The organism is Ideonella livida (genome assembly GCF_010499455.1).
GTDB classification, from domain to species: domain Bacteria; phylum Pseudomonadota; class Gammaproteobacteria; order Burkholderiales; family Burkholderiaceae_C; genus Ideonella; species Ideonella livida.
The window spans coordinates 113,148-156,749 of the sequence record NZ_JAAGOH010000009.1 but is presented as its reverse complement, the minus strand read 5'-3'; the positions used below and the strand labels follow the sequence as shown (position 1 = coordinate 156,749).

Annotated in this window: 38 protein-coding genes and 1 tRNA gene (1 of these 39 cut by a window edge); 13 read left to right on the top strand and 26 right to left on the bottom strand. The window is 72.9% G+C overall.

The genetic code is table 11. The features are described from left to right. Both G3A44_RS09875 and recC read right to left on the bottom strand, forming a co-directional pair. Nucleotides 1–2,898, bottom strand: a 2,898-nt coding sequence (locus G3A44_RS09875; protein WP_163457343.1) for a UvrD-helicase domain-containing protein, incomplete at its 3' end; no start/stop codon positions are given. 35 nt (nt 2,899–2,933) lie between these two features. Continuing rightward, complete coding sequence (recC, locus tag G3A44_RS09870; protein WP_163457342.1) at nt 2,934–6,812, bottom strand: exodeoxyribonuclease V subunit gamma; 3,879 nt, start codon at nt 6,810–6,812, stop codon at nt 2,934–2,936. A 160-nt stretch (nt 6,813–6,972) separates the two neighbouring features. On the opposite strand from recC, the gene G3A44_RS09865 reads away from it, so the two are divergent. The 7 genes from G3A44_RS09865 (at nt 6,973) to G3A44_RS09835 (ending at nt 14,315) form a co-directional block, all read left to right on the top strand. Further along, nucleotides 6,973–7,956 (top strand): Bug family tripartite tricarboxylate transporter substrate binding protein, encoded by a 984-nt coding sequence (locus tag G3A44_RS09865; protein WP_163457341.1) that lies wholly within the window; start codon nt 6,973–6,975, stop codon nt 7,954–7,956. A 432-nt stretch (nt 7,957–8,388) separates the two neighbouring features. Then, nucleotides 8,389–8,721: a chaperone NapD gene (locus G3A44_RS09860; protein ID WP_163457340.1), complete on the top strand. Its 333-nt coding sequence runs from the start codon at nt 8,389–8,391 to the stop codon at nt 8,719–8,721. A 162-nt stretch (nt 8,722–8,883) separates the two neighbouring features. Then, a complete protein-coding gene (napA, locus tag G3A44_RS09855; RefSeq protein ID WP_163457339.1) occupies nt 8,884–11,433 on the top strand; it encodes a nitrate reductase catalytic subunit NapA in 2,550 nt (849 codons plus the stop codon). A gap of 48 nt (nt 11,434–11,481) precedes the next feature. Next, a complete protein-coding gene (gene napG / locus G3A44_RS09850; protein WP_163457338.1) occupies nt 11,482–12,288 on the top strand; it encodes a ferredoxin-type protein NapG in 807 nt (268 codons plus the stop codon). Beyond that, nucleotides 12,285–13,160, top strand: a complete 876-nt coding sequence (gene napH / locus G3A44_RS09845) for a quinol dehydrogenase ferredoxin subunit NapH (RefSeq protein WP_163457337.1) — start codon at nt 12,285–12,287, stop codon at nt 13,158–13,160. Before napG ends, napH begins: the two co-directional genes overlap by 4 nt. Continuing rightward, entirely contained in the window at nt 13,160–13,630 is a 471-nt protein-coding gene (locus G3A44_RS09840) for a nitrate reductase cytochrome c-type subunit (RefSeq protein WP_203561356.1), read from the top strand. Before napH ends, G3A44_RS09840 begins: the two co-directional genes overlap by 1 nt. 16 nt (nt 13,631–13,646) lie before the next feature. Then, nucleotides 13,647–14,315 carry a NapC/NirT family cytochrome c gene (locus tag G3A44_RS09835; protein WP_375138643.1) on the top strand — a complete coding sequence of 223 codons (669 nt, stop codon included), beginning with the start codon at nt 13,647–13,649 and terminating at the stop codon, nt 14,313–14,315. Nucleotides 14,316–14,351: 36 nt separating this feature from the next. On the opposite strand, the gene G3A44_RS09830 is transcribed toward G3A44_RS09835, so the two are convergent. The 18 genes from G3A44_RS09830 to G3A44_RS09745 form a co-directional block, all read right to left on the bottom strand. Next, nucleotides 14,352–14,918 carry a lipocalin family protein gene (locus G3A44_RS09830; RefSeq protein WP_163457336.1) on the bottom strand — a complete coding sequence of 189 codons (567 nt, stop codon included), beginning with the start codon at nt 14,916–14,918 and terminating at the stop codon, nt 14,352–14,354. 53 nt (nt 14,919–14,971) lie between these two features. After that, nucleotides 14,972–15,577 (bottom strand): nitroreductase family protein, encoded by a 606-nt coding sequence (locus G3A44_RS09825; RefSeq protein ID WP_163457335.1) that lies wholly within the window; start codon nt 15,575–15,577, stop codon nt 14,972–14,974. Between the two features lie 121 nt (nt 15,578–15,698). Next, the gene (locus G3A44_RS09820; RefSeq protein ID WP_163457334.1) at nt 15,699–16,295 is read right to left on the bottom strand and encodes a 4Fe-4S dicluster domain-containing protein; all 597 of its coding nucleotides are present in this window, start codon (nt 16,293–16,295) and stop codon (nt 15,699–15,701) included. A 3-nt stretch (nt 16,296–16,298) separates the two neighbouring features. After that, nucleotides 16,299–17,048, bottom strand: coding sequence for a tetratricopeptide repeat protein (locus G3A44_RS09815; protein ID WP_163457333.1), 750 nt, complete (start codon nt 17,046–17,048; stop codon nt 16,299–16,301). An 89-nt stretch (nt 17,049–17,137) separates the two neighbouring features. Then, the gene (locus G3A44_RS09810) at nt 17,138–17,599 is read right to left on the bottom strand and encodes a cytochrome c-type biogenesis protein (protein ID WP_163457332.1); all 462 of its coding nucleotides are present in this window, start codon (nt 17,597–17,599) and stop codon (nt 17,138–17,140) included. Beyond that, nucleotides 17,596–18,198 carry a DsbE family thiol:disulfide interchange protein gene (locus G3A44_RS09805; RefSeq protein ID WP_163457331.1) on the bottom strand — a complete coding sequence of 201 codons (603 nt, stop codon included), beginning with the start codon at nt 18,196–18,198 and terminating at the stop codon, nt 17,596–17,598. The genes G3A44_RS09810 and G3A44_RS09805 overlap by 4 nt, the downstream gene beginning before the upstream one ends. 9 nt (nt 18,199–18,207) lie before the next feature. Further along, nucleotides 18,208–20,265: a heme lyase CcmF/NrfE family subunit gene (locus G3A44_RS09800; RefSeq protein ID WP_163457330.1), complete on the bottom strand. Its 2,058-nt coding sequence runs from the start codon at nt 20,263–20,265 to the stop codon at nt 18,208–18,210. Further along, on the bottom strand, nt 20,262–20,771 hold the full coding sequence (ccmE, locus tag G3A44_RS09795) for a cytochrome c maturation protein CcmE (RefSeq protein WP_163457329.1): 510 nt from the start codon (nt 20,769–20,771) through the stop codon (nt 20,262–20,264). Before ccmE ends, G3A44_RS09800 begins: the two co-directional genes overlap by 4 nt. After that, a complete protein-coding gene (ccmD, locus tag G3A44_RS09790) occupies nt 20,768–20,926 on the bottom strand; it encodes a heme exporter protein CcmD (RefSeq protein ID WP_163457328.1) in 159 nt (52 codons plus the stop codon). Before ccmD ends, ccmE begins: the two co-directional genes overlap by 4 nt. Beyond that, nucleotides 20,919–21,758 (bottom strand): heme ABC transporter permease CcmC, encoded by an 840-nt coding sequence (gene ccmC, locus G3A44_RS09785; protein ID WP_163457327.1) that lies wholly within the window; start codon nt 21,756–21,758, stop codon nt 20,919–20,921. Before ccmC ends, ccmD begins: the two co-directional genes overlap by 8 nt. A gap of 20 nt (nt 21,759–21,778) precedes the next feature. Next, complete coding sequence (locus tag G3A44_RS09780) at nt 21,779–22,558, bottom strand: heme exporter protein CcmB (RefSeq protein ID WP_163457326.1); 780 nt, start codon at nt 22,556–22,558, stop codon at nt 21,779–21,781. Between the two features lies 1 nt (nt 22,559). Beyond that, nucleotides 22,560–23,228, bottom strand: coding sequence for a heme ABC exporter ATP-binding protein CcmA (gene ccmA, locus G3A44_RS09775; RefSeq protein ID WP_163457325.1), 669 nt, complete (start codon nt 23,226–23,228; stop codon nt 22,560–22,562). Nucleotides 23,229–23,253: 25 nt separating this feature from the next. Then, the gene (locus G3A44_RS09770) at nt 23,254–24,012 is read right to left on the bottom strand and encodes a Crp/Fnr family transcriptional regulator (protein WP_163457324.1); all 759 of its coding nucleotides are present in this window, start codon (nt 24,010–24,012) and stop codon (nt 23,254–23,256) included. Between the two features lie 143 nt (nt 24,013–24,155). Further along, nucleotides 24,156–26,123, bottom strand: a complete 1,968-nt coding sequence (locus G3A44_RS09765) for a VWA domain-containing protein (RefSeq protein ID WP_163457323.1) — start codon at nt 26,121–26,123, stop codon at nt 24,156–24,158. After that, nucleotides 26,123–27,124, bottom strand: coding sequence for a 4Fe-4S binding protein (locus G3A44_RS09760; RefSeq protein ID WP_310734351.1), 1,002 nt, complete (start codon nt 27,122–27,124; stop codon nt 26,123–26,125). The genes G3A44_RS09765 and G3A44_RS09760 overlap by 1 nt, the downstream gene beginning before the upstream one ends. A 43-nt stretch (nt 27,125–27,167) precedes the next feature. Then, entirely contained in the window at nt 27,168–27,995 is an 828-nt protein-coding gene (locus G3A44_RS09755) for a CbbQ/NirQ/NorQ/GpvN family protein (protein ID WP_239061783.1), read from the bottom strand. 23 nt (nt 27,996–28,018) lie between these two features. After that, nucleotides 28,019–29,470: a cbb3-type cytochrome c oxidase subunit I gene (locus G3A44_RS09750; RefSeq protein ID WP_163457321.1), complete on the bottom strand. Its 1,452-nt coding sequence runs from the start codon at nt 29,468–29,470 to the stop codon at nt 28,019–28,021. 14 nt (nt 29,471–29,484) lie between these two features. After that, complete coding sequence (locus G3A44_RS09745) at nt 29,485–29,919, bottom strand: c-type cytochrome (protein ID WP_163457320.1); 435 nt, start codon at nt 29,917–29,919, stop codon at nt 29,485–29,487. 214 nt (nt 29,920–30,133) lie between these two features. Between G3A44_RS09745 and ccoG the strand changes: the two genes are divergently transcribed. From ccoG to G3A44_RS09730, 3 genes are read left to right on the top strand one after another with little or no spacing between them, the layout of a single operon-like run. Then, a complete protein-coding gene (ccoG, locus tag G3A44_RS09740; protein WP_163457319.1) occupies nt 30,134–31,561 on the top strand; it encodes a cytochrome c oxidase accessory protein CcoG in 1,428 nt (475 codons plus the stop codon). 29 nt (nt 31,562–31,590) lie between these two features. Beyond that, on the top strand, nt 31,591–32,019 hold the full coding sequence (locus tag G3A44_RS09735; RefSeq protein WP_163457318.1) for a metal-sulfur cluster assembly factor: 429 nt from the start codon (nt 31,591–31,593) through the stop codon (nt 32,017–32,019). After that, on the top strand, nt 32,016–33,164 hold the full coding sequence (locus G3A44_RS09730; protein WP_203561355.1) for a DUF8744 domain-containing protein: 1,149 nt from the start codon (nt 32,016–32,018) through the stop codon (nt 33,162–33,164). Before G3A44_RS09735 ends, G3A44_RS09730 begins: the two co-directional genes overlap by 4 nt. Before the next feature lie 52 nt (nt 33,165–33,216). Here G3A44_RS09730 and G3A44_RS09725 read toward each other — a convergent pair. From G3A44_RS09725 to ypfH, 3 genes are all read right to left on the bottom strand, one after another. Further along, nucleotides 33,217–33,293: transfer RNA gene (locus tag G3A44_RS09725), tRNA-Val, on the bottom strand. Nucleotides 33,294–33,409: 116 nt separating this feature from the next. Continuing rightward, nucleotides 33,410–34,189, bottom strand: a complete 780-nt coding sequence (gene yaaA / locus G3A44_RS09720) for a peroxide stress protein YaaA (RefSeq protein WP_163457317.1) — start codon at nt 34,187–34,189, stop codon at nt 33,410–33,412. A 165-nt stretch (nt 34,190–34,354) separates the two neighbouring features. After that, nucleotides 34,355–35,083 carry an esterase gene (gene ypfH, locus G3A44_RS09715; protein WP_163457316.1) on the bottom strand — a complete coding sequence of 243 codons (729 nt, stop codon included), beginning with the start codon at nt 35,081–35,083 and terminating at the stop codon, nt 34,355–34,357. 210 nt (nt 35,084–35,293) lie between these two features. Between ypfH and G3A44_RS09710 the strand changes: the two genes are divergently transcribed. Beyond that, on the top strand, nt 35,294–35,860 hold the full coding sequence (locus G3A44_RS09710) for a hypothetical protein (RefSeq protein ID WP_163457315.1): 567 nt from the start codon (nt 35,294–35,296) through the stop codon (nt 35,858–35,860). A gap of 73 nt (nt 35,861–35,933) precedes the next feature. Then, nucleotides 35,934–37,619 (top strand): hypothetical protein, encoded by a 1,686-nt coding sequence (locus tag G3A44_RS09705; protein WP_163457314.1) that lies wholly within the window; start codon nt 35,934–35,936, stop codon nt 37,617–37,619. Nucleotides 37,620–37,647: 28 nt separating this feature from the next. Here G3A44_RS09705 and G3A44_RS09700 read toward each other — a convergent pair whose 3' ends face one another. The 3 genes from G3A44_RS09700 to G3A44_RS24070 all read right to left on the bottom strand — a co-directional run bounded on the left by G3A44_RS09700 (nt 37,648) and on the right by G3A44_RS24070 (nt 43,014). Then, nucleotides 37,648–38,106 carry a GNAT family N-acetyltransferase gene (locus tag G3A44_RS09700; protein ID WP_163457313.1) on the bottom strand — a complete coding sequence of 153 codons (459 nt, stop codon included), beginning with the start codon at nt 38,104–38,106 and terminating at the stop codon, nt 37,648–37,650. A gap of 359 nt (nt 38,107–38,465) precedes the next feature. Continuing rightward, nucleotides 38,466–40,895: a methyl-accepting chemotaxis protein gene (locus tag G3A44_RS23260; RefSeq protein ID WP_203561354.1), complete on the bottom strand. Its 2,430-nt coding sequence runs from the start codon at nt 40,893–40,895 to the stop codon at nt 38,466–38,468. 28 nt (nt 40,896–40,923) lie between these two features. Continuing rightward, the gene (locus G3A44_RS24070) at nt 40,924–43,014 is read right to left on the bottom strand and encodes a methyl-accepting chemotaxis protein (RefSeq protein WP_163457312.1); all 2,091 of its coding nucleotides are present in this window, start codon (nt 43,012–43,014) and stop codon (nt 40,924–40,926) included. Between the two features lie 284 nt (nt 43,015–43,298). Here G3A44_RS24070 and G3A44_RS09685 point away from each other — a divergent pair, with 284 nt between their 5' ends. Then, nucleotides 43,299–43,602, top strand: partial view of a methyl-accepting chemotaxis protein gene (locus G3A44_RS09685; protein WP_163457311.1) — the start only. It continues 872 nt past the right edge of the window; 304 of the gene's 1,176 nt are visible here — the first part of the coding sequence; the start codon lies at nt 43,299–43,301; its stop codon lies off the right edge, out of view.

Genomic DNA, 43,602 nt, shown 5'->3' with positions numbered 1-43,602 from the left:
CGCCTCCGGCGCGGCAGCCGGCTGCAGCACCACCTGCGGGCAGGCCGCGGCCCAGTCGGCCAGGGCCTGGCCCAGCCCGGCGCCATCCACGGGCTGGCCCCCGGTCAGCAGGTGGCCCAGCGCGCTGCGGTGCACCCGCACCTCGCCGGCCTGCCCCTGCTGCACGGCCGCCACCCCCAGCCACAGGGCATGGGAAGCGCGGGTCAGGGCCACGTAGCACAGGCGCAGGTCCTCGCGCAGGCGCTCCCGGTCGGCAGCGGCCAGGTCGTCGACATCGGGATCGAGCACCAGCTCGGGCCGGCCGTCGGCACCGGCGCGCAGCAGGTGGCGGGTGCCGCGGGCCTCCACCGGGCGGAACAAGGTGGCAAAGGGCAGCATGACCACCGGGTACTCCAGGCCCTTGCTCTTGTGGATGGTGACGACCTTGACCAGGTCGGCATCGCTCTCCAGCCGCACCAGGGCGTCGTCACCCCCCGGGGTCTGGCCCTGTGCCAGGGCCTCGCGCTGCAGGGCCAGCCAGCGGATGAGGGCCTGCTCGCCCTCCACCGTGCGGCTGGCCGATTGCAACAGCTCGGCCAAGTGCAGCAGATTGGTCAGCGGGCGCTCCCCGCCCGGCTGGGCCAACCAGCGGGCCGGCAGGTCCAGGCGGTGCAGGGTCTGGCGCAGCATGGGCAGCACCCCCTGGGTGCGCCAGACCTGGTGCAGGGCACGCAGCAATTCGGCGCGCTGGTCGAACAGGTCGTCATCCTCGGCCAGCCGCACCAGCTCGGCCAGCTCCAGGCCGGCCAGACGGGTGGCCAGCGCGGTGCGTACCCGCCGCACATCCTGCGGCTCGGCCACGGCCTGCAGCCACAGCAGCAGGTCGGCCGCCTCCGGACTGGCCAGCACCGAGTCGCGGTCCGAAAGGAACACCGAGGCCACCTGCCGCGCGGCCAGGGCCCGGCGCACGGCGGCGGCCTCGGTACCGGTGCGGACCAAGATGGCGATGTCGGCCGGACGCAGGCGCTGCCAGGCGGGGACACCGGCGGGCAGCGGCCCGGGCCCGCCAGCCGCCGGCCGGAAGCCCAGGTCCGGCGCATTGAGCCAGGCCACCACCTGGGCCGCGCAGCGCTCGGCATAGGCCCGGCGCAGGGGCTCGCCCCGGGCGGGCGCCAGGGTGTGCACCACGGTCAGGGCCGGCAGCGGGGCGTGGGCATGGCCCAGCACCTCCGCGCGCCCCCGGGCCCGCACCGGCTGGAAGGGCAGCGGGTCGTCGCCGCCCCCTGGCGGCCGGTAGTCGAAGGCACCCGCGGGGCAGACGGCCTGGCCCCGCCCAAAGAGGCTGTTGACGGCTTCCACCACCGCCGTGGTGGAGCGGTGGTTGGTGTCCAGCCGGTGGTGGTGGCCGGCCGTGGCGGCGCGGGTGCGCAGGTAGCTGTCGATGTCGGCCCCGCGGAAGCGGTAAATGGACTGCTTGGGGTCGCCGATGAGCAGCAGCGCGGTGGCGGGCGCCGCCGGCTCCTGGCCGGCGCCCACCGCCTCGCGGGTCACCCCGTAGAGCGCGTCAAACAGGCCGAACTGCAGGGCCGAGGTGTCCTGGAACTCGTCGATCAGGGCCACCGGCGTCTGGGTGACGATGCGATGGCGCAGCCGCGCGCCGGCGGGGCCGGCCAACGCGGCCGCCAAGCGCTGCTGCAGGTCGGCAAAGCCGAACTGCCCGCGCTGGCGCTTGAAGTCGGCCAGCCGGCGGGCCATGGCGCGGGCGGCCGCCTGGCGCAGGCCGACGGCCAGGGGCGGCAGGCCGTCGTAGGTGTCCAGCACCTGCTGCCACCAGTCCAGGCAGGGCGGCGTGGCGCCCAGCGGGCCGGCCTTGGCGTTGCGCACCGCCTGCAGGCCCGTCACGGTGAACCAGTGGGTGCGCGGGCCGCGGTCCTTGCCGGAGCCCAGGTCGGGCAGGTGCAGGGGCACGCCATCGGGGCTGTCCTCGGCCCGGGCCCAGGCCTGAAGGCGCTCCAGCCAGTCGCGCACCTGGGCGGGCTTGAAACTGCGGCCGTCCCAATCGCGCGGACGGGTCTCCATCTCGGCCAGCAGCCACTGCGCCAGGGTGTCCAGCTGCGCACCGGCCTGCTGCATCAGGGGCCGCAGGGCCTGGGCGCGCTCGGTCAGCAGCCCGCGCAGAGCAGGCACCGGGCGGTCGTCGGGGTCCAGCACCTCCGGCGGCAGGGCCAAGAGCTGGCGGGCGTCCTCCAGCAGCGCGGGGACGCCAGACCAGACCTTCAGCACTTCGCCCAGGGCCGCGTCGTCCAGCGGATAGACCTGCTGGCGCCAGTAGTCGCGGGCGGCCTGGGCCAGCAGTTCGGCCTCGTCGGGCACCAGCTCCTCGTCAAACAGGCTGCCGCTGTCAAAGGCATGTTCGCGCAGCATGCGCTGGCACCAGGCGTCGATGGTGTGGATGGCGGACTCGTCCATGGCTTCAGCGGCCTGGGCCAGCCGCCAGGCGGCACGGATGCGTGCCGCCGGCTCGGGATAGGCCTGCAGCAGACCGGCCAGCAGGGGGTCGGCCGGCGCCGGAGCGCCCTCCTCGTCCGCGGCGCGGAAGGCGCGGGCAGCCTCCAGCAGCCGTGCGCGGATGCGGTCGGAAAGCTCTCGGGTGGCCGCCCGGGTGAAGGTCATCACCAGGATCTGGCCGGGCAGGAGCGGGCCCCCGGGGTAGGCGGTGGCGGTCTGCGGGTCGGAGCCGGCCAGGCCGTGGCCCAGCACCAGCCGCAGGTAGAGGGCGGCAATGGTCCAGGTCTTGCCAGTGCCGGCGCTGGCCTCGATGAGCTGGGCGCCGTGCAGCGGAAAGTCCAGGGGGCGCAGCGGGCGGGCGCCGTCCGCGGCCGGCGCGGCGCTGTCCGGCAGGCGGGGGGCACGGGTCATGACAGGGCTCTCCGGAGGGGGAAGGGGGCGGGCGCTCATGCAGACTCCCCGGCCGCGCCCTCGTCCGCGGCCCCAGGGTGGACGATGACCTGCACCGCCTCCAGCGCCCAGCAGCGCCAGACGCCGTACAGATGTGGCGCCCAGTGGGCGAAGGCGCCGTCTTCGGCCTCCAGCAGGTCCTGGGCCTGGGGCCACAGGCGCTGCAGGCAGGGGTCTGCGCCTTCGCCAACCTGCTGGTAGCCGCCGTCATAGGCCTGGGCCGCGGCATCGGCGGCTTCCTCCAACCAGGCCGGCGGCGGGGTGTCGGCCCCGCCCGGCGGCAGTCCGGTGGGGTCATCGCCCCCGTCCTGCGGCTGGTGGCCCAGCCAGGCCGAGGCGGTCAGCGGCACCACCGGCAGCGGCTGGCGCTGGCCCTGGGCCCAGGCCGCCAGCAGCGCCTCCAGCAGGGGCAGGGCGTCGTCGACCGGCGGAGCCGGGCAGCGCAGCGTGGCGTCACGGCCCACCAGGTACTGGGTGATGGGCTGCCGCATCGCGGCACTGGCCAGGGCGCGCACCCAGGGCAGCAGCAGGTGGCGCAGGCGCGGCACCGCCGGCCGCTTGCGTGTGGCAGGCTGGGCCACCAGGCGCTGGGGCAGCAGCTCGGCCAGGCAGGGGCCCTCACCGCCCGGGCCGTGGCGCAGGCCGTCCAGGCTGTCGCGCAGCAGCACGCCGGCGTCGGGGTCGCGCGCCGGGCCACCTTCAGCACCGGCACCGGGGGCCAGCTCGGGCACCCAGGCCTCCACCGGCACGTGCGGGGCAGGCTCGCCGCCGTGGTGCCCCAGGGCCTGCCAGACCTGAAGCTGGGCGGCCAGGTCCTGACCGAGCCGCTGGCGGGCCCGGCGGCCGGGGGCCCCGAGCGGAAACGCACCCTGGCGGTCCAGGCGGGCCAGGGCCTCGTCCAGCGCCTGGCGCCATGGCTGACCGGGCGCGGCAGGCGCGTCGGCCTGTGCCGCAGCCGACGGCATCGCCGGCACCTCATCCCGGACCTCCCCGGCCGCAAGTTCCGGCCTATCCCCGGCTGTGCGCGGCTGCCAGCGGGCCAGCAGCCCGGCCAGGAGCTGGTGCAGGGCCAGGCCCTGCAGCTCGAAGACTTCGTCGTCCAGGTCTTCCGCGGGCGCCTCGTCCAGCCGGACCTGCAGCCGCTCGGCAAAGAAGGCCCTTGCCGGGTTGCGCAGGAAACGGTGCAGCCGGGCCAGGTCCAGCGGCGCGGTGGGGTCAGGCCGCCACGGCGGCAAGGCCATCGGGCCGCCGCTGGTGGGGCGGGCGCTGGGCGGGTCCGCGGCAAGGTCAGCGGTGGTGTCCGGGCCGAAGCCGCCGGGCTCGGGTCGGTCATGGGCCTGGCGCCATTCCCCGGCCCAGGTGGACAGGGGCGGCGGCCCGTCGGGGGCACCGCCCGGTGAGGCGGGCGCGTCGGCGTCCGCATCGGCATCGGCATCGGCATCCGCCGGGGGGAGCGCCTCAAAGTAGCGGCGGCTGAAGGGCTGCAGCGGATGGGCGGTGGTGCGTTCGGCCAGCCGCGCGGGCCCCCAACCAGCGCTCAGGTAGTCCCGCAGCTGGGCCACCAGGACCGAGGGGGGCTGGGCACTGTTATCACGCTGGCTGTGGCCGCACCAGCTCAGGTAGAGCACCTGGCGGGCCGAGAGCAGCGCCTCCAGCATGAGTTGGCGGTCGTCGTCCTTGCGGGCGCGGTCGCCGGGCCGGGTCTGGCCGGGCTGTCCCATCAGGTCCAGGTCGCTGCGCGGTGCTCGGCGCGGGTAGTCGCCTTCGTTCATGCCCAGCAGGCACACCACCTCGAAGGGAATGGCACGCATGGGCATGAGGGTGCAGAAGGTGACGCCGCCGGCGCGGAAGCGGTGGCTGGCACGGGGCTCGTCGAGCGCGGCCAGCCAGGCCTCGCGGGCCACGGCCAGCCCCACCGGAGACTGGAAGCCGGCCTCCTCGCAGGCGTCCAGCCAGTCCTGCAGCGCATCTTCCAGGGCGGCCAGCACCGCGCGCTCCTCGTCGCTGCGGGGGTCCAGGAAATCGCCCAGCAGGCTGCGCAGGCGCTGGGCCCAGGCAGCGGGGGGCACCGGCTCGGCCAAGGCCACGCGCCAGTGCTGCAGGCGCTCCACCAGCGCGGCCAGGCAGCCCGCCAGGGCCGCCTCCAGGCCGCCCACCTCCACATGGGGCTCGATGCCATCAAAGGCGCGGTCGGCCCCCGGCTGCCGGGGGTCGGGGCCGCTGGCATAGCCCAGCAGCAGGCGCTCCACCGCCCAGGCGGCGCTGTGCGCCGTGCCGCAGGGGGCCAGGTCCAGGGCACCGCGGTGGCCAGCGTCCAGGCCCCAGCGCAGCCCCGCACCAGCCATCCAGGCGGCCAGCTGCGGCAGGTCGGCCTCGTCCAGGCCGAAGCGGCGGGCCAAGGCGGGCACGTCCATCAGGTCGCGCAGCTCGCTGCTGGTCCCGCGCTGCTGGGGCAGGCGCAGCAGCCATTCCACCGCGCCCACCAGCGGGCTGGCATGGCGGGTGCTCAGGTCGGCGATGTCAAAGGGAATCCAGCGGGGATCCTGGCGCTTGAGCTGGCCGAAGACCGCGCGGATGGCGGGCTCGAAACGGGCGATGTCGGGCACCATGACCACGATGTCGCGGGGCGCCAGCGGCCGGCCCTCGGCGGTGTGCTGCCCCCGGGCCAGCAAGGTGAGCAGCTCGTCGTGCAGCACCTCGACCTCGCGCATGGGGCTGTGGGCGAGGTGGAAGACGATGGAGCGGTCCTGCGGGCCGACGGGCTGGGCCAGCGCGGCATGTTCCGGCAGCGGCACCAGGTCGCGGATGCGCTGCTGCACCTGCTGCAGCAGGCTGGGCGTCGCGGGATCGGCCTCGTCGTCGAACAAGTCCACCCGCTGCAGGCCGGCCGGGGCGGCGGCGTTGGCGGTGCCGTCGTGCAGGTCCAGCAGGCGGATGAAGTCCCGGCTCTGCCGGCCCCAGGCCGCCAGCAGGGGATGGGCGTGGGCGTGCAGGGCCTCGGGCGGCACGGCGGCCAGGTCGGCACCACGCTTGAGCGGCTGGCGCCGCGCCTGCCAGCGCAGCAGCTCCCGCCCGTCCACCGTGTCGGCCCAATGGAAGCGGCAGGGGTTGGGCAGCGCCAGCAGCACCGGCACGCGGGTGGCCAGGGCGGACAGCAGTTCCAGCAGCGCCAGCGGCAGGTGGGTCATGCCGAAGAGCACCACGCGGCGCGGCAGCGGCCGGGCGGTGGGCCCGGTGCCACGCAGGGCCTGCACCACCTGCTGGTGCAGCACCGGGCGCAAGGCGGCCCGGCCGGCCTCGTCCAGCGGCGCCACCAGGGCGCGCCACAGGGCCGGCTGCCAGGCCTGGTCGGCCGGCACCGGCCGGTGGCCGCCGTCGGCGGTGCGCAGCTGGTCTCGCCCGTCGGCCCAGTCCTGCAGCCAGTCCGCGCGGTAGATCTGGTACTGGTCAAAGAGGTCGGCCAGGCGGCTGGCCAGTTGCAGCGGCCGCTCGGGCTCCTGCCCCTGCAAAAAGCCGGCCACCGGGGCAAACAGCGGCTGGCCCAGCAGGCCCGGCAGCGTGGCCATGAGGCGCCAGGTCATGGGCAGCTTGTCCAGCGGTGAGGCCGCAGGCACTTGCCGCCAGCCCAAGGTCTGCCGGTAGAGCCGCCACTGGAAGCGGCCGGGCAGCTCCACCCGGGTGGCGGCGCACACCCCGGCCTGCTGGGCCATGGCCATCTTGAACCACTCGGCCATGCCGTTGGAGGGCACCAGCACGCCCTCCTCCTCCAACGGACCCAGCGGGTGGGCCTGCAGCCAGGCCACCACGGCCTGCAGCAGCCATTCGGTGCGGTTGCCATGCAGGACCAGCAGGCCAGGTGGGGTGATGGGGCTCATGGCAAGTTGGGGAGGGACGCCGTGGGGCCGCCAGCATGCCATGCCAGAGGCTCAAGAGACGCGCCCCTGCGGCACGAAGGCGCCGTGCGGGCGCGGTGCGCTTATGCTTCATGGCATTCCCAACCCCAGGCTCCTGCAGCCGTCTGCACGCCCATCCGCCATGTCCACACCCGCCGCCCCCCTTCGCCGTCGTCTGCTGGCCGCTGCCCTGGCCGCGCTGGCGCCCCTGGCCGCCTCGCCTGCCCTGGCCGAGGGCAAGACCGTCCGCCTGTTGGTGGGCTTTCCGGCCGGGGGCGGCACCGACGCCATCGCCCGCATCCTGGCCGAGCACCTGAAGGACGAGCTGGGCGCACCGGTGATCGTGGAGAACAAACCGGGTGCGGGCGGCCAGCTGGCCGCCCAGGCGCTCAAGGCCGCGGCCCCGGACGGCACCACGCTGTTCCTCAGCCATGACCACACCATCTCCATCCTGCCGCAGGTCGTCCGGACGCCAGGCTACGAGCCGGCGCGGGATTTCGTGCCGGTCGCCGGCTTCGCCTCCTTTGTGAACGCCTTCGCGGTCTCCGGCGGCACGCCGGCCAAGTCCTTCAACGAGTACGTGGCCCAGGTCAAGGGACAGGGGGGCAAGGGCTCGGTCGGGGTGCCCGCCCCGGCCTCCACGCCGGAATTCCTGGTCAAGGTCGTGGGCGAGAAGTACGGCCTGGACCTGGTGGCCGTGCCCTACCGCGGCAGCGCCCCAATGATGGCCGACATGCTGGGCAACCAGATCCCGGCCGGCATCGGCTCGATCCCGGACTTCATCGAGAACCACCGCAACGGCAAGATCCGCGTGGTGGCGGTGCTGGGCGGCCAGCGCCAGGCGGTGATGCCGGACGTGCCGACCTTCAAGGAGCTGGGGCTGGCGGGCCTGGAGGACATGCCGTACTACGGCGTCTTCGCCCCCGCTGGCACGCCCAAGGCCACGCTGGAGCAGTTCTCGGCCGCCCTGGCCAAGGTGGTGGCCAAGCCGGCGGTGCACGAGCGCCTGACGGCCATGGGCCTGAGCGTGGGCCACATGAGTGGCGAACAGCTGGCCCAGCGCGAGAAGGCCTACAGCGCCGTCTGGACCCGCCTGATCCGCCAGAGCGGCTTCCAGCCGCAGTGAGCGGGTTGAGGCCCTGGCGCGGCAGCGCCGGGGCCGGCCGCACCGGGCGCTGGGAAGTGCAGGTTGCGGTGGCGCCACGATGGCGCCAGCAAAAAAGACACCGCGCCGGCCGACGGGCCTCACGCCTGCCTGGAGAGGTGGTGGCGTGGCCCTGCGTGTCGGCCGGCCCGGGCGGGTGCCCGGCGGGTGGCGGCAATCCGGTCGGGTAGCCGGTTGCGCACCACTTTAGACACGGGCAGCACCGCAGAAAACCCCGACAAACCGCCCAAGAAATTTGCAATTTCGCACACAAACGGGGGCATGACGCCCCCCCTTGGCCGAGGATCGCCGCTTCTCGGTTCTTGACCCAGGTCATGGCTCGCTTGGCGATGCACCGTCACAGTGCATGCGCTGTAGCTGCCACCTTGCCCGTTGCCCGCGGGCCCTGACGCCATGAGCCTGCTGGGGACCGTGATCCGAACCCGCCCTGCCGACCTGCCCGAGGTCTGCGCCCGCCTGGCCACCTTGCCCGGCGCCGACCTGGCCCTCAACCCCGGCGACGGCCGGCTGGTGGTGCTGCTGGAAGACGCCGACGCCAGCGGACCGACCCCGGACGGCCACCCGCCCGAGAGTGCTGCGGCGCAGCTGGCGCGCATTGCCCAGTGGCCTGAGGTGCTGGCCGCCTCGCTGGTCTGGGAGTACTCCGGTACGGACGCGCCCCCGCCGGCCGGCGCCGACCAGATCGACTACCGCGCCTGGCGCGGCGACAGCGCCACGCCCCGCTGAGCGCCGGCGACCGCGGCCGCCAGCGTCCTTGAACCAGTTCATGGACGCCGGCCGTGGCGCCGACGAGCATTCCCCCCACGCCAGAACCGACCGGGCACCGCCCGGCGCCCCACAGGCCCACCGCCCGCCAACACCGCCGCGGTGGTCGCCGGAGACCCGCCCATGCAAGCCAACCGTCGTGATTTCCTGAAGTCCCAGGCCCTGGCCGCCAGCGCTGCCGCTGCCGGCATCCCCATCGTGGCCGAGGCCGCAACGCAGCCGGCCAAGACCGCAGCCGACACCGCGGTGCGTTGGGACAAAGCCCCCTGCCGCTTCTGCGGCACCGGCTGCGCCGTGATGGTGGGCGTGCAAGACGGCCGCGTGGTGGCCACCCAGGGCGACCCCGAAGCGCCGGTGAACCGTGGCCTGAACTGCATCAAGGGCTACTTCCTGTCCAAGATCATGTACGGCAAGGACCGGCTGCAAACCCCCCTGCTGCGCAAGAAGAACGGTGTCTATGACAAGGAAGGCGATTTCGTGCCCGTGAGCTGGGACGAAGCCTTTGACGTGATGGCCGCCAAGTGGAAAGAAGCCCTCAAGGCCGAAGGCCCGGGCAGCATCGCCATGTTCGGCTCCGGACAGTGGACCATCTTTGAAGGCTATGCCGCCAGCAAGTTGTGGAAGGCCGGTTTCCGCTCCAACAACCTGGACCCGAACGCCCGCCACTGCATGGCCAGCGCCGTCGCCGGCTTCATGCGCACCTTCGGCATCGACGAGCCGATGGGCTGCTACGACGACATCGAGCAGTCCGACGCCTTCGTGCTGTGGGGCAGCAACATGGCCGAGATGCACCCCATCCTGTGGAGCCGCATCACCGACCGCCGCCTGTCCAACCCGCATGTGAAGGTGGCCGTGCTCTCCACCTACGAGCACCGCAGCTACGACCTGGCCGACCAGTCGATCATCTTCACGCCGCAGACCGACCTGGCCATCCTGAACTTCATCGCGAACTACATCATCACCCACAAGAAGGTGAACCAGGAGTTCGTCAAGAAGAACATCAACTTCAAGCAGGGCGCCACCGACATCGGTTACGGCCTGCGCCCGGTGCACGCGCTGGAAAAGGATGCCAAGTCCAACGGCTACCCCGGCGCCGACGGCAAGCCCAAGGGCAATCCGAACGACTCGACCCCGATCAGCTTCGAGGAGTACGCCAAGTTCGTCAGCGAGTACACCGCTGAGAAGGTCAGCGCGCTGTCTGGCGTGCCCGTGGAAAAGCTCAAGGCCCTGGCCGAGTTGTACGCCGACCCCAAGGTCAAGGTGGTGTCGTTCTGGACCATGGGGTTCAACCAGCACACCCGCGGCACCTGGGCCAACAACATGATCTACAACGTCCACCTGCTGGTAGGCAAGATCAGCACCCCGGGCTCGGGCCCCTTCAGCCTGACCGGCCAGCCCAGCGCCTGCGGCACGGCCCGTGAGGTGGGCACCTTCGCCCACCGCCTGCCGGCCGACATGGTGGTGACCAACCCCGAGCACCGCAAGCACACCGAAGAGATCTGGGGCCTGCCCGAGGGCACCATCCCCGACAAGATCGGCCTGCACGCCGTGGCCCAAAGCCGCGCGCTCAAGGACGGCAAGCTCAAGTGCTACTGGGTCACCACCAACAACAACATGCAGGCCGGCCCGAACATCAACGGCGAGATCCTGCCGGGCTGGCGCAACCCCAAGGCCTTCGTGGTGGTGAGCGACCCCTACCCCACCGTCAGCGCCATGGCCGCTGACCTGGTGCTGCCCGCCGCGATGTGGGTGGAAAAGGAAGGCGCCTTTGGCAACGCCGAGCGCCGCACCCAGTTCTGGCGCCAACAGGTGGCCGCACCGGGCCAGGCCCGCTCGGACCTGTGGCAGATGATGGAGTTCGCCAAGCGCTTCAAGATGGAAGAGGTGTGGCCGGCCGAGCTGATCGCCAAGCAGCCCGCCGTCAAGGGCAAGACGATGTTCGACGTGCTGTTCAAGAACGGCAAGGTCAACAAGTACCCCCTGGCCGACCTGGGCAAGGTCAACGCCAAGTACATCAAGGACTACAAGAACGCCGAGTCCGAGGCCTTTGGCTTCTACGTGCAGAAGGGCCTGTTCGAGGAATACGCTGAATTTGGCCGTGGCCACGGCCACGACCTGGCCGACTTTGACGTCTACCACGAGGTGCGCGGCCTGCGCTGGCCGGTGGTGGACGGCAAGGAAACCCTCTGGCGCTTCCGTGAAGGCTACGACCCCTACGTCAAGAAAGGCGAGGGCGTGAAGTTCTACGGCTTCAAGGACGGCAAGGCCAACATCTTCGCCCTGCCCTACCAGCCTGCCGCCGAGAGCCCGGACAAGGACTTTGACCTGTGGCTGTGCACCGGCCGCGTGCTGGAGCACTGGCACACCGGCACCATGACCCGCCGCGTGCCCGAGCTGCACCGCGCCGTGCCCGAGGCCGTGCTGTTCATGCACCCCGACGACGCCCAGGCCCGCGGCCTGCAGCGCGGCATGAAGGTGAAGGTGGCCTCGCGCCGGGGCGAGATCGAGCTGGCCGTGGAAACCAAGGGCCGCAACAAGGTGCCGCGCGGCCTGGTGTTCGTGCCCTTCTTCGATGAAGGCAAGCTGGTCAACAAGCTCACGCTGGACGCCACCTGTCCCATCAGCAAGGAAACCGACTTCAAGAAGTGCGCCGTGAAGGTGGTGAAGGCCTGAGGCCTGGGCACCTCAGCCACCCCTGCTTGAGATGACCGGACGGGCCCCATGAACCGACGAGAGCTGCTGCAAGGCGCGGCGTCGGCCACCTCGGCCGCGCTGGTGGCCGGCGCGGCCACGCTGGCCGGCCGGCCGGCACTGGCGCGCCCGGCCCAGGCCCTGCGCCCGCCCGGCGCCTTGGCCGAGCCCGAGTTCCTGGCCGCCTGCCTGCGCTGCGGCTTGTGCGTGCGCGATTGCCCGCCCGGCAACCTGCACCTGAGCCAATGGGGCGCGGGTATCGCTGCCGATGTCGCCATCGGCACGCCCTACTTCGTGGCCCGCGACATTCCCTGCGAGATGTGCGAGCACCTGCCCTGCGTCAAGGCCTGCCCCAGCGGCGCGCTGGACCGCACGTTGACCGACATCACCCAGGCCCGCATGGGTGTGGCCGTGCTGATTGACCAGGAGAACTGCCTGAACTTCCTGGGCCTGCGCTGCGATGTGTGCTACCGGGTGTGCCCGGTGATCGACGAGGCCATCACCCTGGAAAAGGTCAGCAACCCGCGCAGTGACCGCCATGCCATGCTGCTGCCCACCGTGCACAGCAGCGCCTGCACCGGCTGCGGCAAGTGCGAGAAGAGCTGCGTGCTGGAGCAGCCCGCCATCAAGGTGCTGCCCGCCACGCTGGCGCGTGGCGAGCTGGGCCACCACTACCGCAAGGGCTGGGAGGCAGACAACCGCAGCGGCCAGCCCGGCTTCAAGCGGCCCGCGCAGCGTCTGCCCGAGCAGCCCGGGCCCGGTGATCTGGCCCCCTTGCGCTCGGGCGCCGAGCCCTATGCCCCGCCGAGCCTGGGCCGCGCCGGAGGCACGCCATGAGCCCCGCACTTCGCCCGGGCACCGAGGCCGTGCAGCTCAAGGGTTGGTGGCGGGCCCACCGCTTTTTGCTGCTGCGCCGCGCCAGCCAGCTGGGCCTCCTCGGGCTGTTTTTGCTCGGCCCCTGGGCGGGGGTGTGGATCGTCAAGGGCAACCTCTCGTCCAGCCTGACGCTGGACACCCTGCCGCTGACCGACCCCCTGGTGTTCCTGCAGCAGCTGGCCGCCCAGGCCCTGCACGGCGCCCACTGGCCGGCGGCCACCGCCGTGCTGGGCGCTGTGATCGTCACCGCTTTCTACGCGCTGGCCGGTGGCCGGGTGTTCTGCGCCTGGGTCTGCCCGGTGAACCTCGTCACCGACACCGCCGCCTGGCTGCGCCGTCGCCTGGGCCTGAGCGGCGGCCGCGCGCCGCGCAGCGACTTTCGCTTCTGGCTGCTGGCCGCCGTGCTGCTGGCCAGCGCCGCCAGCGGCCTGATGGCCTGGGAGAGCGTCAACCCGGTGAGCCTCACCCAGCGGGCGCTCATCTTTGGCGGCAGCGTCGCCTGGGGCGTCACCTTGGCGGTGTTCCTGTTCGACCTGCTGGCCGCGCCCCGCGGCTGGTGCGGCCACGTGTGCCCCGCCGGCGCGCTTTACGCGCTGATCGGCCACAAGGCGCTGCTGCGCGTGAGCGCCCGCCACAGCAGCCGCTGCAATGACTGCGCGGACTGCTACGCCGTGTGCCCCGAGCCCCAGGTCATTCCCATCGCGCTGAAGGGCAAGGGCGGCGCCAGCCCGGTCATCGCCTCCAGCGCCTGCACCAACTGCGGCCGCTGCATCGACGTGTGCGGCCCCGACGTGTTCACCCTGACCCACCGATTCGATACCCGGAGAGACTGATGAGAACCCTGATGAAGACCCTGGCCAAGGTGCTGCTGGCCGCCTCGATGGTGTGGATGGGTGCGGACATGGCCAGCGCCGCCGACCCGGCCCCAGCCCCCGTCAAGTTGCAGGGCCTGCGCGGGGGCACCCCCCTGACGCAGGACAACGCCCCGGAGGGCTCGCGCCAGGAGCGCGACCACGCCCCGTCGGACCGGGACTTCGTGCAGCAGCCGCCGCTGATCCCGCACACCACCCAGGGCTACCAGATCACCAAGAACTACAACAAGTGCATGGACTGCCACGCCTTCCAGAAGGCCAAGGCCGCCGGCGCCCCCAAGGTGAGCGTGACCCACTTCAAGACCCGCGAAGGCACCGAGCTGGACAACATCAGCCCGCGCCGCTACTTCTGCACCCAGTGCCATGTGCCGCAGACCGATGCCAAGCCGCTGGTGGACAACACCTTCCAGCGCGCCCGTGGCCTGCAGTGATGCCGGAGTCGTCAAGATGAGCGAGCACACCCCCTCCCCGGCCCCGGCCGGCCTGCTGGCCCGCTGCTGGGCCGCCATGAAGACCCGCCGCTTTGCGGTGCTGGCCAGCGCCTTTGTGGCCGGCATCCTGTTCTGGGGCGGCTTCAACACCGCGCTGGAATACACCAACCGCGAAGAGTTCTGCATCTCTTGCCACGAGATGAAGGACAACGTCTACGCCGAATACCGCAACACCATCCACTACCAGAACCGCACGGGCGTGCGGGCCACCTGCCCCGACTGCCATGTGCCCAAGGAATGGGGGCACAAGATGATCCGCAAGATCCAGGCGAGCAACGAGGTGCTGCACAAGGTGCTGGGCACCATCGACACGCCCGAGAAGTTCAACGCCAAGCGGGCGGAGCTGGCCCAGCACGAGTGGGACCGCATGAAGCGCACCGACAGCCGCGAGTGCCGCAACTGCCACCACTTCGAGTTCATGGACTACGCCGAGCAGAACAAGCGCAGCTCGGCCACCCACCAGGCGGCCTTTGCCGACGGCAAGACCTGCATCGACTGCCACAAGGGCATTGCCCACACCCTGCCGGCGGTGGAACAGCGCATCGGCGCCCCCAAGGAGGGCGCGGCCGACCCCACCAGCCCCGGCGTGAGCCTGCCCGCCAGGCCGGCCAGCGCCGGCACCTGAGGCGCCGTCTGCGGCCTGGCGCCCGGCGCCCGGCGCTCAGCGCGGCGCCACCGCCCCGGGGGCCACCTGGAACTGGCTGCGGCGCCAGCCCAGGGCCTCGGCCCGGGCCAGGGCGGCCTCCAGGTCGGCGGCCGGCAGCTGCGGGCTTCGCGAGAGGATCCAGCCATACTCGCGGCGCGGCTCACCCACCAGCACCCAGCGGTAGTCCGGGTCCAGCGCCAGGATCCAGTAGTCGCCATAGAAGGGGCGGAAGAAGCTCACCCGCAGCTTGGCGTTGCCGCTGTCCGGCACCACCTGGGCCACGCCCACCGCCTCGTCAAACCCACCGTCGGCACGGCGGCAGCGGTTGCGCACCTCCACCGCTGCCCCGTCACGCCGGTACTCGGCCGTGGTGTCGCCCACGCATTGGGCTTGAAAGCGGTTGGGCACCAGGGCCACCTGGTGCCAACGGCCCAGGTAACGGTCCAGGTCGACCTGGGCCACGGTGGGCAGCGGCGCCGTGGGGGCACTGGCGCAGCCCGCCAGGATCGCGGCGCTGCCCAGCACCAAACCCCCGGCCGCGCGCCGGGCCCGTGTCAGGAAAGAAAAGTCGTTGCGGCTCATGGCGCCATGGTACGCACGGCGGCCTGACCCTTGCACACCCCACGCGGTGGGCCTCAAATCCACGTCACAAAGTCTTCCACCGCTGGCCGGGGCCGGGCCGGCTTGCTGCGGCTGGGGGTGCCCAAGGTGATGAAGCACACCGCCTGCTCGCCGGGGGCGATGTCAAACGCCTGGCGCAGCCGTTCGCACTGCAGGGCGCGGCCGCTGGTCACGCCGCTGCCCAGGCCGCGGGCCTGGGCAGCCAGCAGCAGGTTCTGCAGCGCCGCCCCCAGCGAGAGCAGGCGCTCCCAGGCGGGGATGTCGGGGTCCAAGCCGTCCAAGCGGGCGATGGCCATGAGCAGCACCGGACCACGGAAGGCCTTCTTGCGGGCGTCCTCCACCTGGTCGGGGTAGGCCTGGGGGTCGCGCGCCAGCAGGCTGTCGACAAACACCTGGGACAAGCGCTGGCGGGCCTGGGGCCCGAGCACCAGAAAGCGCCAGGGGGTGATGCGGCCATGGTCGGGGGCGGCGGCGGCGGCGGCCAGCAGGTCGCGCAGCGTGGCCTCGTCCGGACCGGGCTCGGCCAGGTGCTTGGGGCCCACATGCTGACGGCTGTGGATGAGGGCGTCGCACAGGCTGACCAGCAGCGCGTCGTCGGGCAGGTCGGGCGAATCAGGCATGGCAGCAGAGGTGGCGACGGTGGGGACAAGGGCACGGCCAGGGGGCGCGGCGGCCGTGCGGCGATTCTGGCCGAGTGCGGGCGCCGTCGGCACCGGATCGGCCGCGTCGAGACGGCGGCATTCAGACGTTGGCAGGCCGTGGCGGCGCCGGCGGCGGCGCCCAGTCCAAGGCCCCCACCGGACACGGCGGCAGGCAGGCCCCGCAGCCATGGCAGCGGGCGGGGTCCAGCTGCACCCGCGAGACGCCGCCCGGCGCGGGGACAAAGCGCAGGGCACGGGTGTCACAGGCGTCGCCGCACAGGCGGCATTCCACCTGGCGCAGGGCCAGGCAGTGCGCCGCCAGCCGCACCCGACCGGGCAAGGCGCCCTGGGCCGGCCAGGGCCCCGGGTCGGTGGCGGCGGTGCCGGGCGGGGGGCGCAGGGCGCCAGGGCCGCAATGGCGCACGCAGGCGCCGCAGAAGTCGCAGCCGCCGTGCACAAAGCGCAGCGCCGGAAAACCGCCGTCGCCCGCCACCAGCAGGCCATGGGGGCAGGCCGTCTGGCAGGCGCCGCAGCGGGTGCAGGCGGCCGTGAAGTCGGACTCGGGTGACAGGGCCCAAGGGGGACGCCGGGGCGTGGGGGCGGCTCCGGGGGCGCTGGGCCCCACGGCCGGGTCAGGGGAAAAGGCCGGTGCCTGCCCGCTGACCCGGCGCAGGAAGAAGCGGCGTTGCGGGTCCATGGTTCAGCGGCCCTGCCCCGGCCCGGCCGACGGCGGGCGGGCCCGGGGGTCCTGCCCGGCGTCCAGGCGGCGGATGGCCTCGTCCAGCGCGGCGCGGTCGGGGCTGTCCGGGCTGTGCTGCTCGCGCAGCTGCGCAAAAGCCTGCCGGGCGCTGCGGGGGTCACCCCGGTCCAGCGCGGCCAGGCCCCGCAGCAGCAGCACGCCGGGATGGTCGGGGGCCAGGGCCATGGCACGGGCCAGCAGGGCGCGGCTGGTGTCGTCGAAATGGTGGTCGGCCACCAGGATGCGGGCCTCCACCCAGTCGGTGAGCACATCCGGATCAGCCAGGGCCGCGTCGCCGGCCTGGGCGTAGGCGTCGGCGGCCTGGGTCAGGCGACCCAGCACCTTGAGCGAGCGGCCCAGCATCAGCCAACCCGCGCGGTCCTGGGGCTCACGGCGGAGGCGCTCCAGCAGGCGCTCCACGCGGGCTTCCATCTCGGCGGCGGGGTCGTCGGCCTGGTGCTCCGCCGGGTTGAGGGCGCGCGGCGTGCCCAGGGCCACATAGAGCAGCAGCACGGCCAGCGCCGGTCCCATCCACAGCGCGCCGCGCGCCCAGCCGGGGGCAACCCCGGACGGCGCGGCGTTCGCCGCAGGGGCCTGCGGCGCACCGGCCGCCCACACCAGGCTGGCCGAGAACAGCGCCACCAGGGCCACCGCCGCGGCCATGAAAGGCAGCAACCAGGGCGGCAAGGCATTGAAGAAGGTCATGGGCATCGGGGGAGCATGGCGGTGGGCCGGCGTCGGCGGGGTGCGGGGTGCGGGGTGCGGGGTGCGGGGTGCGGGGTGCGGGGTGCGGGTTCGACTCAGGACCCGTCGGCCAGCGGGTCGTGCGGCACGGGGCCGGCCGGCCCCGACGTGGGCCCGCCGGGGCGGCGTTGCCGCCACAGCAGCAGGCCCCCAGCCCCCAGCAGGCCCAGCGGCCCGCCCCACAGCAACAGGGTGCGCGGCGCCAGCGGCGGCCGGTAGGTGACGAAGTCGCCGTAGCGGGCAACCAGGAAGTCCAGGATCTGCGCGTCGCTGTCACCTGCGGCCATGCGCTCGGCGATCTCGCGCTTGAGGTCCTGGGCCAGCGGCGCGGTGGAGTCGGCCAGGCTCTCGTTCTGGCAGACCAGGCAGCGCAGGTCGGCGGCAAGCTGGTGCAGGCGGTCGGCGTCCACGCCAGGGGGCAGCGGCGCAGCGGCCCAGGCGACATGGGCCACCGCCAGCGCGCCCCACAGGCCCAGGGCCCAGGCGCCGCGGCGGGCCCGGACAGGCCGGGCGGTCATGCCCGCCCCCCGGCGCCAGCGCCAGCCAGGCGGGGCAGCAGCTCGCGGGCGATGACCTCGGGCGTGAGGGCCCCCACATGGCGGTAGGCGATGCGGCCCTGCGCATCCACCACAAACGTCTCTGGCGCGCCGTACACGCCCAGGTCGATGGCCAGGCGGCCGTCGGCGTCCACCACCTGCTGCGCAAAGGGGTTGCCGTGGCGGCGCAGCCAGGCCTGGGCGTCGGCCGGGGCATCCTTGTAGTTCAGGCCGATGAGCTGGTCGGCCCGGCCCTGGGCTTGCAGGCTGCGGGCCAGGGCGAGCAGCACGGGCTGTTCCTCCACGCAGGTGGCGCACCAGCTGGCCCACAGGTTGACCAGGCGCGGCTTGCCCCGCCAGGTGGCGGGGTCCACGGCCGGGCCGCCGCCCAGCTGCGGCATGGGCCGGGCCGGCCAGGGCTGGCCCAGGCGCACCGAGGGCAGCTCGCGCGGGTCGCGGCCCATGCCCACGCCCAGCAGCCCCAGCAGGCCCACCCCGCTGGCGCCGGCCAGCCACAGGCCCCAGCGGCGGCGGCCGGCCGCGGCGGGCGCCACGCCGGGGGTCAGGGATTCAGCAGACATGTAGGCTCCTCACGACAGGGAATTCAAGGCAGGCTGGACGCCCTCGCCGGCCGCCACCGGGCGGCGCCGCGCCAGCCCCGGGGCCGCCACCACGCAGCCCAGCGCCATCAGCAGCACCCCGGCCCACACCCAGCGGATGAAGGGCTTGACCTGCACGCGCACACTCCAGGCGACCTGCGGGTCAAAGGCCGGGGCGGCCTCGCCCGGGCGACGGGGCGCGGTGAGCGGCTCGCCCAGGGCCACGTACAGGTCGCGGGTGAAGCCCGCGTCGATGGCGGATTCACTCATCGGCATGGCCGAGCCGACGTAGACGCGCTTCTCGCTGCGCAGCGGGCGCGGCGCCTCACCCGGGCAGGCCAGGGTGAACTGGCCAACCACCGCCTGCCAGTTGGGCCCGGGCTCGCTGCCCAGGCGGTCCAGCTGCAGGCGGCAGTCGGCCAGCGGCACGCTCTGGCCCGGGGCCAGGCTGGCATCGCGCTCCACGCCGTAGCCCTTGACCATGGCCACGCCGACGGTGAACACCGCCACCCCCAGGTGGGCCACCACCATGCCGGCCGGGCCCCGGCCAAAGGGCTGGCCACGGCGCGCGGCCCGGCGCTGGCGCATCCAGTCCAGGGTGCCCGCGGCCACGCCCACCGCCAGCCACAGGGCCAGCAGGGTGAGCGCCTGCACCCTGCCCTGCGTGGCCAGCAAGGCCGCCGGCAGCGCCAAGGCCGCGGCCGCCAGCGCCCAGGCGGTGGGACGCAGCCGGCGGCGCAGCAGGGCCGGCGCGGTGGCGCCCCAGCCCAGCCAGGGCGCGGGCACCAGCAGCAGGGCCAGCGCCAGCAGCAGCGGGGCCATCACCACGTCAAAGTACGGTGCGCCCACCGAGAGCTTGCCCAGGCCCAGGGCGTCCATGGCCAGCGGGTAGAGCGTGCCCAGCAGCACGCTGCCGCAGGCCACCGCCAGGCCCAGGTTCACACCCAGCAGCGCCGTGTCCCGCGACAGCCAGCCGGCCGCTGCGCCCTGCCGTGCGGGCTGCAGACGCGCCGCGTGACGGCCCCACAGGCCCAGGCTCAGCAACAGGGCCGCGGCGATCAGGGCCAGCATGAAGCTGCCGCGCCGCGGGTCGGCGGCAAAGGCATGCACCGAGGTCAGCACCCCGGAGCGCACCAGGAAGGTCCCCAGCAGCGCCAGCACAAAGCCGCCCAGGGCCAGCACGCCGGTCCAGTGCGGCAGGCCGCCGCGCCGCTCGCGCACGGCCAGGGTGTGCAGCAGCGCCGCCTGCGCCAGCCAGGGCATGAGCGAGGCGTTTTCCACCGGGTCCCAGAACCACCAGCCGCCCCAGCCCAGCTCGTAATAGGCCCACCAGCTGCCCAGGGCAATACCTGCCGAGAGCGCCGCCATGGCCCAGGCCACAAAGGGCCGGGACCGCGACGGCCAGTCCGCCGGGGCACCCCAGGCCAGGGTGGCCACGGCCATGGCAAAGGGCACGGCGGTGCCCACATAGCCCAGGTAGAGCAGCGGCGGGTGCAGCACCAAGCCGGGGTCCTGCAGCAAGGGGTTCAGGCTGCGGCCCTCCAGCGCGGCCGGCAGCAGCCGTACAAAGGGGTTGGAGGTGAACAGCACAAAGGCCAGCATGGCCAGCGCCACGCCGCCCAGCACGGCCAGCACGCGCAGGCGCCACAGCGCGCGCGCAGCGTGCTCGGCCGCCGGCAGGTCGGCCGCGGGGCGCAGCGCCCAGGCCGCGGCCACGCTCCAGCCGGTGAGCATCAGGGTCCACAGCAGCATGGAGCCCTCATGGCCACCCCACACCGCCGCCACCCGGTAGGCCCAGGGCAGCTGCACATGGCTGTGCTGCACCACATAGACCAGCGAGAAGTCATGGCCCACAAAGGCCGCGGCCAGCAGCCCGAAGGCGCCCAGCACCCCGATGGCCTGCCAGCCCAGCGCCATGGCCTGCAGACGGATGCGGCCGGCAGCCGCCGCGGCGCTGGCCTGCGCGCCCGGCCACAGGCCGGCCAGGGCCTGCACACCGGCCGCCACCCAGGCGACGATGAGCAACAGGTGCCCGAGTTCACCGTTCATGGGGTGCTCCGGGACACGGCGGCCACCGCCGTGTTGGCAGGCGCGCGGGGCGTGGCCTCCACGGCCCTGGCGCCGGGAGGGCCACCGGGGTGGCCGGTGTCCACACCGGGCGGCACGTAGTTCTCGTCGTGCTTGGCCAGCACCTCGCTGGCCTGCAGCGTCCCCTGGGCATCCAGCCGGCCTTGGGCCACCGCGCCCTTGCCTTCGGCGAACAGGTCCGGCAGCACGCCCTCATGGACCACGGGCACCCCCTGGCCCGAGGCGTCCGTGAGGACAAAACGTACCTGCAGGCTGCCCGGCTCGCGCTGCACCGAGCCCGCCTGCACCATGCCGCCCAGGCGCAGCGTGGCGCCGCGGTCCACCTCACCGCGTGCCAGCTGCTGCGGGGTGACGAAGAACACCAGGTGGCTGCGCAAAGCCTGCAGGCCCAGGGCGGCGGCCACCCCCAGCAGGCCCAGGCAGGCCAGGATCAGCGCGGCGCGGCGGTGACGGGGTTTGAGGCTCATGCGGCCGTCCTCCGGGCGCTGCGGCGCAGGCCCCACCATTCCAGCGCCACGGCGCCGGCGCACAGACCCAGGGCAGACCACACGTAGACGCCGTGCCGACCCATCCGCAGGAAGCTGGCCAGGTCAGGGAACCAAGGGTGCAACCAGTCAGGCATTGGGGCCTCCGTTCAAGGCAGTGGCCGGCACAGCCGGCACCAGGGTGTGGGTGGGGGGCGCGGCCGGGGCCGGCGCAGTCAAGGGGCTGGGGTCGGGCTGCAGCCAGCCGGCGTGCGCCTCACGCTGCTCGATGAGCCGCTGCACGCGGCGCAAGGCGGTGGCGGCGGTGTAGGCCCAGGCCGCGCCGACCATCAGCAGCAGCCCCGCCAGCATCACGGGGGCGATGTGCGACTGGCCCGGCGAGAGGCTGGCGCCCTGGTGCAGGGTGTTCCACCAGCGCACCGAGAAATAGAGGACCGGCAGGTTCACCACACCCAGCAGGGCCAGCACCGCGCAGGCACGGTCGGCGCGCGCCGGGTCGGCGCCCTCGCCCTGGTGGGCGGAGCGCAGGGCCAGCACGCCCAGGTACAGGAACAGCAGCAGCAGGGACGAGGTGAGCCGCGCATCCCAGACCCACCAGGTGCCCCACATCGGCCGGCCCCACAGGGCGCCGGTGGCCAGGCTGAGCAGGGCGAACAGCGCGCCGGTGGGCGCCAGCGCCTGGGCCAGCAAGTGGGCGCTGCGGGTGTGCCACACCAGCCCCACAAAGCCCCAGAAGGCCATCAGCAGGTAGCAGAACATGCTCATCCAGGCGGCCGGCACATGCAGGTGGATGAGGCGGTAGCCCTCGCCCTGCACCGCATCGGCCGGGCTGGACACCAGGCCCAGCCACAGGCCGGGCAGCAGCAAGGCCACCGCCAGAGCCAGCAGCGGCCGCACACAGCGCACGGCCAGCGCATGCAGGCGCATGGGGCTGGCGAAGTAAAAGATCAGGTGGCGGGGCCATCGCATCGTCAAACTCCTTGGCGCATTCACGCCTCCACAGCACCGCGCAGGGCCAGCGCCCCCAGCAGCGGTGCCACCACCGTGCCCAGGGCCAGCAAGGCGCCCAGCAAGGACAGCTCGGCCCCCACCGGCCGCCCAGCCTGCGCCGCCTGCACCGCCAGGCTGCCGAACACCAGCACCGGTGCAGCCAGCGGCAGCACGATCAGCAGGGTGAGTAAGCCCGCACCCCGCAGACCGGCCGACAGCGCCGCGGCCACTGTGGCCACCTGCACCAGCACCCCGGTGCCCAGCGCCAGCGCCAGGGCCAGCACCGCCAGCGCCCAGCCCCCCAGGCCGAACTGCAGCGCCACCACCGGCGCCACCCCCAGCACCGGCCCGGCGGCCAGCACCCACTGCACGGCCATGCGCGCGGCGACCCAAAGCGGCAGGGGCAGACCGGTGGCCTCGCCCGCCAGCAGGGCCTGATCCAGCCAGCCGTGGCGCAGGTCGTCATGGAAGAGGCGGCCACAGGCCAGCAGGACCGCCAGCAAGGCGCCCACCCACAGCACGCCGGGGCCCAGTTGAGCCAGGGTGGCCGGATCGGGCCGCACCGCCAGCGGGAACAGGCCCGCCACCATCAGGAAGAAACCGCCATGCCAGGCCAGGTCGCCCGGGCGCTGCACGGCCTGCGCCCATTCCCGGGCGGCCACGGCACGCAGCGGTCGCCACCAGTCTGGTGCGGCGGCGTCGGCCGCGTGCGCAGGGGCCGCCGGCACGGGCACGGCCGGGGGGGCGGCGCGCGTGGTCGAGGGGGGGGTGGGCCGCATGTCAGGCCGCCTCGGCACACGCCAGCCCAGCGCCCGCGGCGGTGGCCAGCTGGAGCTGGGCACAGCCGGCCAGCGCTGCCGGCAGGGCCTGGTGCGAGGTCAGCACCAGCACGCCGCCGCGGCCCAGGTGGTGCCGGGCCCGCTGCGCCAGGGCCTGGCAGCCGGCATCGTCCAACGCGTCAAAGGGTTCGTCCAGCAGCCAAAGGGCACGCGGCGCCAGGTCCAGCGGCGCCAGGGTGATCTTGCGGCGCTGCCCCGCGGAGAGCTGGCGCACCGGGCGCGCCGCCGGCAGCCCCTGGGCCTGCAGCCAGGCGTCCAGGGACGCCGCATCCACCGTGGCGCCCGCCATGTCCAGCCACAGACGCAGGTTGTGGGCGGCGCCCAGGGCCTCGGCCAACGGCGTGGCATGGCCGATGAACCACTGCCCGCCCGTCGGCCGGCGCACCGTGCCGGCCTCGGGTCGGTGCAGGCCGGCCAGGCAGCGCAGCAGGGTGGTTTTGCCACTGCCGTTGGGGCCGCGCAGCCACAGGGCCTGCCCGGCGCCCACGTGCCAGTGCATGGGGCCCCACAGGCGCCGCCCGGCCCGCTGGCCCACCAGGGCGTCCACCCGCAGGGCGCGGGTATCGGCCTGGTCGCTCAGGGCCAGGGGGCGGTCAGGGGGCAAAAACATGGTGCAGGCAGGCGTGACGCGGGGCTCACTGCATCTGGAAGCGCGCCAGGGCGGCGGCGTCGGGGATGCGGATGTCGCGCTTGTCGATCTCGATGAGCCCCTGGCCGGCCAGCTCGTGCAGCACCCGCGAGAAGTATTCGGGCGTGAGCGACAGGCGCGAGGCGATGGTGGCCTTGCTCACCGGCAGGCTCACATGCAGCTCGCGCGGGCGGTCGCCCTCGCGACAGAGGGTTTCGCAGCCGGCGCCGGTGCCGCGCAGGGCGGTGGCGCCCTCCTCCGCCTCCTCGGGCAGGTCGCGCAGCAGGTAGCCGATGACCCGCTGCAAGCCGCTGTGCAGGCTGTAGGCCTGCACGTCATGGACCAGGCCGTGCAGGCGCCGGGAGATGCCGGCGAGCATGCGCATGGCAAAGCGGGGATCGCGCTCGATCTCGCCCACCACGGCCGACTTGTGCACGCTCAGCACCAGGGAATCGGTGAGCGCCTGCGCGTTGATGATGTAGGGCTTGTCGGTGAACATCAGCGCCTCGGCAAAGCTGTTGCCCGGCCCGATCAGCTCAATCACTTTCTCCTGTCCGGCCGGCGAGAGGGCAAAGAGCTTGACCTGCCCCATGACGGTGACGTGGAACTCCTCGCAGGGTTCGCCGACCCGGAAGATGTTGTCGCCCCGGGCCAGACGGCGCAGGCGGCAGCCCTGGGCCAGGCGCTGCAGCTCCTCGGCCGTCATCTCCTGGAACAGCGGCAGGACGGAGAGGTAGCGCGGCAGGTCAAAGGCGCGGTTTTCCATGGCGCGGCTCCAGATGGGTAGGCAGACGGGAAAGGAGAAGGCGAGCGCGGATTCTGGGGAGCGCACCGGGCTGGTGCCTTGACCCGGATCAAGACACGGAGCCACACCCCGCAGACCCCGGCGCGGCGGTCCGCTGCGGGGGGTCAAACCGTCCGGGTCAGGGCGGCGTAGGCCTGGGACAGGCGCTGCACCAGTTGCGCGGGCTGGTGCACGCGGCAGTAGCCGTGCTGGCCGAACAGGTAGGGCAGATAGTCGTGCGCGTCCTCGTCGATGGTCAGGCAGAAGGGGGTGAGACCTGCCCGGCGGGCGGCCTGCACCGCGTGCCGGGTGTCCTCCAGGCCGTGCCGCCCCTCGTAGTGGTCCAGGTCGTTGGGCTTGCCATCGGTGAGCAGCAGCAGCAGGCGCTGGCGCTCGGGCCGTGCCGACAGCCGGGCGGTGGCATGGCGCACCGCCGCCCCCATGCGGGTGTAGTAGCCGGGCTTGATGGCGCCCACGCGGGCGCGGGCCGCCAGGTTCCACGGGTCGTCAAAGGCCTTGAGCTCATGCACCCGCACATGCTGGCGGCGCACCGAGGAGAAGCCCAGCATCTCGAAGGCATCGCCCGTGGGGGCCAGGGCCTCGCCAAACACATAGAGCGCGTCGCGGATCACGTCGATCACGCGCTGCGAGCCGGCCCCGGTGCGGCCCGGCGCCGTCCAGACATGGGCGTCGGTGCTTTGCGACAGGTCGGCCAGCAGCAGCGTGGCCAGGGAGCGCTCAGCCCTGACCCGCTGGGCGAACACCCGCGGGTCGCGCCCGGCCATCGCCTGCCCCGCGGGCCCGGCGCAGGCGCTGCGGTGGCGCACCCAGGCGTCCAGGTCCAGGGCCTCCCCCTGGGGCAGGCCGCGCTGCCAGGCCGGCGCAGCGCGCAGGCACTCCAGGCGGCGGCGCACGCGGCGCGCGGTGGCCCGCAAGGCCGCGGGCGGATCGAAGGGCGGCGCCGAGGCGGCCTGCAGCCGCTGCACCGCGCAGTGGTCGGGCAGCAGGCGCTGGCGACGCCAGTCCCATTCGGGCTGCGGCTCGCCGGGGCCCAGGGGGCGGTCATCGGCGGCGGCGCTGGGCAGGTCCAGATCAAACCTGACCCGCGCCGCCAGGCTCTGCCCGCCCTGGGCGATGGCCAGTTCCTCAAGGTCGTCGGCCACGCGGGCGGCATCGCTGTCGGGGTCGTCGTCGTGGGCGCGGTGCACCTTGACGAACTCGCCCCAGCTCAGGAGGGACTCGGCGCGGAAGAACATCATCAAACCGGCCTTGTCGCTGCGGTCGTCGATGCGGCGCGCGCGGCGGCGGGTGCGGTCGTTGGCGGCCGGCGGGTGGGCGGCAGACGGCGCGGGGGCGGCCTCGTCATCGGGTACACCGGGGCCTGGTGCGGCCTCAGCCAGCGGCGGCGCCAGCCACAGCCACACCGGGCTGACCTGGGCGGGCAGCACGGGTGGGGCGGGGTCGTGGGACGCCTCCGGCGTGGGGGCCACAGCAGCCTGAGCCCGGTCCGTCGGTGCCACCAGGGCCTGGGCCTCCAGCCCCAAGTCGCGCAGGGCCTGCTGCACGCGCGCCTCGGCGTGGCGCGCCTCACCGCGCAAGCAGTCCAGCGCCGGCCGCAGGGCCAGTTGGGCGGCCACCAGGCCTGCACAGGCCTCGGCCAGACCCGGAAAACGCTGCAGGGCCAGACGGCCGGCCTGGCGGTTGGTGGCGATCCAGTCCGGTGCGGGGGCGGCGGTGTCCACGGCTTCGTCCCACACCGCACCCAGCGCCGCCAGCCACAGGTAGAGCAGGCGGTTCAGCGCGGCCTGCTCGAAGACGGCCAGCCGCGGCGGCAGGCTGAAGTGGCCGTGCTCGCGCTGCGCCAGTGCCGCCTGGGTGCCGGTGCCGGCCACCCGCTGCCACCAGCCGCGCGGCCCGCCCACGGCGCGGGCCGCGCCCGGCCCCGGGCGCACGGCCGCCGGGCCGCCACCGGCGCGGAACAGCAGGCCCACGGGGCGCTCCACCTCGCTGAGCAGCACGGCGGCATGGGGGTGCTCGGTGCGCGCGGCGCGCACCGCCAGACGATGCCATTGCTGGCCGATCCACTCTTCCATCAGTGGGGCTCCTGTGAGGGGGGTGGGGAGTGGGCCAGGGCCTCACGCCGCTGGCGCAGGGTTTCGCGCACCGCGTCTGCATCCACCTGCCAGGTCAGCAGGGGGGGCTGCCCGTGGCGGGCCTGCGAGGTCTGGCAGGCGCTCAGGCAGCGGCCACACTGCACGCAGGCAAACATCATCCGTTTGAGGTGGCGCGGGTGCAGGCGCAAGGGGCAGCCCACGTCGCAGGCGCTGCCCGCAGGTGCGGCGGCGGTGTGGCAGCCGCGGCAGTCACGCGCCCGCTCCCGCCGGAACGCCACCACCATGCCGCGCGGATTGGCCATCCACACCAGGCTCTGGAACAGGCCCACCGCGCAGCCGAAGCGGCAGAACAGGTGGCGCGCCAGCGCGAACTCGAGCGTGAAGACAACGGTGGCGACCCCCAGGAAGCGCGCCTCGCCCAGCGTGAGCTGTCCCGCCAACAGGTGGGCCCACAGGCGGGCCGGCGGCAGCAGGTAGCTCAGCAGCGTGAAGGCCCAGACAAAGCCGAAGCCCAGGCACAGCAGGCCGAACACCGGCCACCAGCGGGCATCGGCCCGGGCGGCGTCGGCGGCGCTGGGGCGCTCCCACAGGCTCAATCGGCCGCAGGCACGGCGCAGCACGGCGTTGAGCCCCTCCACCAGCGAGAAATGGGGGCAGAGCCAGCCGCAGTAGAGGCGGCCCCAGCGCCAGGCCACCGCCAGAAAGGCGGCCACCAGCACCAGGGCGGGCAGCAGGGCCCGCCAGAACAGGCCCGCGGCCACTTCCGGGGCGCTGCGGGTACCGGCCCGCAGGGCGTCCAGGCCCAGGGTCCAGCGCTGGCCCAACACCCACAACTGGGTCTCGGTCAGGTCGAACCGCAGCAGGTCCAGGGCGGGCGCCAGCAAAAACAGGGCAAAGAAGCCCAGCTGGCACAAGAGACGGCGGCGCTGCAGGGACAGGCTCGGGTGTGTGTGTGCAGCGTGTCGGAGGAAGGAGAGCACGCAGCGCCGCCTTGAAACAGATATCGGCCCGGTCCGCGGGCTTTCAAGCCCCGATCACCGCCTGCACCACCTCGCCCAGGGCGGCGGCGGTGTCGGCGTCATCGGTGAGGGCCTGGACGATGGCGGCCTGCACCGCCGCGCCCAGGGGCAGGCCGGCGGCCACCAGGCGGCCGGCCATGACCAGCAGCCGGGTGCTGACGGTCTCCTCCAGGTCGTGGTCGCCAAGGCGCCGCAGCGCCTGGGCCAGGCGCACCAGCCGGGCGGCCAGGGCGTCGTCCACACCGGCTTCATGGCGGACGATGGCCTGCTCCACCTCGGCCCGGGGGTAGCCCAGGCTCAAGGCCACAAAGCGCTGGCGGGTGCTGGGCTTGAGGCTCTTGAGCAGGTTCTGGTAGCCGGGGTTGTAGGAGACCACCAGCATGAAGCCGGGGGCCGCCGGCAGCTCCTCGCCGGTGCGTTCAATGGGCAGCACACGCCGGTCATCGGCCAGCGGGTGCAGCACCACGGTGGTGTCCTTGCGGGCCTCCACCACCTCGTCGAGGTAGCAGATGGCGCCCTGGCGCACGGCCCGGGCCAGGGGACCGTCGTGCCAGCAGGTGTCGCCGCCGGCAATCAGGTGGCGGCCCACCAGGTCGGCCGCCGAGAGGTCGTCGTGGCAGCTCACGGTGATGAGCGGACGGCCCAGGCGGGCGGCCATGTGCTCGACAAAGCGGGTCTTGCCGCAGCCGGTGGGGCCCTTGATGAGCACCGGCAGGCGCTGCCCGTGGGCATGGGTGAACAGGGCCACCTCGCCGGCCTGCTCGGCGTACCAGGGCAGGCCGCAGGGCGCGGGAGGCGCCGCCAGGGTCAGGGATTCGGTCATCGCGTTCATGGCGGGCTCCATCGCCGTGGGGTTCAGGCCTGGGCGGGCACGCGGCGCAGCACGCCACCGCCATGGGAGGCGGCCTGGGCTTCGGCCTCGGTCACCGGCTCACCGCCGATGAAGAAGCTGCTCAGGTAGGTCACCAGCCCGGCCAGGAAGACCACCCCACCGGCCAGCCGCACCCAGTAGAAGAAGGCCAGCTGGTCCTGCGTGGCCATGAAGCCCATGGCGCCGCTGGTGGGCAGACGCTGCAGCCAGACCTGCAGGACGCCGGCGCCGGTCAGCGCCAGCACCATCACGGCCATGCCGACGGTCATGATCCAGAAGCTCCACATCTCCACGCTCTGGGCCTTGCGGCTGTTGGCCAGGCGGCCCCGCAGTGTGGGCATGGCGTAGCTGATCAGGGTGATCACCACCAGCACATAGGCCCCGTAGAAGGCCAGGTGCCCGTGGGCGGCCGTGACCTGCGTGCCATGGGTGTAGTAGTTCACCGGGCTCAGGGTGTGGATGAAGCCCCACAGGCCGGCGCCCAGGAAGCCCAGCACCGAGGTGCCCACGGCCCACAGCACGGCGGCCTGGTTGGGGTGCTCACGGCGGCGGCGCTGCACCATGTTGAAGGCGAACACCGTCATCATGAAGAAGGGGATGGGCTCCATCGCGCTGAACACGCTGCCGATCCATTGCCAGTAGCCCGGCAGGCCGATGAAGTAGAAGTGGTGGCCGGTGCCCAGGATGCCGGTCATCAGCGCGAAGGCGATGATCACGTACAGCCACTTGTCGATCACCTCGCGGTCCACGCCGGTGGTCTTGATCAGCACGTAGGCCAGCAGCGCGCCCAGGATCAGCTCCCACACGCCCTCCACCCACAGGTGCACGACGAACCACCAGTACATCTTGTCGCGCACCAGGTTGTGCGGGTTGACGAAGCTGAACAGGAAGAACAGCGCCAGGCCCCACAGCCCCATCAGCAGCACCAGGCTGATGCTGGTCTTGCGGCCCTTCAGCACCGTCATGCTGACGTTGTAGAGAAAGCCCAGCGCCACCACCACGATGCCCAGCTTGGTGGGCAGCGGCTGCTCCAGGAACTCGCGGCCCATGGTCTGCAGCAGGTCGTTGCCGGTCAGCTCGGCCAGGCGCGCATAGGGCACCGTCAGGTAGCCGAGGATGGTCAGCGCGCCGGCCACCAGGAAGATCCAGAACAGCGCGACCGCCAGCTTCGGGCTGTGCAGCTCTGTCTCGGCCTCCTCGGGCACGAGGTAGTAGGCCGCCCCCATGAAGCCGAACAGCAGCCAGACGATCAGCAGGTTGGTGTGGACCATGCGGGCCACGTTGAAGGGGATGTACGGGAACATGAAGTCCCCGATCAGGTACTGCAGCCCCAGGCCCAGGCCGAAGAGGATCTGCGCGGTGAACAAGGCCAGGGCCGCGACGAAGTACAGCTTCGCGACCTTCTGGCTCTCGTACTTGAGAACGTGTGTGCTCATGGTGTGTGCTCCTCTCACCCTTCGATGTTGGGCGGCCACTTCTCGGTGTTGATCTGGCCGGTCCACTTCAGGAACTCCACCAGGTCGTCCAGCTGCTGCTCGGTCAGGTTGAACTGCGGCATCTGGCGGCGGTGCGGCGCACCGGTGGGCTGCGCCTTCATCCAGGCCTTGACGAAGTCCGGGCCGCGGCGCTCGATCACATTGCCCAGCTCGGGGGCGAAATACGCGCCCTCGCCCAGCAGGGTGTGGCAGCCGATGCAGTTGCGCGTCTCCCAGATCTTCTTGCCCGCCACCACCTGCGGCGTGATGGCCGCGGCGTTGGAGCGCTCCGGAATGCGCTGCTCCGTGTGGAACACGATGGCCGCGAACAGCAGGGCGAAGAACACCGCCCCTCCGTAGAACATGTTGCGGGCCATCTGCTTGGTGAACCCGCCCTGGACCTGGCTCATGGTGCAAGCCTCCTCAAACTGGTCATGGAACGGCCCGCATGGTCGACCGCCACCGGATGCAGCGCCTTGAACGGGTTCAAGAAAACGCCCCATAAGATGAGTCAACTGTATTGCTTATGACCCGCCAGGGCACCACAATAGATCTACGGAATAGTCAGATTAAAGGCCCGGCTTCCCGCGCCCATCCCCCCTGCCCCGCACCGCCAGACACCGCATGGACCCACGCCCCACCCCCCACCCGTCGGACGCCCTGCTGGCCCGCCAGACGGTGCGCTTCAGCCGCGAGGCGCGCATCCACCCCCGCGCGGTGCAGGGCCGCTATGCCCGCTGGCGGGTGGCCATGGTCTGGGCCACCCAGGGGTTCTTCTACGGCATGCCCTGGTGGAACCTGGGCGACCGCCAGGCCCTGCTGTTCGACCTGGAGGCCGGGCGCTACTACGTCGGCCCGCTGGTGATGTTTCCGCAGGACTTCATCTACTTGGCCGGCCTGCTGGTGCTCAGTGCCCTGCTGCTGTTCTTCATGGCCGCGGTGGCCGGGCGGCTGTGGTGCGGCTACGCCTGCCCGCAGACGGTCTACACCGAGCTCTTCCTGTGGCTGGAGCACCGCATCGAGGGCGACCGGCAGGCCCGGCTGCGCCTGGACGGTCTGCCCTGGACAGACCGCCGCAAGGGCCTGCGCCGCGGCGCCAAGCACCTGGCCTGGGCGACGGTGGCGCTGCTGACCGGCTTCACCTTCGTCGGCTACTTCACGCCCATCCGCGGCCTGGCCGCGCAGCTGACCGGGGCGGACGCCGCCTGGCTGTGGTTCTGGCTGCTGTTTTACGCCGGGGCCACCTATGGCAACGCCGGCTTCCTGCGCGAGCAGATGTGCAAGTACATCTGCCCCTACGCCCGCTTCCAGAGCGCGCTGATCGACCGGGACTCCCTGATCATCGGCTACGACGCCGCCCGCGGCGAGCCGCGTGGCAAGAAGCGCGACCCGCAGCAGGCACCACGCGGCGACTGCGTGGACTGCACCCTGTGCGTGCAGGTCTGCCCCACGGGCATCGACATCCGCCACGGGCTGCAGAACGAATGCATCGGCTGCGCCGCCTGCATCGACGCCTGCAACGGCGTGATGGACAAGCTGCAGCGCCCGCGCGGCCTGATCCGCTACGCCACCGAGGCCGGCATGGCCGACGGCTGGACCGAAGGTGCCATGTGGCGCCGGGTCTGGCGCCCGCGGGTGCTGGTCTACGCGGCCTTGCTGGCGGTGCTGGGCGGCGCGCTGCTGTGGCAGGCCAGCCACCGCCCGGCGCTGCGGGTGAACCTCATCAAGGACCGCGCGGCCCTGGGCCGGCTGACCGAGGACGGCCAGGTGGAGAACCTCTACCGTGTGCAGGTGATGAACCTGCGTGAGCGGGCCCAGACCCTGACCCTGAGCGCAGGCGGCCTGCCCGGCCTGAGCGTGCAGGTGCAAGGCGGGGCCGAAGTGCCCGCCGCCGGCATGGCCACCTTGCTGGCCGCGGTGCGACTGCCCGCCGGCGCGCCGGCCGCCGTGGAAGGGCCTCAGGACATCTGGCTGGACGTGACCGCCTGGTCGGACCCCGCCACGCCCGCCCCCCCGGTGCGCAACACCACCCGCTTCTTCATCCCCCGCTGAGCCGCACCCGACGCGCGCTGGAGGCCCCCATGAACCCGTCACCATACCCCGCCGACCCGACCACCGCCCCGCAAGCCGGCCCCGCCGCTGACGCCCCCACCCGGCTGCCCGGCCTGGAGCAGCTGCCCGAGCCCTGGCGGGCCCCGGTGGCCCGGGCCCTGCAGCAGGTGGCCGACCCGGAGCTGGGCGAGTCCATCGTCTCGCTGGGCCTGGTCCACCGCCTGCACCTGGGGCCCGAGGGCCTGTGCGTGCACCTGCTGGCCACCAGCGCCACCTGCCCCATGGGCGACCTGCTGGTAGACGACACCGCGGATGCACTGGTGCTGGCCCTGGGCCGCGGCGCCCCAGCGCTGGCGCCCGAGCTGCCGGTGCAGGTCGAAATCGACTGGGACGTGCAATGGTCCCCTGAGCGCATGAGCCCGGCGCTGCGGACCCGCCTGGGCTGGCCCGCACCATGACCGCCCCGGTCACTGGCCCGGGGCTGCCCCTGTCCCGCCGCCTCATGGCCGCCCTAGGGGGGCTGGCGCTGCTGAACCTGCTGCTGGCCGCCGGGGGCGGACTGGCCCGCCTGGGCGGCCTGCCCCCTGCCGCCTGGGGTCCCACCGGCCCCTCGGCCCTGGGCGCGCATGGCGCGGTGATGGTGGGGGGCTTCTTCGGCACGGTCATCGCGCTGGAACGGGTGGCCGCCTTGCACCGTGGCGCCTGGGTGCCCGCCCTGGCCGGCCTGGGGGGCCTGCTGGCCGGTCTGGCCGGGGCCACCCTGCCCGCCGCCTGGCCCCTGGCCCACGGGCTGTGGGGCCTCAGCGCCACCGGCCTGCTGGGCCTGTACGCCTGGGCCGCACGCCACCGCGGCCCCAGCCTGCCGCTGGCGGTGGAAGCCAGCGCGGCGGCGGCCCTGCTGGCAGGACACCTGGCCAACGCCGCCGGCCAGGCCCCGGCCGCCCGTCTGGGTTACGCCGCCTTTCTGGTGCTGACCATTGCGGCAGAACGCCGTGAGCTGATGCGCCTGCGCCCCCTGTCCGTCTGGGCCGGGCGGGCTTTTGTGCTGGGCTGGCTGGGCACGCTGGCCAGCGTGGCCCTGGCCTGGCACGCCCCTGAGGAGGCCGCCCGGCTGTGGTGGGCGCTGATGGTCGGCCTGGCGGTGTGGCTGCTGTGCTTTGACGTGGCACGGCTGCAGTGGCGGGCGCCGGCCTGGGCCGGTCACACCGCGCGCTGCCTGGGGGTGGGCTACCTCTGGCTGGGCCTGGCCGCCGTGCTGGGGCTGGCCGGCGTGGCCGGGGCCTGGCATGTGCTGTGGCTGGGCTTTGTGTGGGCCATGGTGTTTGGCCATGCGCCGCTGATGTTGCCCACGCTGGCGGGCTGGCGGCCGCGTCACACCGCCTGGGCCCTGCTGCCCCTGGCGGTGATGGGCCTGAGCCTGGGGCTGCGCCTGGCCGCCGAAGCCTGGGCCGGCCCCGACCTGCGGGCCGCCGCCGGCCTGGGCCATGCCTTGGCCTGGCTGCTGTTTGGTGGGGTGATGGCCATGGCGGTGCGTGCCGGTGACCGGCACTGCCGGCCCACCGACCGCCTCCGGGCGAGGCCCACCCCCGCCGACCCAGGCTGAAGCTGAAAACGAAAAACCCCGGAGGGCTGATGCCACTCCGGGGTTTGCGATTTGGTAGGCGCGATTGGATTCGAACCAACGACCCCCACCATGTCAAGGTGGTGCTCTAACCAACTGAGCTACGCGCCTGTCGTTTGCTGAAGCTAGCAGTATAGGATCGTTTTGCTGATGGACGCAAGAGATTTTTGAGACGATCTATAAAAAAGTTGGTGAACCCGGCTTTTGGCCTCCTCGGGGCCCCCGGGTCATCCCCCCCGCCGGAACATCCGCAGGTCGGCGCTGGAGGCCTGGGGGGCGAAACGATAGCCCTCGGCCTCGAAGCCATCCAGCCCATCGGGATGGTCGATGCGCTGGGTGATGAGGTGGCGGGCCATCAGCCCACGGGCGCGCTTGGCATGGAAGCTGATGATCTTCCACTGCCCGCCATGCCATTCCTGGAACTGACACTCCACCACCCGGGCCTGCAAGGCCTTGCGGTCCACGGCCCGGAAGTACTCCTGCGAGGCCAGGTTGACCAGCACCGCGCCGCGGCGCGCCGTCAGCCGCTTCTGCAGCCACGGCACCAACCGCCCGGACCAATAGCCATACAGGTCGGCAGCGCCCGGGCACGCCAACCGGGTGCCCATCTCCAGACGGTAGGGCTGCAGCCGGTCGAGGGGGCGCAGCACGCCGTACAGGCCGCTGAGGATGGCCACATGTTCCTGGGCCCACGTCAGGTCGTCCACCGTCAGGCTGCCGGCGGCCAGGCCCTCGTAAACATCGCCGTTGAAGGCCAGCGCTGCCGGCCGGCTGTTGGCGTTGGTGAATCGGCGCGACCACACGCCGTAACGCGCCACATTGAGCTGGGCCAGCTTGTCCGACAGGGACATCAGCCGGGCCACCTCCTGCACGCTCAGGCCGCGCAGCTGTTCAATGAGGGCCTCGGCCTCATCAACAAAGTCGGGCCGGGTGGCCAGGGCCTCCACGGCCGGGTCAAGGGGGGTTTCGTAGTCCAGGGACTTGGCGGGAGACAGCAGGGCCAGCATGGCGGACGGTCAGGACAAGGCGCCGTAAGGCGTCAAGGAAAACCACCGCGAAGGGCGGCCCCGCAAGGGGTCGGCACCGTCGGGCGGCAGGGGGTTTGAGGGAGGGCGCGGAGCCGCCGTCCGGCGTGTGGCGCGCGGGGCCCGCACCGGACGGCAAGGGGCGGCTCAGTGCAGGGGCTGGCCCGGTGCCGGGGGGGCGGCGTTGAGGGCCTCGTCCCAGGTGCGCTGCGGAATGTGGTGCCGCAGGCGGAACAAGGCGTGGGAGACCAGCGTCGAGCTGATCTCGTGGCCGGCCTCGCCGTCCACGTCCAGGGTGGCGTCACCGCGAAGCTCGCCCAGGCGCTGCAGGGCGGCGCGGGCATGCTGGGCCGGGATGACCGTGTCCTGGGCCCCGTGCAGGAAATGCAAGGTGGTCTCCCGGGGGGCCTGCTCGGGCAAGGCGGCGTAGCGCCCGGAGAAGGCCAGCATCCGCCCCACCAGGCCGTCATGCGCTTGGGCCAGGGCCAGCCCGCAGATGGCGCCCTGCGAGAACCCGACCAGCGCAGTGGCCTGGGCAGACACCTGGGCCATGGCCTGGGCCGAGCGCACCAAGTGCGCCAGGGCTGGCAGCACGGTCGCGACCCGGGCGGGCCGGTTCTCCTCGGTCACGCCGCGCAGCGAGAACCATTGGCGGCCGGCAGCCGTGGGGCCGCCGTCAAAGACGTCAAAACCGTCCACCGCCAGCACCATGGCCTGCGGAAACTCGGCCTGCAGGGCCGAGGCCAGCGGCCGCATGTCGTCGGCATTGGCGCCCACACCGTGCAGCAGGATGAACATTTGGGCCGGATCGCCCTGGGCAGGTCGCCACTGCAGCACGCGGGCGGGCGGAGAGGAAGGGGGGGACGTGTCGCTCATGGCCGGATTGTGGCGCCGGGGCCGCGCCCCTCAGGCCGCCGGGTCTTGACTGTCCACCGCGGGGCATGCGAGCCCCCACCCGGGCCGACACGGCTGGTTAACATCGGGGCCGCCCGTCGGGGCGCCGGCGCCCAGACGCCGCGCCCCGGCTTTGCAGGGCGCCCGCCGCAGTCCCCGGCGCCTGCGGCCCTCCCCTTGAAAGGAAGAAATATGGTGCGACAGGCCACCCTGGCCCTGTTTCTCGCGGCCGCCAGCCTGGCGGGCTGCTCCGGCCCAACGCTGCTGCAGCAGCGCAGCGGACAGCAAGACTCCCTGTGTGCCGCCAGCGGCCAGGACGCGCCGGTGCTGGTGCTCTGGGGCGCGGCCTGGCCGGCAGGCGTGCAGGACCCGGTGGCCGCCACCCAGGCCGCCGAGCGCGGGCTGCGCCAGTTCCTGGCCCAAGGGGGCTGCCTGCCGCACGCCGACCTGATGCATCAGGTGGCTGGCCGCAGCCCGGTGACCCTGTCCGACCTGGAGGTGCTGCGCTGGGCGCGTGCCCAGCCCACCTATTACGAGCGCATCGTGCTCCTGCGCCTGGAAGCCTTGGCCGACGGCAGCGTGGGCGCCGGCCAGCCCCGCCTCGCACGCGGCACCCAGGTGCAGCTGCGCGCCCGCGTGCTGGACACCGCCTCGATGAAGCTGATGAGCGAGCGCAGCGTGACCCTGGTGGGCGCCGGCGAGGGCGCCGAGCCGGCGCTGGGCCAGGCCCTGCGCGAGCTGCTGGGCAGCGCCCGCTGAACGCCCGATGAGGTCCGGCACACCGCCAGACCGCTACAGGCCACGCCGGGCGTGCCGATCCTACTGCTGACCGATGTTCCCACTGCCCGACCTGCCCTGGTGGCTGCTGATCCCGCTGGCCCTGCCCCTGGTGGCGGCAGTGCTGTGGCGCGAGCGCCTGGCCGCGGCACTGATGCTGCGCGCCCTGCGCCTGAAGGTGGGCGCCGCCCGCCGGGTGGATTTCCAGGACCTGCCGTCCTACCTGCGCGAGCTCTTCGGCAGCCTGCACCCCGGGCTCATGGGCCTGGGATTCCTACCCCTCTATGCGGTGGCCCAACCTCCCTTGCTGGCCTCCGACCCGCGGCGGCGGGTGCACAGCCAACTGTTCTGGCAGCCTGAACGCGGCGTGCTGGCGCTGATCGAGCAGGACGAGCAGGCCGACAGCCTGCCGGTGCAGCTCAGCCTGATGAGTTTCTTTGGCGACCACCGCTGCCTGATGACGGTCAACCGCCGCCTGCCGGAACTGCTGCCGGCGCTGCAAGGCACCCGGGTGAGCGACGCCTGCGAGGACGACCTCCAGTGCCAATGGGAGCAGCACCTGGCGGAGCTGGCCCGCTTGAGCAGCCGCCGCCCGGCCCTGCTGGGACTGCCGGAGGTGCTGGCCCAACTGGCCGCGCGCGGCACCGGCCCACGGCTGGCCGAGCAGGAAAGCCTGGGCCTGCTGCGGCAGAACGCCGACGGCCTGTGGAAGCTGCGGCGCCGGCACCTCTGGTCGCAGGCCGGCCGGGTGTGCGCCTGGCCCGCCAAGGTGCGGGAAGCCCGCCGCCGCCCCTGGCAGGCCGGCGTGCCCACTGAGCGCGAGACCTGGATACGCTCCCTGCTGGACGTGTGGGCCGAGCGCGACCTGCGCGGCCTGGGCCGTTGGCTGATGCCCGAGCGCCTGTGGCTGCTGCTGGGCGTGCCCCTGCTGCTGGCGGCCTATCTGGGCTTGGGCGGGCAGCCGGCCATGGCGGGCCTGGCCGCCGCCATGGCCGTGTGCTGGGGCCTGACCGACCATCAGGTTCAGCACCGCCTGCGGTCGGCCTGGCTGCCGGACCGGCGCCACAGCCCGCGCGGCAGCAAGCCCCGACGCCACGATGAAGACGCCCGCAGCCGCTGGGCGCCATGGGCCGAGGCGGCACTGGCGGCGCTGCCGGCGCTGCTGGGCCTGGGCCTGGCCGCGCTGGCGTGGACCCTGCCGCCCGTCCACCTGGGTGACGCCCACCTCAGCCATGACGGCATGCGCCTGGCTCTGGTGATGGGCTGGGTGGGCATGGCCCCCCTGCCGGGCCTGCCCGGCCTGCGCTGGCTGCGCCTGACTGTGCTGGGTCGGGTGCCCACCGGCTGGCTGCTGGCGCTGCTGGCCTGGGCCGGTGCCGCCCTGTGGGTGCCCGCCCACCAGGCCGCCAGCCCCTTGCTGCTGGTGCCGGGGCTGGTGGCGGTGTTCAGCCTGCTGCCGGTGTGGCGGGTGACGGCGCTGGCGCGGTCCTGGGACCGGGCGGGCGGCAGCCGAGCCCACCGCCTGGCCGACCGCCTGGACCTGCTGGCCCGGGTGCTGGCCCAGCACGGCGGTGTGCCCGAAACCCTGCGCGGCCGCACGCGGCTGGCCGCCGAGGCCCGGCCGGCCCTGTGCTTTGCGCTGGCCCCCCGCCCAGGCGTCCTGCTGTGCAGCGCCTCCGCGGCACTCTACTTGGCGGCGCTGGCAGGGCTGAGCGCCGCCACCTTGCACCTGCTGCACTGAGCGGCTGCCGGCCACGGCCGGCAGGGCCTCAGCGCAGGGCCTTGGTCAGCAGCAGCTTGCGGATGCCGGCGCCAAAGCCGGCAATCTGGTGGCCGGTCTGGTAGCCCAGGCGGGCGTAGAACTCCGGCGCCTGGAAGGTGAAGGTCTCGAGGTAGACCAAGCGGCAGCCACGCTGCAGCGCGGCACGCTCGAAGGCTTCCACCAACAGGCGGCCGTGCCCTTGCAGGCGGCGGTCGGGGTGCACCCAGAGCTGCTGCAGCTCCACGCAGGCGCCCCAGCTGCGGCCCATGGCGCCACCCACCAGGGCATCACGGCGCAGCCGGCCCTGCGCATCCGCGACGCCCCGCATCACCGCCAGCGGCCGGACCTGGTCCAGCGGTGCCGCCATCTCGTTGGACATCTCCAGACCGGTGTCCACCAGGCGCGCCAGCTCGCGGGGCGCCTGCTCATAGACCTGGGACAGAAACTCTTCCGGCAAGTTCGGCATGTGACGGTGACCCTCTCTGATCGCCTTGCAGGCCCCCGGGCCCGTGGCGCGTGGCTGTTGTGCCGCAAGCATAGGCCAACCAGAGGTCGGAGGGCGGTGCCATCGCCGCGCTGGGACCGGCCCACGCCCTGCCCAGCCAGGCCGACGACGTGCTCGACGGTCGCGGCCTGCTGGTGATGCCCGCCACCACAGGTACGAGAGCCTGACGCGGGCCGTCCCGGCGGCGCAGGACGTGGACCCGTTCTCCTGAGCCTTCCCCGCCCCCCTGCCGGGAGCGCCGGTGCGGATGGCCGCGCCCCCGCGCCTGCCGCGGCAACTGCTGGGGGGCCGGAGCCCGGCCCTGCGGCCACCGCCGGCCTTCAGCCCGGCTGGCCCAGGGCGTTGGAAGACGCCGTCTCGCCCGGCTCGCCCCAACCGTCGAACCCGCCGCTGTCGTCCGCCTCACCGACCTCACCGACTTCACCGACTTCACCGACCTCGCCCGCCGCCATGCCGGCCAGACCGGCCGCGGTGCCGAGGGCGGCAGTCCCCAGGGCGCCTCCCGGGCGCCCTGCCTCGTCGTCGTCCACAGCCTCCGCCGGGCCCTCGCGGTCCTGGAGCGCCTCCGCGGAGGCGGCGGTCCGCACCACGCTGCAGCCCAGGAAGCCCCCATCGCCCAAGCCGGTGACAAAGCCGGTCTTGTGCACCGCCACCTTGAGCTGCGCGTCGGGGCCCTCGTACTCCACCCAGCCCTCACCATGCTGACCGATGACCTTGCGCGCGCGCCGCAAAAATTCTTCCACCTTGGGCCAGTCCGCCGGGAAAGTCTCGCGAGCGCTGCGGCCCACCCAGTCAGGCGCGGGGCCGAACACCAGGTAGCGGTCAGCGTCATCAAACCCGAAGAGGTAGAGCCCCCCTTGCTGGAAGCGGCCCCCGGTCTGGTGGAAGTCCTGCACCGCCTGCTGCCAGCCCACCTCCTGCACATGGGTCAGGGCAGCGCGCACCAATTCGCGGGCCTCTTCGGCGCTGGCCTGGCGCAGCTGCACCGCACGCACCGAAGCGCGCAAGCCCTGGCCCTGCCGTGCCAACTGCAGGGCACCACGGTCGAACTGCATCGACAGCCGGCTGGCCAATTGGGCGTGCTCCTTCACCTGCGCCAGGCCAGACTCGGCCTGCTGCAATTCGTGCTCCTGGGTCTGGCGCAGGGTCTGGCCCTGCTCCAGGCTGCCGCTGAGGTCCGCCGTGCCATGGGCCAGGTCCTGGATGGCCACCCGGGCGTGCTCAGTCAAAGTGCGAGCCTTGCGGGTCTGGTCGGCGGTCTGGGCCAGCGCCTGCCCGATACGGGCCGCGGCTTCAGCGCAGCGGCCGGCCAGCACGCGCACATCCCCGGCGACCACGCTGAAACCCCGTCCGGCCACGCCAGCCTTGGCCGCCTCCACCGCGGCATTGAGCGAGAGCAGGTGGGTCTGGAAGGCAATGTCGTCGATGGCCGCGTTGATCTCGGCCACCGTCTTCATGCTCTCCTCCAGCGCCACCACGGTCTGCACGCCCTCCTCCATCACCTCCCGCCCCTGGTCGGCGGTTTCGCGCAGACCGCGGGTGCGCCGCGCCAGACGCTCCCCCAGGTCATGCTGGGCCCGGCAGGCATGGGACAGGCGCCGCTGCGCCAGCGACATGCGGCGCATCTCGCCCACCATCTCCCCCAGCACCACACTCAGGGACGCGCCGTCGCGGGCCATGTCCTGCCCGGTCTCGTCCACCCGCAGGGCACAGGTGCGCACCTCGGCCACCAGCTCTGCCAGCCGCTGGGTCATCCGGTCCAGCGAGGTGTGCAAGGGCTGCAGGTCCACCAGCAGCGGGGCCGCGTCCACCTCGCCCCGCAGGTCCCCCTCGCCCAGGGCGCGCACCCGGCCGCGCAGCGCCACCACGCTTTCGCCCAGCTGGCGCTGTAGCTGCCGCGCCTGCCAGGCGGCCAGCACCAGAAGGCCCACCACCAGCGCAGAACCGGCAAGCAGGCCGGACCACATGGTCCACCACTGGTGCTCGGCGGCCTGCTGCGCCAGGCTGAGGCTGCCCTTCATGAACGCCAGGGCCTCCGCACGCAGGCCCTCGACGGAAGCTTCCGCCCCCCCCGCACGCTCCAGATGCAGCTGACCATGCGCCTGGGTCAGGGCCTCCTGCAACAGGGGCCAGTTGGCCGGCAGCACCGCACCGGCCGAGCGCAGGGCATGCACGCCCAGGCCCAGCTCCAACTGCAGCGGCTCCAGCAACATCCCCAGGGCCTGCCAGTGGGTCGGGTCCTGGCCATCCGTGGCCTGCAGGGTCCGGATCTGCAGGAGCAGCGGCAACAGCCGCTCCAGCGCCAACCGCCCCATGCGCAGCTGGGGCTCGGACTCCAGCTGGCCCACCGGGCTGTACGCCAGCAGCTGCTCGACGGCGGTCAGCCCTAGGGCCTGGCCCCGTACCCAGCCCGAGGCCTCGGCCACCGGTACCTCCACGCCCAGGGTCTGGAGTCGAGGCGCGTGGGCCTGCAGGTCCTGCAGAGCGGCGCTCGCCTCGGCATCCGTCTTGCCCACCTGGCGGTTGCCCGCCTCCACCAGCGTGAGCAGGGACTGCAGCAGCTGCAGATCCTGCCGCTGGAGGCGCCAGGCGGCATGGCGTTCAACGACCTGCCAGACCTGATAGGTCAGCAGCAGGAGCACGGGCACCGCCATCAGGACCAGCAGCAGCTGCAGGCGGTACAGCAGGCTGGAGCCCAGCCAACCGTGTTGGCGTCGGCGCAGCCAGGCGAGCGGGAGTCGCAGGGTCATGGGGGAGTCCTGTGGCCGGAGTGGGCGGTCAATCCAAGGCAAAGTGGCGCACCGAGCGGCGCAGGGCGTCGCCCTGATCGCGCAGGGCCTGGGAGGCCTGCGCCAACTGGTCGATGAGGCGGGTGTTCTTGTCGACGGCTGTCTCCACGTCCCGGGCGATGGTCAGCACCTCGGAGGTCTGGGACATGCCCTCGCGGGTGGCCTGGACCACCGAGATCATCACGTCGTCGATCTCACGCATGGCTTCATCGGTGTGGCGCACACAGGCATCGGCCCGCTCGGCCAGCACGCCGCCGTCGCCGATGTCGGCCACCGAGGTGGCCACGATGTCGCGGATGCGCTGGGCGGATTGGCCGCTGCGCTCGGCCAAGGCCCGCATTTCCTGGGCCACGACAGCAAAGCCCTTGCCGTTCTCGCCCGCGCCAGCGGCCTCCACCGAGGCGTTGAGCGACAGCAGCTTGGACTGGAAGGCAATCGTTTCCATGATCCCGACCATTTGCGCAATTTCCTGGCTGCGGGCCTGCAGGCTCTGCATGCGCTCCTGCAGCTGGGCCATGGCCTGGCGGCTGCGGCGGGCCTCCACCCGAGCCTGCCGCACCTGTTCGGTCACCAGCTCCACCGCGGTGGCGCACTGGTCCATGCGCTGGCAGGAGTCCTGGGCGCGGGTGGACACATCGCCCATGGCCGAGCGCATGCTGCCGGTGCGGTTGGCCAGGCCGGCGTTGCCATTGGCCACGTCGCGTGAGGCATGCGAGACCGCCGCCACGCCCTGGTGGACGGCGTCCATCAGGCTGGCCAGTGAGTGCATGCCGCGGTCCAGGGTGCGCAGCGACAGGCCGATCTCGTCTTTGCCAAAGCCGGTGCCCTGGCTGCGCAGGTCACCGCGGCCCAGGCGCTCGATCTGCTCGCGCAGCACACGCAGTCCGCCGCGCATCACCAGGTGGTTGCTGTAAAGGAAATAGGCGGCCAGGGCCACCAGCAGCAGCAGCATGCCGCCCACCTGGCGAACGTGGCGCTGGTGATCGGCCTGTTCACGCACCATGGCCTGCTGCCGGTGCTGCTCGAAAGTCCTCAGCAGTTCGCCGGCCACGGCTGGCAGGGTGGACCCGCTGGTCGCGCGATCGCCCCCTTGGGCAGCCGCCACGTCCAGCCGGTCGAGCAGCTGGTGCCAGCGTTGGCGCTCGTCCACCGACATGTCGGGCGAGGCCCAGAGCTGGGCCCGCAAGGCTTGGGCCGCCAAGGCCAGCCTCAGGGAGGACCCATCCACCGCCGCCGTCGCCGCCATCGCCGTGGCAGCCGTTGAAGGCGCCTGGGCTCGGTCCGCCGGGGCAGGCAAGGCCGACGGCGCAGCCACCGTGGCCGCCTCCGCTTCTGCGGCGGCCATCGGCGCGGACGCTGCGCCGGCCGCCTCCACCGCAGAAGCGGCCAGGGCCGCAGACGGCATCGCCACAGCCGCCGAAGCCACATCGGTTGCCGGCACCGCCACGACCGCCGGGCCCACCGCCGCAGCGGCCGAAGCCGCCGGTGACGGCATCAGCAACCACAGGCCGGCCAGCGCGCCTTGCGCAGAGGCGCCGGTGACCTCCCCGGAAGCGGCCGCGGCGGCCAGGGCCGACTTCAGCCGCACCAGATGCTCCAGCACCACCGTCACGGCGGCGGGTTCCACTTGGCCGCGCCCGCCCGCCACATCGCGCAGGACGGCCTGGAGCGGCCCCACCAGCGGTTCGGCGCGCAGATCGCCCCAATCACGCAGGCCGTCCAACAAGGCCTGGGTGGCGGTGAGGGCCGCCGCCGGAGCCGCGGATGTGTTGGACGGGGCGGCGGGGGCAGATGCCATGGCCTGCCACGCCTGGGCGGCGGTGGTGGCCTGGGCCTGCAGCTCGGCCAGCCGCACCGCCTGCGCCAGGGCCTGCGAGCGCGCATCGGTCTGGGCCAGCCAGTGCAGCCCCGCCCAGGCAATGGGCAAGGCGACCAGCAGGGCGACCACACCGTCCTTGGCGTCCATGGACAGGTTGCGCATAAGGCGCACGCCGGGCGAAGACAGGCCGTGGTAGCGGAAGTAACCCCGCAGGCGGGTGAGCCAGGCCTTGGCGGGCGAGGCGTTCAGACTGAACTTCATGGAAGAGGGTCCGTCCTGTCCTGGAGTTGGGCGGCTGCCGGGGCCTGGGGGCGGCCCCATGCGCCGGGGTACACCCAGGCGCCATCCGGCGTGACACCGATGCTAGGCAGACGGTGACGCCAGGAGCCGGCGAACTGCTTGGTAAAGCCATGTTTCATCGGCTCATGTATCGGCGCTCCCGAGCCGAAGATGAGCCAGAACTTTCATGCCGCCCGGCCAGCCTGGGCGGTGCCCACCTGGCATCAGGGCGGCGCCAACGCCCGATGTCACCGCTGCCGCCGCCCATGACGCCTGCCTCGCCTTCCTCCAGCGCCACCAGCCGACGGCCCGACATGGCCCCCTACCGCTCCCTGGCCGGACTGGCGCTGTGCGGCACGGCGGTGCTGCTCGCCACCTGGGCCGGAGACTGGCCCGGCGGCGCCGTCGCCCTGGTGCTGTGCCTGGCCATCGGGCTGTGGCGTGAGCGGCACGTGCGGGCACGCCAGGACATGCTGCAGGCCATGGCTGCCGCCCAAGCCCAGGACGTGGATGCCGGGCCACAGGGGCCTGCCGCGCTGGTGTTGGCCCGCCAGGTGCTGCCGGTTTGGG

Coding starts and splice junctions, on each gene's coding strand:
- recC (WP_163457342.1), bottom strand. CDS start 6,812: ATGAGCCCCATCACCCCACCTGGCCTGCTGGTCCTGCATGGCAACCGC.
- G3A44_RS09865 (WP_163457341.1), top strand. CDS start 6,973: ATGTCCACACCCGCCGCCCCCCTTCGCCGTCGTCTGCTGGCCGCTGCC.
- G3A44_RS09860 (WP_163457340.1), top strand. CDS start 8,389: ATGAGCCTGCTGGGGACCGTGATCCGAACCCGCCCTGCCGACCTGCCC.
- napA (WP_163457339.1), top strand. CDS start 8,884: ATGCAAGCCAACCGTCGTGATTTCCTGAAGTCCCAGGCCCTGGCCGCC.
- napG (WP_163457338.1), top strand. CDS start 11,482: ATGAACCGACGAGAGCTGCTGCAAGGCGCGGCGTCGGCCACCTCGGCC.
- napH (WP_163457337.1), top strand. CDS start 12,285: ATGAGCCCCGCACTTCGCCCGGGCACCGAGGCCGTGCAGCTCAAGGGT.
- G3A44_RS09840 (WP_203561356.1), top strand. CDS start 13,160: ATGAGAACCCTGATGAAGACCCTGGCCAAGGTGCTGCTGGCCGCCTCG.
- G3A44_RS09835 (WP_375138643.1), top strand. CDS start 13,647: ATGAGCGAGCACACCCCCTCCCCGGCCCCGGCCGGCCTGCTGGCCCGC.
- G3A44_RS09830 (WP_163457336.1), bottom strand. CDS start 14,918: ATGAGCCGCAACGACTTTTCTTTCCTGACACGGGCCCGGCGCGCGGCC.
- G3A44_RS09825 (WP_163457335.1), bottom strand. CDS start 15,577: ATGCCTGATTCGCCCGACCTGCCCGACGACGCGCTGCTGGTCAGCCTG.
- G3A44_RS09820 (WP_163457334.1), bottom strand. CDS start 16,295: ATGGACCCGCAACGCCGCTTCTTCCTGCGCCGGGTCAGCGGGCAGGCA.
- G3A44_RS09815 (WP_163457333.1), bottom strand. CDS start 17,048: ATGCCCATGACCTTCTTCAATGCCTTGCCGCCCTGGTTGCTGCCTTTC.
- G3A44_RS09810 (WP_163457332.1), bottom strand. CDS start 17,599: ATGACCGCCCGGCCTGTCCGGGCCCGCCGCGGCGCCTGGGCCCTGGGC.
- G3A44_RS09805 (WP_163457331.1), bottom strand. CDS start 18,198: ATGTCTGCTGAATCCCTGACCCCCGGCGTGGCGCCCGCCGCGGCCGGC.
- G3A44_RS09800 (WP_163457330.1), bottom strand. CDS start 20,265: ATGAACGGTGAACTCGGGCACCTGTTGCTCATCGTCGCCTGGGTGGCG.
- ccmE (WP_163457329.1), bottom strand. CDS start 20,771: ATGAGCCTCAAACCCCGTCACCGCCGCGCCGCGCTGATCCTGGCCTGC.
- ccmD (WP_163457328.1), bottom strand. CDS start 20,926: ATGCCTGACTGGTTGCACCCTTGGTTCCCTGACCTGGCCAGCTTCCTG.
- ccmC (WP_163457327.1), bottom strand. CDS start 21,758: ATGCGATGGCCCCGCCACCTGATCTTTTACTTCGCCAGCCCCATGCGC.
- G3A44_RS09780 (WP_163457326.1), bottom strand. CDS start 22,558: ATGCGGCCCACCCCCCCCTCGACCACGCGCGCCGCCCCCCCGGCCGTG.
- ccmA (WP_163457325.1), bottom strand. CDS start 23,228: ATGTTTTTGCCCCCTGACCGCCCCCTGGCCCTGAGCGACCAGGCCGAT.
- G3A44_RS09770 (WP_163457324.1), bottom strand. CDS start 24,012: ATGGAAAACCGCGCCTTTGACCTGCCGCGCTACCTCTCCGTCCTGCCG.
- G3A44_RS09765 (WP_163457323.1), bottom strand. CDS start 26,123: ATGGAAGAGTGGATCGGCCAGCAATGGCATCGTCTGGCGGTGCGCGCC.
- G3A44_RS09755 (WP_239061783.1), bottom strand. CDS start 27,995: ATGAACGCGATGACCGAATCCCTGACCCTGGCGGCGCCTCCCGCGCCC.
- G3A44_RS09750 (WP_163457321.1), bottom strand. CDS start 29,470: ATGAGCACACACGTTCTCAAGTACGAGAGCCAGAAGGTCGCGAAGCTG.
- G3A44_RS09745 (WP_163457320.1), bottom strand. CDS start 29,919: ATGAGCCAGGTCCAGGGCGGGTTCACCAAGCAGATGGCCCGCAACATG.
- ccoG (WP_163457319.1), top strand. CDS start 30,134: ATGGACCCACGCCCCACCCCCCACCCGTCGGACGCCCTGCTGGCCCGC.
- G3A44_RS09735 (WP_163457318.1), top strand. CDS start 31,591: ATGAACCCGTCACCATACCCCGCCGACCCGACCACCGCCCCGCAAGCC.
- G3A44_RS09730 (WP_203561355.1), top strand. CDS start 32,016: ATGACCGCCCCGGTCACTGGCCCGGGGCTGCCCCTGTCCCGCCGCCTC.
- yaaA (WP_163457317.1), bottom strand. CDS start 34,189: ATGCTGGCCCTGCTGTCTCCCGCCAAGTCCCTGGACTACGAAACCCCC.
- ypfH (WP_163457316.1), bottom strand. CDS start 35,083: ATGAGCGACACGTCCCCCCCTTCCTCTCCGCCCGCCCGCGTGCTGCAG.
- G3A44_RS09710 (WP_163457315.1), top strand. CDS start 35,294: ATGGTGCGACAGGCCACCCTGGCCCTGTTTCTCGCGGCCGCCAGCCTG.
- G3A44_RS09705 (WP_163457314.1), top strand. CDS start 35,934: ATGTTCCCACTGCCCGACCTGCCCTGGTGGCTGCTGATCCCGCTGGCC.
- G3A44_RS09700 (WP_163457313.1), bottom strand. CDS start 38,106: ATGCCGAACTTGCCGGAAGAGTTTCTGTCCCAGGTCTATGAGCAGGCG.
- G3A44_RS23260 (WP_203561354.1), bottom strand. CDS start 40,895: ATGACCCTGCGACTCCCGCTCGCCTGGCTGCGCCGACGCCAACACGGT.
- G3A44_RS24070 (WP_163457312.1), bottom strand. CDS start 43,014: ATGAAGTTCAGTCTGAACGCCTCGCCCGCCAAGGCCTGGCTCACCCGC.